The sequence below is a fragment of the Rhizobium sp. P1_E1 genome (assembly GCF_056406015.1).
This window is the reverse complement of sequence record NZ_JBFUAY010000005.1, coordinates 56,651-109,190: the sequence shown is the minus strand read 5'-3', so window position 1 is coordinate 109,190 and position 52,540 is coordinate 56,651. Positions and strand designations below refer to the sequence as shown.

At 62.0% G+C, this 52,540-nt stretch carries 47 protein-coding genes and 1 other RNA gene (1 of these 48 only partly in view); 14 read left to right on the top strand and 34 right to left on the bottom strand.

From position 1 onward, the window contains the following. The 8 genes from AC1D1Z_RS04180 to aqpZ all read right to left on the bottom strand — a co-directional run. Window positions 1–1,040, bottom strand: a 1,040-nt coding sequence (locus AC1D1Z_RS04180) for a DNA repair protein RecN (RefSeq protein WP_477849595.1), incomplete at its 3' end; no start/stop codon positions are given. A gap of 5 nt (window positions 1,041–1,045) precedes the next feature. Further along, window positions 1,046–1,915 carry an outer membrane protein assembly factor BamD gene (locus AC1D1Z_RS04175; protein WP_018242851.1) on the bottom strand — a complete coding sequence of 290 codons (870 nt, stop codon included), beginning with the start codon at window positions 1,913–1,915 and terminating at the stop codon, window positions 1,046–1,048. A gap of 257 nt (window positions 1,916–2,172) precedes the next feature. Further along, window positions 2,173–3,129: a UDP-3-O-acyl-N-acetylglucosamine deacetylase gene (gene lpxC / locus AC1D1Z_RS04170; protein WP_018446543.1), complete on the bottom strand. Its 957-nt coding sequence runs from the start codon at window positions 3,127–3,129 to the stop codon at window positions 2,173–2,175. 261 nt (window positions 3,130–3,390) lie between these two features. Continuing rightward, a complete protein-coding gene (gene ftsZ, locus AC1D1Z_RS04165) occupies window positions 3,391–5,109 on the bottom strand; it encodes a cell division protein FtsZ (RefSeq protein ID WP_105006763.1) in 1,719 nt (572 codons plus the stop codon). Between the two features lie 55 nt (window positions 5,110–5,164). Beyond that, a complete protein-coding gene (gene ftsA, locus AC1D1Z_RS04160; protein ID WP_003561012.1) occupies window positions 5,165–6,496 on the bottom strand; it encodes a cell division protein FtsA in 1,332 nt (443 codons plus the stop codon). After that, window positions 6,493–7,425: a cell division protein FtsQ/DivIB gene (locus tag AC1D1Z_RS04155; protein WP_130652766.1), complete on the bottom strand. Its 933-nt coding sequence runs from the start codon at window positions 7,423–7,425 to the stop codon at window positions 6,493–6,495. Before AC1D1Z_RS04155 ends, ftsA begins: the two co-directional genes overlap by 4 nt. Further along, complete coding sequence (locus tag AC1D1Z_RS04150; protein WP_018242855.1) at window positions 7,413–8,339, bottom strand: D-alanine--D-alanine ligase; 927 nt, start codon at window positions 8,337–8,339, stop codon at window positions 7,413–7,415. The genes AC1D1Z_RS04155 and AC1D1Z_RS04150 overlap by 13 nt, the downstream gene beginning before the upstream one ends. Window positions 8,340–8,612: 273 nt before the next feature. Continuing rightward, the gene (gene aqpZ / locus AC1D1Z_RS04145; RefSeq protein ID WP_281032805.1) at window positions 8,613–9,323 is read right to left on the bottom strand and encodes an aquaporin Z; all 711 of its coding nucleotides are present in this window, start codon (window positions 9,321–9,323) and stop codon (window positions 8,613–8,615) included. Between the two features lie 195 nt (window positions 9,324–9,518). Between aqpZ and AC1D1Z_RS04140 the strand changes: the two genes are divergently transcribed. Continuing rightward, window positions 9,519–10,832, top strand: coding sequence for an MFS transporter (locus tag AC1D1Z_RS04140; protein WP_130652767.1), 1,314 nt, complete (start codon window positions 9,519–9,521; stop codon window positions 10,830–10,832). Window positions 10,833–10,946: 114 nt separating this feature from the next. Then, window positions 10,947–11,876, top strand: coding sequence for a UDP-glucose 4-epimerase family protein (locus AC1D1Z_RS04135; RefSeq protein WP_130652768.1), 930 nt, complete (start codon window positions 10,947–10,949; stop codon window positions 11,874–11,876). A 3-nt stretch (window positions 11,877–11,879) separates the two neighbouring features. Here the strand turns inward: AC1D1Z_RS04135 and murB are convergent, their stop codons facing one another. The 18 genes from murB to AC1D1Z_RS04045 form a co-directional block, all read right to left on the bottom strand. Then, complete coding sequence (gene murB / locus AC1D1Z_RS04130) at window positions 11,880–12,854, bottom strand: UDP-N-acetylmuramate dehydrogenase (RefSeq protein WP_018242859.1); 975 nt, start codon at window positions 12,852–12,854, stop codon at window positions 11,880–11,882. Next, window positions 12,851–14,266, bottom strand: a complete 1,416-nt coding sequence (gene murC, locus AC1D1Z_RS04125; protein ID WP_018446549.1) for a UDP-N-acetylmuramate--L-alanine ligase — start codon at window positions 14,264–14,266, stop codon at window positions 12,851–12,853. The genes murB and murC overlap by 4 nt, the downstream gene beginning before the upstream one ends. Then, window positions 14,263–15,387, bottom strand: coding sequence for an undecaprenyldiphospho-muramoylpentapeptide beta-N-acetylglucosaminyltransferase (gene murG / locus AC1D1Z_RS04120; protein WP_477849589.1), 1,125 nt, complete (start codon window positions 15,385–15,387; stop codon window positions 14,263–14,265). Before murG ends, murC begins: the two co-directional genes overlap by 4 nt. Before the next feature lie 6 nt (window positions 15,388–15,393). After that, window positions 15,394–16,548: a putative lipid II flippase FtsW gene (ftsW, locus tag AC1D1Z_RS04115; RefSeq protein ID WP_018242862.1), complete on the bottom strand. Its 1,155-nt coding sequence runs from the start codon at window positions 16,546–16,548 to the stop codon at window positions 15,394–15,396. 1 nt (window position 16,549) lies between these two features. After that, the gene (gene murD / locus AC1D1Z_RS04110; RefSeq protein ID WP_130652770.1) at window positions 16,550–17,962 is read right to left on the bottom strand and encodes a UDP-N-acetylmuramoyl-L-alanine--D-glutamate ligase; all 1,413 of its coding nucleotides are present in this window, start codon (window positions 17,960–17,962) and stop codon (window positions 16,550–16,552) included. A 7-nt stretch (window positions 17,963–17,969) separates the two neighbouring features. Further along, entirely contained in the window at window positions 17,970–19,070 is a 1,101-nt protein-coding gene (gene mraY, locus AC1D1Z_RS04105; protein ID WP_003541415.1) for a phospho-N-acetylmuramoyl-pentapeptide-transferase, read from the bottom strand. 22 nt (window positions 19,071–19,092) lie between these two features. Next, window positions 19,093–20,526: a UDP-N-acetylmuramoylalanyl-D-glutamyl-2,6-diaminopimelate--D-alanyl-D-alanine ligase gene (locus AC1D1Z_RS04100; RefSeq protein ID WP_130652771.1), complete on the bottom strand. Its 1,434-nt coding sequence runs from the start codon at window positions 20,524–20,526 to the stop codon at window positions 19,093–19,095. Then, window positions 20,523–22,043 (bottom strand): UDP-N-acetylmuramoyl-L-alanyl-D-glutamate--2,6-diaminopimelate ligase, encoded by a 1,521-nt coding sequence (locus AC1D1Z_RS04095; RefSeq protein WP_130652772.1) that lies wholly within the window; start codon window positions 22,041–22,043, stop codon window positions 20,523–20,525. Before AC1D1Z_RS04095 ends, AC1D1Z_RS04100 begins: the two co-directional genes overlap by 4 nt. 6 nt (window positions 22,044–22,049) lie before the next feature. Next, complete coding sequence (locus AC1D1Z_RS04090; RefSeq protein ID WP_018242866.1) at window positions 22,050–23,810, bottom strand: peptidoglycan D,D-transpeptidase FtsI family protein; 1,761 nt, start codon at window positions 23,808–23,810, stop codon at window positions 22,050–22,052. Continuing rightward, complete coding sequence (gene ftsL, locus AC1D1Z_RS04085) at window positions 23,810–24,313, bottom strand: cell division protein FtsL (protein ID WP_130653549.1); 504 nt, start codon at window positions 24,311–24,313, stop codon at window positions 23,810–23,812. Before ftsL ends, AC1D1Z_RS04090 begins: the two co-directional genes overlap by 1 nt. Before the next feature lies 1 nt (window position 24,314). Then, entirely contained in the window at window positions 24,315–25,340 is a 1,026-nt protein-coding gene (gene rsmH, locus AC1D1Z_RS04080) for a 16S rRNA (cytosine(1402)-N(4))-methyltransferase RsmH (RefSeq protein WP_018242868.1), read from the bottom strand. A gap of 17 nt (window positions 25,341–25,357) precedes the next feature. Further along, window positions 25,358–25,795 (bottom strand): division/cell wall cluster transcriptional repressor MraZ, encoded by a 438-nt coding sequence (gene mraZ / locus AC1D1Z_RS04075; protein WP_026188472.1) that lies wholly within the window; start codon window positions 25,793–25,795, stop codon window positions 25,358–25,360. Between the two features lie 410 nt (window positions 25,796–26,205). Beyond that, an RNA gene (gene rnpB, locus AC1D1Z_RS04070) (RNase P RNA component class A) lies at window positions 26,206–26,603 on the bottom strand. 156 nt (window positions 26,604–26,759) lie between these two features. Continuing rightward, window positions 26,760–27,935 (bottom strand): NAD(P)/FAD-dependent oxidoreductase, encoded by a 1,176-nt coding sequence (locus tag AC1D1Z_RS04065; protein WP_130652773.1) that lies wholly within the window; start codon window positions 27,933–27,935, stop codon window positions 26,760–26,762. 11 nt (window positions 27,936–27,946) lie between these two features. Next, window positions 27,947–29,131 carry an NAD(P)/FAD-dependent oxidoreductase gene (locus AC1D1Z_RS04060; RefSeq protein ID WP_477849582.1) on the bottom strand — a complete coding sequence of 395 codons (1,185 nt, stop codon included), beginning with the start codon at window positions 29,129–29,131 and terminating at the stop codon, window positions 27,947–27,949. A 98-nt stretch (window positions 29,132–29,229) separates the two neighbouring features. After that, window positions 29,230–29,757 carry a lytic transglycosylase domain-containing protein gene (locus AC1D1Z_RS04055; protein WP_018242872.1) on the bottom strand — a complete coding sequence of 176 codons (528 nt, stop codon included), beginning with the start codon at window positions 29,755–29,757 and terminating at the stop codon, window positions 29,230–29,232. Window positions 29,758–30,019: 262 nt separating this feature from the next. After that, entirely contained in the window at window positions 30,020–30,781 is a 762-nt protein-coding gene (locus AC1D1Z_RS04050; protein WP_018242873.1) for an N-acetylmuramoyl-L-alanine amidase, read from the bottom strand. After that, complete coding sequence (locus AC1D1Z_RS04045) at window positions 30,778–31,485, bottom strand: TerB family tellurite resistance protein (protein WP_477849580.1); 708 nt, start codon at window positions 31,483–31,485, stop codon at window positions 30,778–30,780. The genes AC1D1Z_RS04050 and AC1D1Z_RS04045 overlap by 4 nt, the downstream gene beginning before the upstream one ends. A gap of 409 nt (window positions 31,486–31,894) precedes the next feature. Between AC1D1Z_RS04045 and AC1D1Z_RS04040 the strand changes: the two genes are divergently transcribed. The 3 genes from AC1D1Z_RS04040 (at window position 31,895) to AC1D1Z_RS04030 (ending at window position 34,850) form a co-directional block, all read left to right on the top strand. After that, a complete protein-coding gene (locus AC1D1Z_RS04040) occupies window positions 31,895–33,106 on the top strand; it encodes a pyrophosphate--fructose-6-phosphate 1-phosphotransferase (RefSeq protein ID WP_130652775.1) in 1,212 nt (403 codons plus the stop codon). Window positions 33,107–33,163: 57 nt separating this feature from the next. Beyond that, window positions 33,164–33,799 carry a LysE family translocator gene (locus tag AC1D1Z_RS04035; protein ID WP_018446558.1) on the top strand — a complete coding sequence of 212 codons (636 nt, stop codon included), beginning with the start codon at window positions 33,164–33,166 and terminating at the stop codon, window positions 33,797–33,799. 115 nt (window positions 33,800–33,914) lie between these two features. After that, complete coding sequence (locus AC1D1Z_RS04030) at window positions 33,915–34,850, top strand: lytic transglycosylase domain-containing protein (protein ID WP_065276109.1); 936 nt, start codon at window positions 33,915–33,917, stop codon at window positions 34,848–34,850. Window positions 34,851–34,889: 39 nt separating this feature from the next. Here the strand turns inward: AC1D1Z_RS04030 and AC1D1Z_RS04025 are convergent, their stop codons facing one another. Further along, window positions 34,890–36,314, bottom strand: coding sequence for a serine hydrolase domain-containing protein (locus AC1D1Z_RS04025; protein WP_130652776.1), 1,425 nt, complete (start codon window positions 36,312–36,314; stop codon window positions 34,890–34,892). A 217-nt stretch (window positions 36,315–36,531) separates the two neighbouring features. Between AC1D1Z_RS04025 and AC1D1Z_RS04020 the strand changes: the two genes are divergently transcribed. The 5 genes from AC1D1Z_RS04020 (at window position 36,532) to AC1D1Z_RS04000 (ending at window position 41,707) form a co-directional block, all read left to right on the top strand. Beyond that, the gene (locus AC1D1Z_RS04020) at window positions 36,532–37,776 is read left to right on the top strand and encodes a BtaA family protein (RefSeq protein WP_130652777.1); all 1,245 of its coding nucleotides are present in this window, start codon (window positions 36,532–36,534) and stop codon (window positions 37,774–37,776) included. Then, window positions 37,773–38,447, top strand: coding sequence for a class I SAM-dependent methyltransferase (locus AC1D1Z_RS04015; RefSeq protein WP_130652778.1), 675 nt, complete (start codon window positions 37,773–37,775; stop codon window positions 38,445–38,447). The genes AC1D1Z_RS04020 and AC1D1Z_RS04015 overlap by 4 nt, the downstream gene beginning before the upstream one ends. Window positions 38,448–38,572: 125 nt before the next feature. Further along, window positions 38,573–39,370, top strand: coding sequence for a glycoside hydrolase family 25 protein (locus tag AC1D1Z_RS04010; protein ID WP_018242881.1), 798 nt, complete (start codon window positions 38,573–38,575; stop codon window positions 39,368–39,370). 81 nt (window positions 39,371–39,451) lie between these two features. Then, a complete protein-coding gene (locus tag AC1D1Z_RS04005) occupies window positions 39,452–40,669 on the top strand; it encodes a lytic murein transglycosylase (protein ID WP_130652779.1) in 1,218 nt (405 codons plus the stop codon). 132 nt (window positions 40,670–40,801) lie between these two features. Continuing rightward, window positions 40,802–41,707, top strand: a complete 906-nt coding sequence (locus AC1D1Z_RS04000; RefSeq protein ID WP_130652780.1) for a DMT family transporter — start codon at window positions 40,802–40,804, stop codon at window positions 41,705–41,707. 464 nt (window positions 41,708–42,171) lie between these two features. Here the strand turns inward: AC1D1Z_RS04000 and metF are convergent, their stop codons facing one another. The 4 genes from metF to AC1D1Z_RS03980 all read right to left on the bottom strand — a co-directional run bounded on the left by metF (window position 42,172) and on the right by AC1D1Z_RS03980 (window position 46,756). Further along, on the bottom strand, window positions 42,172–43,074 hold the full coding sequence (metF, locus tag AC1D1Z_RS03995) for a methylenetetrahydrofolate reductase [NAD(P)H] (protein WP_018446564.1): 903 nt from the start codon (window positions 43,072–43,074) through the stop codon (window positions 42,172–42,174). Window position 43,075: 1 nt separating this feature from the next. Continuing rightward, window positions 43,076–44,101, bottom strand: coding sequence for an ArsR/SmtB family transcription factor (locus tag AC1D1Z_RS03990; RefSeq protein ID WP_112904174.1), 1,026 nt, complete (start codon window positions 44,099–44,101; stop codon window positions 43,076–43,078). A gap of 166 nt (window positions 44,102–44,267) precedes the next feature. After that, on the bottom strand, window positions 44,268–45,917 hold the full coding sequence (gene ettA, locus AC1D1Z_RS03985; RefSeq protein ID WP_130652781.1) for an energy-dependent translational throttle protein EttA: 1,650 nt from the start codon (window positions 45,915–45,917) through the stop codon (window positions 44,268–44,270). A 98-nt stretch (window positions 45,918–46,015) separates the two neighbouring features. Beyond that, entirely contained in the window at window positions 46,016–46,756 is a 741-nt protein-coding gene (locus AC1D1Z_RS03980) for a ribonuclease T2 family protein (protein WP_047623414.1), read from the bottom strand. Between the two features lie 157 nt (window positions 46,757–46,913). Between AC1D1Z_RS03980 and AC1D1Z_RS03975 the strand changes: the two genes are divergently transcribed. Genes AC1D1Z_RS03975 through AC1D1Z_RS03960 form a run of 4 tightly spaced genes read left to right on the top strand, consistent with a single transcriptional unit; the run spans window position 46,914 to window position 51,718 of the window. Further along, entirely contained in the window at window positions 46,914–47,843 is a 930-nt protein-coding gene (locus tag AC1D1Z_RS03975; protein WP_065276113.1) for an alpha/beta fold hydrolase, read from the top strand. Between the two features lie 32 nt (window positions 47,844–47,875). Then, window positions 47,876–48,832, top strand: a complete 957-nt coding sequence (locus AC1D1Z_RS03970; protein WP_047623487.1) for a DMT family transporter — start codon at window positions 47,876–47,878, stop codon at window positions 48,830–48,832. Window positions 48,833–48,849: 17 nt separating this feature from the next. Next, window positions 48,850–50,052, top strand: coding sequence for a succinate--glutarate CoA-transferase (gene caiB / locus AC1D1Z_RS03965; RefSeq protein WP_130652782.1), 1,203 nt, complete (start codon window positions 48,850–48,852; stop codon window positions 50,050–50,052). 13 nt (window positions 50,053–50,065) lie between these two features. Continuing rightward, on the top strand, window positions 50,066–51,718 hold the full coding sequence (locus AC1D1Z_RS03960; protein ID WP_477849572.1) for a thiamine pyrophosphate-binding protein: 1,653 nt from the start codon (window positions 50,066–50,068) through the stop codon (window positions 51,716–51,718). A gap of 30 nt (window positions 51,719–51,748) precedes the next feature. On the opposite strand, the gene AC1D1Z_RS03955 is transcribed toward AC1D1Z_RS03960, so the two are convergent. The 3 genes from AC1D1Z_RS03955 to AC1D1Z_RS03945 form a co-directional block, all read right to left on the bottom strand. After that, window positions 51,749–51,985, bottom strand: a complete 237-nt coding sequence (locus AC1D1Z_RS03955) for a hypothetical protein (protein ID WP_130723523.1) — start codon at window positions 51,983–51,985, stop codon at window positions 51,749–51,751. Between the two features lie 127 nt (window positions 51,986–52,112). Then, window positions 52,113–52,454 carry a RidA family protein gene (locus tag AC1D1Z_RS03950; RefSeq protein ID WP_047623419.1) on the bottom strand — a complete coding sequence of 114 codons (342 nt, stop codon included), beginning with the start codon at window positions 52,452–52,454 and terminating at the stop codon, window positions 52,113–52,115. Between the two features lie 72 nt (window positions 52,455–52,526). After that, window positions 52,527–52,540: the end of a protein tyrosine phosphatase family protein gene (locus tag AC1D1Z_RS03945; protein ID WP_018074112.1), read on the bottom strand. Its footprint extends 325 nt past the window's final position; the window shows 14 of its 339 coding nt (coding positions 326–339); the start codon falls outside the window, past its right edge; it ends in the stop codon at window positions 52,527–52,529.

The following is a 52,540-nucleotide window of genomic DNA, read 5'->3' as shown; positions in this document are numbered from 1 at the left end:
GCTTCGAGCCGCGCAAGCCGCTCCTCGCCCGCGTCGAGATCGGCAAGATCGGCGATCATGCGCACGGCAAGCGCCGGCAGTTCGGTGACGGGAACGGAATATTTGCGCGAGGCGGCCCTGAGCGCGAAAAGCCGCTCCTCCACCCGCTCCAGCTCTCTCGGATCGTATTCGGTCTTGCGGAGTGCCGCCTCGACTTCCATCTGCGCGTTGGAAAGCTGATCGAGCGCGGCATCGAGCAGCGTCACGGTGTCTTCGAGCAGTCCCGGCGCCTCATGGCTCTTACGCTCCAGCCGGCGCACCAGCGAGGCGATATGGGGCACCGGCGAGGCATTGCCGTTCAGGAATTCGGACGCCTCGGCGATATCGCCGGCGATTCGCTCGGCCTTCATCATCTTCTGCCGGCGATCGGCGAGCTCTTCCTCCTCGCCATCCTGCGGCGAGAGCTTCTCGAGTTCCTCGACCGACGAGCGCAGGTAGTCGGCTTCGCGCGCCGCGCTTTCCACCTTCTCCCGGTGCTTCTTCAGCGTCCGCTCGCTGTCGCGCCACAGCCGATAGAGCCTGGAGACCTCTGAAACCTCGTCGGTGAGGCCGGCGAAGGCATCGAGCAGGGTGCGGTGGGCATTGGTGTCGACAAGGGCGCGATCGTCGTGCTGTCCATGGATTTCGACCAGCATCTGCCCGGCCTGGCGCATCAGCTGCACGCTGACCGGCTGGTCGTTGACATAGGCTTTGGTGCGCCCGTCCGCCGATTGCTGGCGGCGGAAAATCAGGTCGCCCTCGTCGTCGATGCCATTTTCACGCAGGAGTATGCGGGCGCCGTGTTCCATGCCGACGTCGAACACCGCCGTCACCTGGCCCTTATCCTCGCCGTGGCGCACCAGGTCGCCGTCGCCGCGCCCACCGAGCGCCAACGACAGGCTGTCGAGCAGGATGGATTTGCCCGCCCCGGTCTCGCCCGTCAGCACGGAGAGGCCGGTCTCGAAGGCAAGATCCAGCCGCTCGATCAGGACGATATCGCGGATCGAAAGCTGGATCAGCATTGGCCTCAGGAACCGAGAAGAAGTTTCTTGCCCGCTGCTGCGATCCACGAGCCCTTGTTTTCACGCGGCTCGGCACCGCCGCTCTGCAGCAGCTTGTAGGAATCAGCATACCACTGGCTGTCGGGGTAATTGTGACCGAGAACGGCAGCGGCTGTCTGCGCCTCGTCGACGATGCCCATGGAATAATAAGCTTCGACGAGACGCGCTAAGGCCTCTTCGATCTGGTTCGTATTCGGATATTTCTCGACGACGATGCGGAAGCGCGAGATCGCGGCGAGATATTCCTTCCGCTCCATGTAGTAGCGGCCGATCTGCATTTCCTTGCCGGCGAGCTGGTCGCGCGCGAAGCGAATCTTGGCCTGTGCATCGTCGACATATTCGGAGTTCGGATAATTGTCGATGACGGCCTGCATCGCCTCGATCGTCTTGGCCGAGGCGCGCTGGTCCTGCGTCACGTCGACGATCTGCTTGGAATAGGTGAGACCGATGAGATACTGCACATAGGCAGCATCCTGGGACTTCGGATATTGCGACATGTAGCGGTTGCCCGATGCAAGCGCGTCGTCCAAACGGCCTTGGCGGTATTTGACGAAGGTGCTCATCACAAGCGCTTTGCGCGCCCATTCGGAGAACGGGTTCTCGCGGTCGATCGCGTCGAACTTGCGCGCCGCTTCCGCCATGTTGCCGGCCTTCATATTGGCAAGACCCTGGGTGTAGAGCACGTCAGGCGGATCGGTTTCGAGACCGAGCTTGGTGATGTCGATGTCGGGATCCGACTGGCAACCGGAGATCGAGGCGCCTGCGCTGAGCACCAGAAGCGATGCGAACAAAGCGCGCGCTGTCTTCATCATACCTTCAGATCCTGCATAACCCATTCGAAAGAACCCCACTGCTGCCGCTCTCTCCACGGCAGCCACGCCTCGCTGGCGTTTCTAGCCACAAATGTGCATCAAGAGCAACGCAATGATAAGGCATTAACGCATTTTTGTGGCAGCAGCCGCAGAATGATCGGCTTTTCAACTTCTTCCCGACCTGTGGCGGCCAAGCATCGGTTTATTGCCGCAGATATGGCCGGACATAAAAAAACCGCCTCCGGGAAAGAGGCGGCCTGGTCTTGAGAATATGCTGGAGGTCATGCCGACCAGGGAGCGAATTCCGAAGCGCTGACTGCAATCAGTTCGCGGGCAGCGACACGCTGGCGCGGCGTCGACGTCTCCACAACCTCGTAGGCGGAAGGATCGGCGAGCAGCGCCTTCAGCGCATTGGCATTCATCTTGTGACCGCCGCGATAGGAACGGTAGCAACCGATGAACTGGACACCGGCAAGCGACAGATCGCCGACGGCATCGAGCGTCTTGTGGCGGACGAATTCATCCTTGGCGTAACGCAGCCCTTCGACGTTGATGACGGTGTTGTCGTCCGAGATGACGACGGAATTTTCAAGCGAGGAGCCGAGCGCATGGCCCGACGCCCAGAGGCGCTCGACATCGCGCATGAACCCGAAGGTGCGGGCGCGGGAAAGCTCGGCCTTGAAGACGGCGGCGGTCATGTCACCGGCCCACTTCTGCCGGCCGATCAGCGGGCAGTCGAAATCGATCTCGACTTCGAAGCGCGTACCGTCATAGGGGCGGAATTCGCTCCAGGAGCCGCCATGCTCGATCCGCACCGGCTTGGTGATACGGATATAGCGGCGCTTGACGCCGAGCGAGACGAGACCGACCTGCTCGATCGCCTCAACGAAGGGCAGCGAGCTGCCATCCATGATCGGCATTTCGGAGCCCTGCACTTCGATCACCACATTGTCGAGGCCGAGCGCATAGACGGCGGCCATGACATGCTCGATCGTCGCGACCGAATGGGCGGGAGAGAAGCCGAGGACTGTGCAGAGGTCGGTATTGCCGACCTGCGAGGAGACGGCCTTCAGTTCGGTGATGTCGCCATTGTCATGCAGGCGCTGGAAAATGACGCCGGTGTCCGATTCGGCCGGGTTCAGGGTGATCGAGACGTTAGCGCCCGAATGCACCCCGATGCCCGAAAGCGTCACCGGACGCGATACCGTCGTTTGAAAACCCAGCAAGCCAATTGCCATAAATTCTGCCTTTATTCTTCCGTACCGGCGGTCTGTCCGATCGGCACGGTCATCGTTCATTCTGCACAAGGAGCCTGTCGAAAGGTCTCCTAGTGCAGTTTCCTTGCACCATACTTACGTGCGCCGGCGCTCCAATCCAAATCACTGTTTCTTTCGCTTTGTTACGAAGTCACGCAATTGAAATTGCTCGCGAATCACGGGCTGAAAAACAGCAATGCCCGGGACCTTGATCCCGGGCATGAACGGTGCCGAAGCACGCACTCAATTCGACTGGCGACGCAGGAATGCCGGGATTTCCAGCTGGTCGTCTTCCTGCATCATCCGGGCCTGCGGAACTGCCCGGCCCTGGTCGTCGAGATTGCCGCGACGCGGTGCGTAGAGGCTTGCCTCAGGCGACAGCGGACGGCGTTGCTGCGAAGCGGCCGGCGGTGCGGCGGTCATATCGGCGGCAACGGCGTCGTCGTCGCGGCGGCCAAGCGAATTGGTGATTCGCTTGAGCAGGCCCATCGGACCGCGCTCCTCCGCCGCATGCGCGGAAGCCGGCTGCGTGCGGTGGTCGAGTTCGGCCTGGACGACCGGCGGGAAATCCTCGACCTTCGGCATGCGCACCGGTTCGGGCGCCTGGCGGATGGTCGGCTCCTGCCGGACCGGCTGCTGCTGAACCGGCTGGCTTATGACAGGCTGGCTCATGACGGGCGCCGGAGCCTGCTGCTGCACCGGGGCCGGACGCATTGCCGGAGCTTCCGGTGCAGGCGCGAAGATCTTGCTCTGCGGACGGAAGGTTTCCTGCTGTACTACGGGCTGCTGCAGCGGTGCGGCAGCACGCGGGGCCGGAATTTCGAGCTCGCGTTCCATCTCGGCTTCGCGGATGGTCTGCGCGATCGGATCCATGGCCTTCGGTGCCTGCATCACGGGGGCAGGCTGAACTGCGGCCGCTGCCGGAGCAACAGCCGCGGAGGGACGGATAGCGGGCCTTGCTGCCGGCTGGAGGTTCCGCTCGGCGGCTTCGTTCATCGCCCGGTCGATGCCGGTTGCGACGACCGAGACACGGATGATGCCTTCGAGCGATTCGTCGAAGGTGGCGCCGAGGATGATGTTGGCGTCAGGATCGACTTCCTCGCGGATGCGGGTCGCGGCTTCGTCGACTTCGAAGAGGGTGAGGTCGCGACCGCCGGTGATGGAGATCAGCAGGCCTTGGGCGCCCTTCATCGAGGTTTCGTCGAGCAGCGGGTTGGCAATCGCAGCCTCTGCTGCCTGCAGCGCTCGGCCGGAGCCGGAGGCTTCGCCGGTGCCCATCATCGCGCGGCCCATTTCGCGCATCACCGAGCGGACGTCGGCGAAGTCGAGGTTGATCAGGCCTTCCTTAACCATCAGGTCGGTGATGCAGGCAACGCCCGAATAGAGAACCTGGTCGGCCATGGCGAAGGCATCAGCGAAGGTCGTCTTGTCGTTGGCAATGCGGAAGAGGTTCTGGTTCGGAATGACGATCAGCGTATCGACAGACTTCTGCAGTTCCTGGATGCCCATCTCGGCCAGACGCATGCGGCGCCCGCCTTCGAAATGGAAMGGCTTGGTGACGACGCCGACCGTCAGGATGCCCTTGTTGCGGGCCGCCTGCGCGACAACGGGCGCAGCGCCCGTGCCGGTGCCGCCGCCCATGCCGGCGGTGACGAAGCACATATGCGTGCCGTTCAGGTGATCGACGATCTCGTCGATGCACTCCTCGGCGGCCGCGCGGCCGACTTCCGGCTGCGAGCCGGCACCGAGGCCTTCGGTGACGTTGACGCCGAGCTGGATGATGCGCTCAGCCTTCGTCATCGTCAGCGCCTGCGCATCCGTGTTGGCGACGACGAAGTCGACGCCCTGGAGGCCGGCGGTGATCATGTTGTTGACGGCATTGCCGCCACCGCCGCCAACGCCGAACACGGTGATGCGCGGCTTCAGCTCTGTGATGTCAGGCTTTTGCAGCTTGATGGTCATGGTACCTGTTCCTTCTCTCTCTGGCCGCATCGCCACGCCGGCCAATTACTCAATTTCAGAAACTTTCCTTCAGCCACTGGCCCATGCGGGCTATGCGGCTGTTATTTCCTCCAAGCGACATGAGCAGACCGCTCTGTGACGCATGTGTCTCCATGTCCGCGACCTGCGGATAAATCATCAGGCCGACGGCCGTCGAAAAGGCCGGACCCTTGGCAGCCGTCGGCAGCCCCGAGACGCCCATCGGACGGCCGATGCGGACGTTGCGGGCAAGGATGCGCCGCGCCACGTCGGCAAGGCCGGTCAACTGGCTCGCCCCGCCGGTCAGCACGACACGCTTGCCGACGATCGGGCTGAAGCCTGAGCGCTGGATACGGTCGCGGATCAGTTCCATCGTCTCCTCGATTCGCGCCGATACGATGCGCGAAACCAGTGCCCGCGGCACCTGCGACGGCTGGTCGCGATCGTCCTCGCCGATCGGCGGGATCGAGATCAGCTCGCGCTCGTCGGAGGAATTCGAAAGCGCCGAGGCATGCACGACCTTCAGCCGCTCCGCATCCTCGATGCGGGTCGAAAGGCCGCGCGCCAGATCGGTGGTGACGTGATGGCCGCCGAGGCCGACGGCGTCCGTATGAACGAGCTTGCCTTCGGCAAAGACCGAGATCGTCGTCGTGCCGCCGCCCATGTCGATCGCCGCGCAGCCGAGTTCGACCTCGTCGTCGACGAGAGCTGCAAGACCCGATGCATAGGGCGTGGCGACGATGCCCTCGACCGACAGATGCGCACGATTGACGCTGAGTTCGAGGTTCTTCAGCGCCGAGCGCTCCGCCGTCACCACATGCATGTCGACGCCGAGCGCATCGCCATACATCGCCAGCGGATCGCGGATGCCGCGCTCGCCGTCGAGCGAGAAGCCGGTCGCCAGCGAATGCAGCACCGAACGGTCCTGGCGCAGCGACTGCTGGCAAGCGGCCGACAGCACCTTCTTCAGATCGTTGAGCTCTACTTCCTGGCCGCCGAGATCGATCGTCGCGGTGTAGATGTCGCTGCCGAGCCGGCCAGCCGTCAGGTTGACGATCAGGCTCTCGACGGTCAGTCCCGCCATGCGCTCCGCCGCGTCGACTGCAAGGCGGATGACGCCTTCCAGCGCGTCGAGATCGGCAATCACGCCGGTCTTGATGCCGCGGGAACGCTGGTGGCCGATGCCGATGATCTCGATATTGTGCGTGCGACCCGGCAGGATCTGGCTTTCCTCGCGCGGCGTCAGCCGGCCGATCATGCAGACGACCTTGGTCGAGCCGATGTCGAGCACCGAAACGACATGTGACCGCTTCGACGAAAGCGGCTTCAGGCGCGGCAATCCGAAATGGGATGAACCGAACAAGCTCATATATTTTGCCCCGCCTTCTTCAATTCTTTCATACGCTCCGTCACTGCCGTCTGCCTGCGGACCGCCGCCTCCGGCGTCAGCTGGATGGCGGTTCTGTCGGACAGTCGGAGATCGACTGCGGCAATGTCCCGCTCCAGGAGTTGGTGCTCCTTGTCGAACTTCGAAAGCGTCGCCAGTGCCTGGTCGATGCCATCTTCCGGCAGCTTGACGACGACGCCATTGTCCATGTGCAGGTCCCAGCGACGGCCTGATATCCAGACATAGGCCTTCACGCGGGCCTTCACGTCGGGCCACTTCGAGAAGGCGTCGTCGAGCGAAGCCGCCGCCGTTTCGGCATCGCGGCCGACGACGAGCGGCAGCGCCGAAAACTTGTTGTCGCGCAGCGGTGCAATGACGCTGCCGTTCTTCTCGATCAGGGAAAGCTCCTGCCCGTGCTGCCAGATCGCATAGGCCTGGCGCTCCTTGAGCTTCACCTCGATCGTTTTCGGATAGATCTTGCGGACCTCGACACTTTCGACCCAGGGAAGATGCGCGATCTTCCGGCGGGCGGCATCGACGTCGAGGGCCACCAGCGAGGTCGTGCCGTCAAGGCCGATCAGCTGCAGGATCTCGATTTCGGAGGTCTCCGAATTGCCGGAGACCTTGACGTCCTCGATCGCAAAACCCGCCGCCGTCGTCGTCGCCTGCGCGACAGCTTCGGTGTGGCCGCCAAGCGACATACCGTAAAACCCCGTCGCAGCCAGGAAGGCGAGCGCCGAGACCGTACCCGTATGAACAGGAATATGGATACGGCCGCTGCAGAGGCTGATCAGGAAGCGCGTGACGCGGCGCAGTGGACGCGGCAGCACGAACCGCTCTTCGGCTTCCATGATCGGAAGCACGGCATGATGGCTGGGGCGCCCAATCCTCTTGACTGTCAACGCAAACAAGACGCGTCCTCCACCATCCACCGGAGAAACTGACCAAACGAATAGCCGGCATGACCGGCCATTTCGGGCACGAGCGAGGTTGGGGTCATACCTGGCTGGGTATTGACCTCCAGCCAGATGATTTCGCCGTCTTCGGAGAAACGATCGTCGTAACGAAAGTCGGACCGACTGACGCCGCGACAACCGATTGCCTGATGCGCCCTTAGGGACAATGTTTGTATTTTTTGGTAAATATTCGGTGAAATTTTCGCGGGGATGACGTGTTTTGAACCGCCCGCCGCATACTTGGAGTCGTAATCATAAAAATTGTGTCCCTGTGGCACCACTTCCGTGACGCCGAGCGGCGTTTCGCCCATGACACCGCAGGTGAGCTCGCGACCGTAAACATAGCGCTCGACGATCACCTCCTCGCCGTAACGCCACTCGGGCGAGCTGACGATCTGTGGCGGATGCGCCTGATCTTCCGTGACGATGACGACGCCGAAGCTCGACCCCTCGCGGACGGGCTTCACCACATAGGGCGGCTTCATCGGATGCGTCGAGGGAAAGGCGAAACGGTTGACCACCTGCGATTCGGCGACCGGAATGCCGGCGGCGGCAGCGACACGCTTCGCCTTGGCCTTGTCCATCGCCAGCGCCGAGGCAAGCACGCCCGAATGCGTATAGGGGATTTCGAGATATTCGAGGATGCCCTGAATGGTGCCGTCCTCGCCGAACGGGCCGTGAAGCGCATTGAAGACGACATCGGGCTTCAGCGCGGCAAGTTTCTCGGAAACGTCGCGCGCCACGTCGATGCGCGTCACGTCGAAGCCTTCCGCCTCGAGGGCTTCTGCGCAAGCCTTTCCCGAGGAAAGGCTGACGGGCCTTTCCGAGGAAAATCCGCCCATCAGGACAGCGACATGCTTGCGACTCATCAACACCCCCAAAAATAACTTTCATTTTCGAAATCGACGCTTGCGCGAAGCTGTCTGCGCCGTTTCAGGCCTTTGTCCGACCTGGGTGCATTAGAGCATCATTATGGTTAATGAAGTGTTTACTTTCGTTAACTCCATATTGCCGCGCCCATGATTTTTTAACCTTCGCGCCTTCGGGAGTGTCGGAGCGAAGGTGCCCATCGTTCCGTGGAAACAGAAAAGCCCGCGCGGAAAAACCGCGCGGGCTCAATGGGATAGTTCGATGTCCTGTAGTCAGTCGGCGTCGTCGAGGAATTTCCAGACGAGCCCGCCAAGCGCCCCACCCGCAAGCGGCGCAATCCAGAACAGCCAGAGCTGCTGCAGCGCCCAGCCGCCGACGAAAAGCGCCTGGCCGGTGGAACGCGCCGGATTGACCGAGGTGTTCGTCACGGGGATAGAAACGAGATGGATCAGCGTCAGTCCGAGGCCGATCGCAAGCGGCGCGAAGCCGGCAGGCACCCGGCTGCTGGTCGATCCCAGGATGATGATCAGGAAGAACATGGTCAGCAGCACTTCGATCAGCAGCGCCGAAAGCAGTGAATAACCGCCCGGGGAATGATCGCCATATCCGTTGGCGGCAAAGCCGCCGAGTTCGAAACCCGCCTTGCCGCTGGCGATGAGATAAAGCAGCGCCGCCGCGGCGATGGCGCCGACAACCTGCGCGACGACATAGGGAACGAGGCGCGCCGCGGGAAACCGTCCGGCAACAGTTAGGCCGAGGGAGACGGCGGGATTGAAATGACCGCCTGAGATGCCGCCCACGGCATAGGCCATGGTGAGCACGGTCAGACCGAACGCAAAGGCCACGCCGACAAAACCGATCCCAAGCTCGGGATAGGCCGCGGCCAGCACGGCGCTGCCGCATCCGCCGAAGACCAGCCAGAACGTGCCGAGAAACTCGGCAACTAGACTCTTTTGCATGCGCGCCTCCTTAACCTCAACCAAGAGTTTAAGTGAATCCGTTACAATTCGATTCCGGTCAAGCGCGCGGACATTGCCGCGGCAAGCTTCACGCAAGGATCGAGAAGCGGGTGGAGATGCGGTACCTGCGGCGCAAGGAGACGTTTTCTCAGGCCTGAAATTGCGTTAAGACCCGCCGGCCTCCCAAGGCGATTCATAAAAATACTGATTGGATTGAAAATGACAGACGCGATCTCCGCATCGCCGACTCCTGCCTCGAACAGCGCGCAAGTCAATTCCCCGGCTCGCGTCCTCGTCGCCAGCCTTGTCGGCACCACCATCGAATTCTTCGACTTCTACGTCTATGCGACGGCAGCCGTCCTCGTCTTCCCGCATCTCTTCTTCCCGGCAAGCGATTCGAACGCCGCAACGCTGCAGTCGCTCGTCACTTTCTCGATCGCCTTCTTCGCCCGCCCCATCGGCGCCGTCGTGTTCGGTCATTTCGGCGATCGCATCGGCCGTAAGGCGACGCTCGTCGCCGCGCTGATGACGATGGGGCTTTCGACCGTCTTGATCGGCATGCTGCCAGGCTATGATGCGATCGGCATCGCCGCGCCGCTATTGCTGGCGCTTTGCCGCTTCGGTCAGGGCCTCGGCCTCGGCGGCGAATGGGGCGGCGCCGTCCTGCTTGCCACCGAAAACGCTCCTCCCGGCAAGCGCAGCTGGTACGCCATGTTCCCGCAGCTCGGCGCGCCGATCGGCTTCATCCTTTCCTCCGGCTTCTTCCTCATCCTGGCGGAAACGATGAGCAACGAGGATTTCCTCGACTATGGATGGCGCATTCCCTTCATCGCCAGCCTCGCCCTCGTCGCCGTCGGCCTCTATGTCCGCCTGAAGATTGCTGAGACGCCGGAATTCCGCAAAGCCGTCGAAAAGCACGAGCGCGTCGCCGTGCCGATCGAGGTGGTCTTCCGCGGTCATCTGCGCAGCCTGATCCTCGGCACCTTCATTGCCGTCGCGACCTTCGTGCTGTTCTACCTCATGACGGTCTTCACGCTCTCCTGGGGCACGACACCCTTGGAAAGGGGTGGGCTCGGTTATACGAGAGAACAGTTTCTGGTCGTCCAGCTTGTCGGCGTCGTCTTCTTCGGCCTGACGATCCCGCTCTCCGGCTGGCTCTCCGATCTCTATTCGCGCCGCACCATCCTGACGCTGACGACGATTGCCATCGCGATCTTCGGCTTCTTCTACGCGACGCTGTTGACCAGCGGTCTCACAGGCGCCTTCCTGTGCTCGATCATCGGCCTCGCCTTGATGGGCTTCACCTACGGTCCGATCGGCGCTGCCCTTGCCGCGCCCTTCCCGACCATGGTGCGCTACACCGGCGCCTCTATGACCTTCAATCTGGGTGGCATCTTCGGCGCCTCGCTCGCTCCTTATATCGCCACCTGGCTCGCCACCCATTACAGCCTCGACTATGTCGGCTACTACCTCGCCGCCTCGGCGGTGATCTCGCTGGTCTGCATCCGGCTGTCGGGCCGCGAGGAAGTCTGAACCTCGAGTAGCAAGTCAACAACAAGCCGCGACGGCCACCGTCGCGGCTTTTTTATTGATGCCGTGAGCACTTCCGGTTAACCGGAACACTCACGGCAAAACGGGGAACAGATCATGCGAAGCCTCATTACCGGCGCAGCCGGCTTTGTCGGTGGGCCTCTCGTCGAAAGACTGCATAGAGAACGGATATGCGAGCTTGCGGTGACGACGCGATCTGCAGCCGCCAGCTTCCCGACATCTGTGCGGCATTTCCCCATCGAGATAACAAGCGAAACCGATTGGGCAGCAGTTCTCGAGGGTGTTGATGTCATTGTCCATCTCGCCGCTCGTGTACACATCATGAACGACCGCGCAGCCGATCCGCTTGCGGAGTTTCGGCGGATTAACACCGCCGCGACGTTGAACCTCGCCGAGCAGGCCGCCCGCGCGGGCGTAAAAAGGTTCGTCTTCATCAGCAGCATCAAGGTCAACGGTGAGGAGAACGATCGGCCCTTCCGGCACGACGATACGCCAATGCCGATCGATCCCTATGGCATCTCGAAGCTGGAAACTGAAATCGGGCTGCATGAAATCGCCGCCCGAACAGGCGTGGAGGTCGTCGTCATTCGCCCGCCGCTCGTCTATGGACCCGGCGCGAGGGGCAATTTCGCCCTGCTCGTCGGACTTGTCCGGAAGAAGATACCGCTCCCCTTCGCGTCGCTGAAGAACCGCCGAACACTGGTCGCGCTTCCAAATCTCATCGATCTGATCATCACCGGGATGAAGCATCCCGAGGCAGCCGGCGAGACCTTTCTCGCAGGCGATGGAGAAGATCTTTCGACTCCAGGGCTTATTGAAGGGATTGCCGCAGGGCTGGGTGTCAAACCGATGCTGCTCCCCTTTCCCCCCGCCTTGTTGCAGATGGGCGCGAGAGTCACGGGAAAGGACGCCGTCTACCAACGTCTTTGTGGCTCCCTCCAGGTCGACATATCCCGTGCCCGCGACGTGCTTGGCTGGTCGCCCCTGGTCACGCCGCGCGAAGGCCTGAAGCTTGCGGTGAAGTAACCGTTACTCGCTCGTCACACCCTGAAACGGGTGCACCTCACGGCCGGGCATGAAGACGCCGAGACGTTTGATTTCCCATTCGAGCTTGATGCCGTCTTTTTCGAAGACCTCGCGGCGCACCTGTTCGCCGAGATATTCGAGGTCGTAGCCGGTCGCCTGCCCCATGTTGATCATGAAATTGCAGTGCAGCGACGACATCTGCGCTCCGCCGATGACGAGGCCGCGGCAGCCTGCCTCGTCGATCAGTTTCCAGGCCGAATGGCCGGCGGGGTTCTTGAAGGTCGACCCGCCGGTCTTTTCACGCACCGGCTGCACCGTCTCGCGATGATTGCGCACGGCGTCCATCTCGGCGCGGATCTGCGCGCGCTCTTCCGGATAGCCCTCGAACAGCACGGAGGTGAAGATCAGATCTGTCGATGCGGTCGAATGCCGGTAGGAATAGCCCATCTCGGCATTGGAAAGCACATGCTTGTCGCCCTTGCGGTCGACCGCATGGACTTCGATCAGCCGCTCGCGCGTCTCCACGCCATTGGCCCCGGCATTCATGCGCGCCGCGCCACCGATGCCACCGGGAATGCCGTAGAAGAAATGGAAGCCGCCGATGCCGTTGTCCATCGCCATCGCCGCCACATGTTTGTCAGGGCAGATGGCGCCGGCCAGGATGCGGTTTTCGCCGGCGAGCTCGACGAAGCCGAACCCCTTGGCCGACAGGCGCAGCACGACGCCGGGAATGCCGCCATCGCGCACCAGGATGTTGGAGCCGACGCCGACCACCGTCAGCGGCACCTCTTCCGGCAATATCTTCAGGAAGGCGATGAGATCGTCGATGTCATGCGGCTGGAACATCAGCTCAGCCAGGCCGCCGGCCCTGAACCAGGTGACGCGGTCCATCGGGGCATCCGGCGTGATACGGCCGCGGATATCCTTTACACCCTCTCCGAGAGACGCGAGAAGCTTTTCCCCATTCACCTGTTTCATACGGACTTTCCCGATAGGCCTTCCAGTTGCTTGGGCAGCGCCGCTGCCCAGGATGTGATGCTCCCAGCCCCCAACAGAACCACGAAATCGCCAGGCTTTGCAACCTCCGCGACCATCTGCGGCAAAAGCTCCGCCGAGGTGAGAAAGCGGGCGTCGCGATGGCCGCCGGATTTTATGCGCGAAACCAGCGACACGGAATCGATACCCTCGATCGGATCCTCCCCCGCTGCATAGACAGGTGCCAGGAAGATGCTGTCGGCATCGTTGAAGCAGGCGGCGAATTCCTCGAACAGGCTCGCAAGACGACTATAGCGGTGCGGCTGGTGGACCGCGATGATGCGCCCCTTGCAGGATTCGCGGGCAGCGCGCAGCACAGCCTTGATCTCGACGGGATGGTGACCGTAATCGTCGAAGATCTGCACCCCGTTCCATTCGCCGGTCAGCGTGAAGCGCCGCTTGACGCCGCCGAAGGAAGCAAGCCCCTTGGCGATATCGGCGCTCGATATGCCGAGCCGGTTGGCAACGGCAATCGCCGCCGTCGCGTTGGAGATATTATGCCGTCCGGGCATCGGCATGACCAGCCCCTTGAGCTCGATCACCTGGCCGGTGCGGCGGCGGCGGATTTCGACGTCGAAGATCGAGCGCGTGCCGTCGATGCGGACATTCTTGAAGCGCACGTCGGCCTGCGGGTTCTCGCCATAGGTGATGATCTTGCGGTCCTCGATGCGGCCGACCAGCGACTGCACCTCGGGATGGTCGAGGCACATGACGCCGAAGCCGTAAAACGGCACGTTCTCGACGAACTGCCGGAAGGCGGCGCGCACGGCGTCGAAATTGCCGTAATGGTCGAGATGTTCCGGGTCGATATTGGTGATGACGGCGACATCGGCCGGAAGCTTGAGGAAGGTGCCGTCGGATTCGTCGGCCTCGACCACCATCCACTCGCCCTCGCCCATGCGGGCGTTGGTGCCGTAGGCATTGATGATGCCGCCATTGATGACGGTCGGGTCGAGCCCACCGGCTTCGAGCAGTGTGGCGACCAGCGAGGTGGTCGTCGTCTTGCCATGCGTGCCGCCGATGGCGATCGCATTGCGGAAGCGCATCAACTCGGCCAGCATTTCGGCACGGCGCACCACCGGCAGCAGCTTTTCGCGCGCGGCGATGAGCTCCGGATTGCTCTTCTTGATCGCCGTCGAGACGACCACGACTTCGGCCTCGCCCAGGTTTTCGGCTCGGTGACCGACGAATACCTCGATGCCCTTGTCGCGCAGGCGCTGGACATTGGCACTGTCGGCCTGGTCCGATCCCTGCACCTTGTGGCCGAGATTGTGCAGCACCTCGGCAATACCGCTCATGCCGATGCCGCCAATGCCGATGAAATGGACGAGACCGATCGTCTTCGGCAGTTTCATGCGCGTGTCCTCTTGAATTCCGCAATTGTCCGTCCGGCGGCAATAGCCTCAACCATGTCGGCAAGCAAGTTTGCTGCGTCGGGTTTCCCGGCGAGTTTCGCTGCCGCCGCCATGTGCGAAAGCTTTTCCKGATCGTTCATGACAGCCGTCAGGATCGCCGCGATCTTCTCCGGCGAAAGCTCTGACTGGGCAATCACCTTCGCCCCGCCGGTCGCAGCGAGTGCCGCCGCATTCGCCGCCTGGTCGTGATCGAGAGCGTGCGGGTAAGGCACGAGCACGGCAGGCCGCCCGATGACGGAGATTTCCGAAACCGTCGAGGCGCCCGAACGGCAGATGACGAGATGCGCCCTCGCCAGCCTCTCGGCCATGTCGGTAAAGAAGGGTGCGATATCGGCCCCCATCTCCAGCTTGGCGACGCAGCCGCTGACCATCTCCATGTCCTCGGGACGCACCTGCTGGGTGATGCGCAGGCGCACGCGAAGCGCGTCGTCGAGCAGGCTGATCGCCGTCGGCAGCGCCTTGGAAAAATATTGCGCGCCCTGGCTGCCACCGAAGACGACGAGGTTGAAGGCCTCACCCGGATGCGACGGCGTATAAGGCACCTCGGCCGCGGCAATGATCGCCGGGCGGACCGGATTACCCGTCGTCACCGTCTTGTCTGGAAAGGCGGCACCGCCCTCCGGCAGGAACCCGCCGGCGATGGCCTGCACACGGGTTGCTAAGGCCTTGTTGGCGCGGCCCATCACGGCGTTCTGCTCGTGGATCATCGAGGGCACGCCGAGCCGGGTAGCGGCAAGCAGCGGCGGCACGGTGGGATAACCGCCGAAACCGACGACGATGACCGGCTGCAGCCGCTGGATCAGTTTCTTTGCGGCCCGCATGCCGCTCCAGAGCGTCCACAGCGAGCGGGCCACGGCAACCGGATTCTTCGAGCCGATCGTCGCCGACGGCACCACATGGATCTCCTCGGCCGGGAACTTTCCGGCATAACGCTCGGCTCGGCTGTCCGTGACGAGATGCACCGAATAGCCGCGCTCCTTCAGCTTGAAGGCCAGCGCCTCCGCCGGAAACACATGGCCGCCGGTTCCCCCGGCGGCAAGCAGCACGATGCCTTTGCTCATGGTCTTCTACTCCGCCGGCATGCCGTGCGGGACGCGGAAGAGGCTCCGGTCCTGCGCGCGTTTTTCCGGTCGATGCCGCGTCAGCGCCAGGATGAAGCCGGCGGTGACGCAGATCGCCACCATGGACGAGCCGCCATAGGAAATCAGCGGCAGCGTCATGCCCTTCGCCGGCAGCAGTTCGAGATTGACGCCGATATTGATGATCGACTGGATGCCCATCTGCAGCACGAGGCCGGCGACGGCGAAGCGGTTGAAGTCGTTCCGCTCGCGATAGGCATGCGAGAGGCCGCGCAGCACCAGCACGGTAAACAGCGCAACGAGCGCCATGCAGAAGACGATCCCGAATTCCTCGGCAGCGACAGAGAAGATGAAGTCGGTATGCGCATCCGGGATGATGCGCTTGACGATACCCTCACCCGGTCCCTGGCCGAACCAGCTGCCGCGGATGATCGCCTCGCGCGCGGTGTCGATCTGGAAAGTATCACCCTCGCCGGTCATGAACTTGTCTATCCGGCCGGCGACGTGCGGGAAGACGTAATAGGCGCTGAGCAGGCCACCGGCGCCGCCGATGCCGAGCAGCATGATCCAGATCCATGGCATGCCGGCCATGAAGAACATCCCGCCCCAGACGGCCGTGGTCAGGATGGTCTGGCCGAGGTCCGGCTGCGCGATAAGAAGTGCCGCAACGATGCCGAACAGGATGATCGCAAAGAGATTGCCGGGGATCTCCGGCTGGCGCGCATGTTCGGCAAACAGCCAGGCGCAGACCACGACGAAGGCAGGCTTCATGAATTCAGACGGCTGGATGGAAAGGCCAGCGATCCAGATCCAGCGCCTGCCACCCTTGACCTCCTGCCCGACGAAAAGCACCAGCACCATCATGGCGACCGAGATGATCAGGATCAGGATCGCGGTTCGTCGCACCTGGCGCGGCGTCAGGAACGACAGCCCGAGCATGACGCCGATCGAGGGGATCATGAAGGCCGCATGGCGCTTGACGAAGTGGAAAGGCTCGAGCCCGATGCGCTCGGCGACCGCAGGAGATGCCGCAAACGACAGCATGAAGCCGATGCCCATCAGGAAGATGAACATCGCCAGGAAGAAGCGGTCGATGGTCCAGAACCAATCGGCCAGAGGCCCACGTTCCGCGCGGCTTACCATGTCATTTCTCTCCTGTTGCCGGACCGATCAGCATCGCAATCCCGTCAAGCGCTGCCACGTGGCCGACGAAGGCATCGCCCCTGACTTCGAAGTTCTTATACTGATCGAAGCTTGCGCAAGCCGGGGATAACATCACCGCTGAAGCAACGTTCTCGTCGCGTTCGGCATCGGCTGCCGCATGCGCGACCGCGCGCTCCAGCGTACCCGAAATCTCGTAAGGCACGGCCTCGCCGAGCGTCGCCGCGAATTCCGCCGCCGCCTCGCCGATCAGATAGGCCTTGGCTATGCGCGGAAAATAGGGAGCGAGCGTCGTGATGCCGCCAGCCTTCGGCAGGCCGCCGGCGATCCAATAGATGCGATCATAGCTCGAAAGAGCGGGCGCTGCGGCATCGGCATTGGTCGCCTTGGAATCGTTGATGAAAACGACGCGACCACGCTGTCCAACCGGCTGCATGCGGTGCTTGAGTCCGGGGAACGAGGCAAGGCCGGCGCGGATGTCGTCGGCGGAAACCCCGACAGCGAGGCAGGCGGCGACGGCGGCGGCGGCGTTCTGCGCATTGTGGCTGCCGCGCAGCGTCTGGATGCCGTCGAGATCGGCGAAAGGCAGCATGGCGCCGCCGGCGGCCTGGATGAGTTTGGTGCCCTCGGCATAAATGCCGTCCGCCACCACGTTGCGGCGCGAAATGCGGACCACCTTGACACCCGCCCGCTGGACGCGGTCAGCGATCAAGGCCGAATGGCTGTCGTCGACGCCGACAATCGCGACATCGCTGCCGGCAACCAGCCGCTCCTTGATATCTGCATAATGCTGCATCGTGCCATGACGGTCGAGATGATCGGGCGTCAAGTTGAGCAGGATTCCGGCCGACGGGTTCAGCGTCGGCGCCAGATCGATCTGGTAGGAGGAGCATTCGACGACGTAAAAGCGCTCGCCCCTCGGCGGATCGAGGGTCAGCACCGCCGTGCCGATATTGCCGCCAAGCTGCGTGTCGTAGCCTGATGACCTCAGGATATGGGCGACCAGCGCCGTCGTGGTCGACTTGCCGTTGGTGCCTGTTATGGCGATGAAGGGGCAGTCCGGCGCATGAGCGCGGCGCTCGCGCACGAAGAGCTCGACGTCGCCGACGATATCGACGCCCGCCGCACGCGCAAGATCGACCGTCCAGTGCGGCTTCGGATGGGTGAGCGGCACGCCGGGTGACAGCACGAACAGCGTCTGCTGGCTCCAGTCGATGTTGTGCAGGTCTTCCGTTCTGATGCCTTCGGCCGCGGCCTTGGCGACGCTGTCGGGATTGTCGTCCCAGGCGGTCACCTCGGCACCGCCTGATATCAGCGCCCGGGCAGTGGCAAAGCCGGAGCCGCCGAGCCCGAAGAGCGCGACCTTCCTGTCCTTGAGCGTCGTGACCGGGATCATCGCCGCCTCACCGGAGCTTCAGCGTCGAGAGACCGAGCATGGCAAGGCCGACGGCGACGATCCAGAAGCGGATCACCACCTGACTCTCGGTCCAGCCCTTCTTCTCGAAGTGATGATGGATCGGCGCCATCAGGAAGACGCGCCGGCCGGTCATCTTGAAGAAGCCGACCTGGATGATGACCGAGAGCGTCTCGATGACGAAGAGGCCGCCGATGATTGCCATGACGATCTCATGCTTGGTGGCGACGGCGACGGTGCCGATCGTGCCGCCGAGTGCCAGCGACCCGGTGTCGCCCATGAAGATGGCGGCCGGCGGAGCATTGAACCAGAGAAAGCCGAGGCCGGCGCCGATGACGGCGCCGAGCACGACGGCGAGCTCGCCGGTGCCGGGCACGAAATTGATCTGCAGGTAGTTCGCAAACACCACGTTGCCGGCGAGATAGGCGATGACGCCGAAGGAGGCGGCTGCAATCATCACAGGCACGATGGCAAGTCCGTCGAGACCGTCCGTCAGATTGACGGCATTGCCGGCCCCGACGATGACGAAGCCGCCGAAGACGACGAACATGATGCCGATATTGATCATGAAGTCCTTGAAGAAGGGAAAGGCAATCGAGGAGCCGAAGGTCGAGCCGGCAATCCCCGAGGCAAGGGCGGTGCGCATCATGAAATAGACGGCGATGCCGGCGATGACGAATTCGATGCCGAGACGCGCCTTGCCGGAAAAGCCCATGTGGCTCTGCTTCGTGACCTTAAGATAATCGTCGTAGAAGCCGATCGCGCCGAAGCCCAGCGTCACCAGCAGCGTGGCGACGACATAGACGTTGGAAAGATCGGCCCAGAGCAGCGATGCGCCGACGATGCCGGCGAGGATCATCAGCCCGCCCATGGTCGGCGTGCCGGCTTTCTTGAAGTGCGTCTGCGGCCCATCGGCGCGGATCGGCTGGCCCTTGCCCTGCCGGATGCGCAGCGAATTGATGATCGTCGGCCCGAACAGGAAGACGATCAGTGCTGAGGTGAAGAGAGCAGCCCCCGTGCGGAAGGTAATATATCTGAACAGGTTCAGAAATTTGAAATATTCCGACAGTTCGACAAGCCAGATCAGCATTCAGGGCCCCTTGTTTACCCGATCAAAATTCGCTTTGCGTGTCGGCAAATGCCGGGAACTTGTCAAGGAGCGCGGCGACGATCTTGCCGAAACCGATGCCCAGAGACGATTTCACCATCAACACGTCGCCTGGCGCGACCGAGTTCAATACATAATCCGTCAATTCGTCCGTGTTCTCGCGATAGTCGACATGCACGCTTTCCGGCAACGATTCCTTCAGCGCAGCCATCTCGGCTCCAGCCATCCAGACATGCTCGATGCCGGCCGCAAGCAGGGGCACGGCAAGGTCGGTATGGACCTTCTGCGCATACTCGCCCATCTCCAGCATGTCGCCGAGCACGGCGATACGGCGTCCGCGGCCGGTCGGCTCGGAGGCCGCCAGCAGCGCGATCGCCGCGCGCATCGAGGCTGGATTCGCATTGTAGCTCTCGTCGATCAGCGTGAAGCTGCCGCCGCCGATTAAAAGCCGGTGGCGCTTGCCCCTGCCCTTTTCCGGCCTCAGCGTCGCAAGCGCTTCGATCGCCTTCTGCATATCGGCGCCGACGATCCTGACGACCCCGAGTGCTGCGAGCGCATTCTCGGCGATATGGCGGCCCGGCGCGCCGAGCGCGACTTCCAGCGTCTCGCCACCAATCGTCAGCCACAGCGTCGAATTCTCGTCGGAGCCATTGAATTCTGCGAGCCGGAATTCGGCCTTGGCATGCTGGCCGAAGGAATGGATATGCTCGATGCCGAGCGATTGCGCCGTGCGGTCGAGGAAATTGAACTGGTCGTTGTCGCGATTGAGCACGACATGGCCGCCGGATTCGAGCCCCTCGAAGATCTCGGCCTTGGCAGCGGCGATTTCCTTGATGTTCTTGAAGTTGCCGAGATGGGCCGGCGCGATCGTCGTGATGATGGCGACATCGGGACGGATCATCCCCACCAGGGGCCGGATCTCGCCGGGATGGTTCATTCCGACTTCGAAAACGCCATAATCCGTATCCTCAGGCATGCGCGCCAGCGTCAGCGGCACGCCCCAATGATTGTTGAAGGAGGCGACGGAGGCGTGCACCTTGCCGGAGGGCGACAGCACATGCCGCAGCATTTCCTTGGTGGTCGTCTTTCCCACAGATCCGGTCACCGCGATGATCCGGGCCCGCGAGCGCTCGCGCGAGGCAAGGCCGAGCCGGCCAAGTGCCGCGAGCACGTCTTCCACGACGATCATCGGCACCGTCAGGCGGCCCATGGCGGGAAGCCTCGCCTCGCTGACGACGAGAAGGGAAGCGCCGTTCGCCGTCGCCATCGATGCGTAGTCGTGACCGTCGACACGGTCGCCCTTGATCGCGAAGAAGGCTTCGCCTGGAGTAATCGAGCGGCTGTCGATGGAAATGCCGGTGATGCCTTCGGGCAGCGTGCCGAAAGGGCGCCCCGCCATCGCTGCGATCATGTCTTCCGTCGTCCAGAGCCAGCTCAAGATTTCAACTCCTCCAAGGCCTTGCGCACCTCCGCATGATCGGAGAACGGCAGGGTGACGCCGCCGATCGTCTGCCCTTCCTCATGCCCCTTGCCGGCGACGATCAGCGTATCGCCGGATCTCAGCATGCCAACAGCCTCGCGGATCGCCGTGGCGCGATCGGCGATTTCCGCGGCGCAGCTTGCTGCTGCCATGATCTCCGCCCGGATCGAGGCCGGCTCCTCAGAACGCGGATTATCGTCGGTGACTATAACGACGTCGGCAAGTCGGCAGGCGATTTCGCCCATGATCGGCCGTTTGCCGCGGTCACGGTCGCCGCCGCAGCCGAAAACGACAATGACGCGGCCGGTGGTGAAGGGTCTGACCGAGCCCAGCACGTTTTCCAGCGCATCCGGCTTGTGGGCGTAGTCGACATAGGCGAGCGCGCCGTCTTTTGTATGGCCGACGAGTTCGAGACGGCCGGACGCGCCGACGAGTTTCTCGAGCGCGGCCATCGCAACCTTCGCCTCAACGCCGGTCGACATGGCAAGCCCCGCTGCGACCAGCGCGTTGGCCACCTGAAAATCGCCGGCCAGCGGAATGTCCACCTCGAAGATCTCGCCGCCGATATGGATTTCGGCCATCTGCTTGTGGCGGAAGTGCTCGACGCGCTTTAACGAGAGGTAATCGCCCTTTCGCCCGACGGTACGAATGTCGTGACCGGCATCGGTCGCGGCCTTGATCGCCTGCGCCGACCACGGATCGTCGGCGAAGATCACTGCCGGCGACCCCTTCGGCAACAGCGTATCGAAAAGCCGCATCTTGGCGGCCATATAGGCCTCGATCGTGGGATGATAATCCATGTGGTCCCGGCCGAGATTGGTGAAGGCGGCGGCAGCAAGCTTCACCCCGTCGAGCCGGCACTGGTCGAGGCCGTGGCTGGACGCTTCCATCGCGGCGTGCGTCACGCCTTCTCCGGCGAGTTCCGCCAGCAGCGCGTGCAGAGACACCGGATCGGGCGTCGTCAGCGAGCCATATTCGTTGCGCGTCGGCGAAACGACGCCCGTCGTGCCGATCATCGCAGCCGCGTGGCCCGCATGCGCCCAGATCTGCCGGGTGAAAGAAGCGACGGAGGTTTTGCCCGCCGTGCCGGTGACGGCGACCATGGTATCGGGCTGCTTGCCGTGGAAACGCGCGGCGGCGATGGAAAGGAAGCGGCGCGGCTCCTTGACCGCAAGCACGGGGATCGAAGCATCGACGGCTTGGGAGGCGATCGCGACGGCAGCGCCACGGCCGGCGGCATCCGCGATGAAGCCTGCGCCGTCCGCCTTGGTGCCGGCGACTGCGACGAAGGCATTGCCAGGCGCCACCTTGCGGCTATCCGAAGACAGGCCTGAGATATCAAGCAAGCCTGCCGGGCCTTCGAGCTGTGCTTCAAGTTCCGGAAACTGATCTCCGGCCAGGTCTCGCAATTTCATCGAACGCACTTTTCTCTCTTGAAGCCGGTTCACCCCTCGCGAATCAGCGTCGATATTCATTCACACTCAATAAGACACCAGCAAGGCCGATCCGCCCTCCCCGAATTTCGGCTCGATGCCGAGAATGGGGGCCGCGCGGCTGATGATCTCACGAGCGATCGGGCCGGCGGTGCCGGCGGAGATCGTTCCGCCATATTGCTTCTCACCGGTCTTCGGCTCGTCGCAGAAGGTGATCACGGCATATTTGGGATCATTGATCGGGAATGCGGCAATGAAGGAATTGAAGTTCAGCGTCGCCGAATAACGCCCGTTCACCACCTTGTCGGCCGTACCGGTCTTGCTGCCGACGGCAAAGCCCGGCACGCGGGCAACACGCCCGGATCCCTTGTAGCCGTTGAAATCAAGGAGATAGCGGATGTTGTCGCTGGTCGACTTCTTGATCACCTGCGTAGCGATCTGATCGGCCTGTTCGCGCGTGCGCGGCAGGAATGTCGGCTCGATCAGCTTGCCGCCATTGACGAGGGCGGCGGCGGCCACCCCTGTCTGCAGCGCCGTCGTCGAGACGCCATGGCCGAAGGAAATCGTGATCGAATTGATCTTCTTCCAAACGCGCGGCTGGCTCGGCATCTTCACTTCGGGCAGTTCCGTCTGCATCTTCGTCAAGAGGCCGAACTTGGTCAGATAGTCCTTCTGCGCATCGATGCCGACGATGTCGATGACGCGCGCCGTACCGATATTCGAAGAATATTGGAAAATCTCGGGAACAGTCAGCCAGCGGCGCTGCCCGTGAAAATCGTGGATGGTGAAGCCGCCGATATAGATCGATTTGCTGGCATCGAAACTGTCGGTCATCTTCACCTTGCCGCTATCGAGCGCCATGGCCAGCGAAAAGGTCTTGAAGGTCGAGCCCATTTCGAAGGTGCCGTTGGTCATCCGGTTGAGCCAACCGTCCTTGGCGCCTTCCTGCGGATCGTTCGGATCGAAATCCGGCGCCGATGCCATCGCCAGCACTTCTCCCGTATGCACGTCGATGACCGCGGCACCGGCGCCCTTGGACTGGAAGTTGTTAACGGCGTTGACGACCGCGTCCCGCACGATGTTCTGCACGCGCAGGTCGATCGATAGCCGCACCGGCTCGAGCGGCTGGTCGCTGGTCATGCCGACCGAGGCGAGATCGGCAAGCCCCTGGTCGTCGATAAATTTCTCCATGCCGGCGACACCGCGGTTGTCGATGTTGACGTAACCGAGGATGTGCGCGGCGGTCGAGCCGCCCGGATAGAAGCGGCGCTTCTCCGGCCGGAAGCCGATGCCGGGAATGCCGAGCGCCAGGATCTGGCTCTGCTGCTTCGGCGTCAGCTGCCGGCGCAGCCAGGCGAAATGCGAGGTCTTGACCGAGAGCTTCTTATAAGTGTCCCTGACGTCGAGCTCGGGCAGCACCGTTGCAAGTTTCTCCACTGCCTCGTCGGCGTCGACGATCTTGTTCGGCTCGGCAAACAGCGAGACGGTGCGGATGTCGGTCGCCAGTACCTCGCCGTTGCGGTCGAGAATGTCCGGGCGCGAGGCCATCAGCCGGTCGGGCGGCAGAATGCTGGAGACGACCTCCTGATCCTTCATCGCATATTCGACGAGACGGCCGCCGATGACGGCGTAGACGCCCATGAAGCCAAGGATCAGCAGGCCGACGCGGCTTTTCGCCTGCCCGGATTTCTTCTTGCGCGATCCCTCGATCGCCAGGCCGGCGGGGGAAGGACCGCCGAACCGGTTATAGACGCCGGCGGAGAAATGCGCCTGGCTCTTCAAAACCATGATGCGGGAAAGAAACGACATTATTCCTCCACCGATCCGGTTTCGATCTGGTCTGCATCTTCTGCCTCGCCGCGTGGCGCTGACATCGGAATGGGCTGCGCCTTGGCGTTGGCTTGCGCGCCCTTGGCGGTGTCCGGTGCGCCTTTGGCGCTGGCCACGGTCGCGCTCTTGGCGCTGGCCACGGTCGTGCCTTTGGCGCTGGCCTTGGCCTCCGTCACGTCAGGCACGGGAACCTCGGATTTCAGCATCGGCAATTCCTTGGCATGCACGAGCGCCGTCGATTCCGTCGGCTGCAGCTTCAATTCGTCATTATAGGACTTGACCAGCCGCTCCAGCCGGTTCGGCTGCGATTGCAGCGCCCAGTCGGCCTTGAGAAGGTCGATCGTGTCCTTCTCAAGCTTGATCTCGGCTTCGAGGCGATGAACCTCCTCGAGCTTCAATTCGGCGCGGTGCTTGATCGTGTAGGTCACGGCGGCGGTGGCCGTCATGACGCCGATAAGCACGAGATCGAAGGTTTTCAGCATATCAACCACCAAGCTTTCCGAGACTGGCAAGATTGGGAAACCCGAAGAGCGACATATCCGCGGCTTCGGCGGCGGCGTCCGTCCTCAGGCCGGCGCGCAGCTTGGCGGAGCGGGCGCGCGGATTGATCTCGGCCTCCGCCTCGCTTGCCGAAACCATCGCCTTGCCGATAGCCGCAAAAGTTGCCGCTCGCTCATGCGCGACCGGCAGATGCCGTGAACCCGACGCCTTGCCGGCGCGGTCGGAGAAGAATTTCTTGACGATGCGGTCTTCCAGCGAATGAAAGGTGACGACGACGAGCCGCCCGCCGGGCTTCAGCGCCGTTTCCGCCGCAAACAGCGCCTGCGCCAGTTCGCCGAGCTCGTCATTGACGAAGATGCGCAATGCCTGGAAGACGCGCGTTGCCGGATGGATCTTGTCCTTCATCTTGCGCGGCGTAACGAGCTCGATGAGACCGGCGAGATCGCGCGTCGTCTCAAATGGCTTTTCGGCGCGGCGCTTCTCGATCGCATGCGCGATGCGCGGCGCCTGGCTTTCCTCGCCGAGAAAATGGAAGATGCGGATGAGATCGGCGACCTTGGCGCGGTTGACGACATCGGCGGCCGAAACACCTTCGGCCGACATGCGCATGTCGAGCGGTCCGTTCTTCTGGAAGGAGAAGCCGCGCTCGGCCTCGTCGATCTGCATGGAGGAGACGCCGATATCGAGCACGACACCATCGAGCCCGCCCTGCGGCGCATGATCGGCGAGATGCGAGAATTGCGAATGAACAAGCTTGAGACGACCACCATGGGCGGCGACCATCGCCTGCCCCGATGCAATCGCCGTCGGATCGCGGTCGAGCGCAATCACCTCGGCGCCGGCCGCAAGGATGGCCGAGCTGTAACCGCCCGCACCGAATGTACCATCGAGGATGAGCTTGCCGGGCGCGGGCGCCAGCGCCGCAAGCACTTCTTCGAGTAGAACAGGAATGTGACGAACCGGTCCGCCACCGGCATCAGTTGAACCTCCGCCAGGATTCGCCACCATTCCGTTCCCTCGTTCTTTCAGGAACGCTTGCCCGCCAGCTTGCGCTCCCCTCGTGCTTGCGCCTGTGCGGCCACAAAAGCCTGCGGCTGCCAGAGCTGAAAATGATCCGCCCGACCGACGAAGGTCACTTCGTCCGAGATACCGGTAAAGCCGCGAATGAAATCCGTGACCATCAGCCGCCCCTCGGCATCGAGCTTCATGAAGACCCCGCCTCCATGAATGAGAAGCGACATCTCGTTCGCATCCGGCGAAAACGGATCCTCCGCAGCAATCTGCCGTTCGAATCTTTCGAGAAGATCCGGACCGCCGATGCTGATCGCCGGAAACACAAAGTCCTGGAAGCAATAGAGCTCCTGAACATTGCGCTGCGCCAGCACGGAACGAAAAGCCGAAGGCACGGAAACCCTGCCCTTGGCATCGATCCTGTTGGTCGCGTTCGAAAGGAAGCGGTTCATGACACGAAACATCCGTTCCCGCAGGGATCCGGACCAAAAGACGCCCGAAACTCCCGATATCAGGCACAGCTTCGCAAGCCGGATGAGCCAAAACCCCTCCGACGCTTCCGGAGAGGAAGACGCCTTTACTTTGCGATGAATGGGCAGGTGATTGCCCTGGTGCAGTGCGCATTTGGGATAGCATGGGACCATATGGGCGTCAATGGGATACGCCCATTTTGCAATGGACGCATGATCAAAAATTTATAAGCCGTTAAGTTTAACAAAGGGTTAGCATCGCCATCTTACAAACGACACGTAGTGGTGGCTAAGCGAGAAAAATCAACCCATGAATGCATTAACATCCGCTCGATAACAGTCAGTTTCAGCGACTTACGGTGAAAATCCGGCCGACGCGCCGCAAGATGTTAATCGCCAGTTGGCCTGTAAGCCGGGTTCTGTAAGGCTCCGGCGTGAACCGGAACGTGGCAGCCATTCCTCTGGGACAGCGTTCGCACGCTGCCTCGCGCAACCCACCCGGATGACTGGCCTGGAAACCAGCCGGAAGGCCTTTCGGCCTGCCGCGTCATCCCTATTCGGTCTTGCTCCCGGTGGGGTTTACCGTGCCATTTCCGTTGCCGGAGATGCGGTGGGCTCTTACCCCACCCTTTCACCCTTACCTGTCATGACAGGCGGTTTGCTTTCTGTGGCACTTTCCCTGAGGTCGCCCTCGCCGGACGTTATCCGGCACCGTGTTTCCGTGGAGCCCGGACTTTCCTCACCCTACCGCCTTTCGGCATTGGTAAAGCGCGGCTGCCCAGCCAACTGGCAGGGCTCCCATAAACGAGAGAGATCGCAATTGCTATCGAAATAAATGATATCGCTTGGAGCTATTCCAGCAAAAATGCGCAGCGGTTTTGCGTCCGCAATTGCGTAGGAACAAAAGAGAGAGCACTTCCGTGATTCGGAGAAAAACGGAAATGCTCTAGCGAAATTGCGGTGTGAAATCCGTGGAGTAGCCCTCTTCGCCGATTCCGCCTGATAAAAGCAGCTCGGCCCCAAGCCGGCCGATTTCGTCCGAGCTCTTGGCCGACGTGCCGGCGCAGCCCGTCAGCACCGCGATCTCGGGCGAGGAAGTATAGCCAATCATCGGATAGCCGCTTTCCGTATGCGACACGACGCAAGCGGCCGTCGAAATCGAAAGCGGCACGATATTGGGCACAAGACCTTCAACGATGCGTTTGAGATGCGCGCGCACCGTATCGCGCCCCTCGGTCTTGAACCAGGCGCGCATCTCCGCTTCGTCGCTAAGCGCCAGATCGTCAGGATCGCCGCCGATCTTCAGGTAAAATTTGCCGTTGGGATACCGGATCGGCGGCAGCAGGTAGATATCGATGCCGGGCGCCCTGAGAATGAGCGACGGCATCGCGGCCAGGCGCACCGCGTCGGCCTCGCTTACTTCAAAGAGCGTCACGGTCCGGGCATAAACCGTCATGGCAACCGGCCGCGGCAACAGATTCTTCGCAATGGAAAATCCGCCCGCTGCCAGCAACACCTTTGCACCGCGATAGGTCAGGCCACCGGCCGTCTCGACGGCGGCCCATCCGCCCTCGCTGCGGATCGAAATGACATGATCGCGGATGACGGCAGCACCTGCCTTTTCCGCCAGCAGCGATTGGGCTTTCACAAGCTTGCGCGGACTGATGTGGCCGGCCCCCCTCGCCTCGAAGACGCCCGTGCCCCCATCAGGAAAGGCGAAGAAGGGAAAGGCGGCCTTCAGCCCGGCCTCATCGAGAAGGCTGGTTTCGACGTTCAGCGAAATGGCGGCCCGCCGGGTCTTCTCGATATAATCGCCTCCCGTCGGCGCGACGGCGACGCAGCCCACCTCCCGATAGAAATCGATACCGCTGTCGCGGGCGATCTCGCCATAACGGCCGATCGAGCGGTTGGCGAGCAGTGCCCAATTGCGGTCGGGATCGATGGTACGAGTGATGCGCCCCTCGTCATAATGGCTGGCGAAGACGCCCTGATGCGCCTTGCGATCATCCGGCTCGTCCGGCCCAATCACCGCGACACCGTCCACTTGGCGCGCCAGATGCCGCGCCGCCGCTGCCCCCATCAGCCCGCGGCCGACGACGATGTATTTGAAATCGACTGCCATAACATTTCCCCTCAACCAAAGACCGGCGTCAGCTCGCCGCCGAAATCCTGATCCCCGAGCCTTCCTTCCGCCAGAAGCACCGCTCCCAGCCGCCCGAGCTCGTCGGAGGATTTGGCCGCGACGAAATTGCCGCCGGTCAGCACCGCGATGCGCGGCGACTGCGTAAATCCAGCATAGGGATAACCGGTCGGCGTGAAATTCGCCACACAGGGCGCCGATGTGACAGGGCAGCCGGCAAGCTCCGGCATCAGCTGCAGGGCGACACGCGCGAGATGATCGCGCTCGGGAGCACTGCCGTCGGAACGGAACCACGCGCCGGCATCTTCCAACTGGCTGAAAGAAAGCGCCTCAGTGTCACCACCGAGCTTCAGATAAGTCTTGCCGTCGGGATAACGCACCGGCGGCAGGATATAGATGTGATCCTCTTCTCGGTCACCGAGCACGATCGTCGACGGCATGCCGCCGAAAACCGCCATCTCGCGCTCGCCGAGTTCGTAGAAGGCGACCGTGCGCGCCATCACCCTGGTATCGACGGGACGCGGCAGCAGTGTATGGAAATTGCTGAATCCGCCGGCGGCCACCAGCACACGTTCAGCGCCGTAGCTTCTGCAGCCTGCCGTCACCTCGACATGGGAACCGGTATCGCGCACGGATGTCGCGGTTGCCTCGATAAGCGAGACGCCGCCCTGTTCGGCAAGCATGGTCTGCGCCCGCACCAGCGCCCGCGGGTTGATGTAGCCGGCGCGCCTGCGTTCGAAATACCCGCTGAAATCCGGATCGACGGCAAGATAGGGAAACCGCCGGCGAAGGTCTAACGGCGCGATGGTCTCGATATCGCTGCCGAGTGTCCGGCTGACGGTCAGCGCCCTTTTGATATAGTCCTGCTCGCCCTTCTCAGGAGCGGCAAAGAGGCAGCCGACCTCCGAATAGAAGGAAATGCCGCTCCTTGCCTCGATCTCGCGGTAGCGGTCGAGCGCGCGGGCGGCGAAGGTTCCCCAGGCAAGATTGCCGTCGAAGGTGCGGGTGATGCGCGCTTCGTCGTAATGGCTGGCGAAGACACCGTGATGAGCCTTGCGCTCCTCAGGCTCGCGCGGGCCGATCAGCGCGATGCCGTCGGCCATCGAGGAGAGATGCCGTGCGACGGCAGCCCCCATCATGCCGCGTCYGATGATGATAAACCTGAAATCGACTGCCATATCCCACCTCGTTTCAAGGTGGGATATCACGGCAAGCGCACTGATTCACATCGCAAAATTGCCGCAAGGGAATTTCGTCAGGACGCGTCAGACTATGCTCAGTCGAGCATCGCCAGGACCTTGCCGCAATAGGTCTTCGACACCGGGTTCATGCGCGTGGCGGCATGGCCGGCATTGTATTTCAGGATAGTGTTGCAGGTCTGCCCGCCGCCGAGCTGATGGGCAGCCGCCAGATACTTCATGCCGTATTTGATGTTGGTCTCCGGATCGAACAGGCCCTTCTTCGAGCCGGAATAACCCATCATCCGCGCCGTCGCCGGCTTGATCTGCATCAGGCCGACTTCACCGGCGCTGCCGCGGGCGTTCGGATTGAAATTGCTCTCGACGCGCACGACAGCCTGGGCGAGTGCGACGGGCACATCGTATTCAGCGGCATATTTGTTGATCAGTGCGGCATAGGGAATGCTCGTGGAAAAATCCGGCATGGCATAGCCGCTCTGGCGATCGACGGTTTTCAGCGAGATGGTTTCGGCCCGGACACCCCAGTCATCACCAGCCAAGGCAACACTATATCCCGCCAGCAGCATGCCAACGCATGCCGCAGCACCAACAATCATATTCTTCATGTAGTCTCTTCACTCCGACCCAAAGAATTGCAGGACTGCGCGCCTCGCCGTCATCCGGTCACACGCGACCCAGGACTGGTCGCGTTCCGTAGCAATTCTTATCGTTTCATTTGGCGCTCATGGTTACACTTGAAAACAGCCGCGAGCGCTGTTCAGCGGGCGTTCTTAGACCATCGCAATGAGGAGATAATAGGGAAATGATGTGGCGAGGCGGTTTTCTCGCCGGCCGCGAGAAATCCGTCCTGATATCCGGTTCTTCCGGTCAGGTATAACGCGGCAGCGACGACAGCAGCCGGTGCAGCGTGTCGATCGTCGAGAAATCGGCGATGCCATCTACCCGTTGGGGCCGGAAATGGCGCTGGAAAGCTTCCACATCGCCCGCCGTTTTCTCGGAGAATTCACCCGTGATTTCAGTGCCGTAACCATAGAGCGACAGCATCGACTGCAGCGCCTCGACAGGCTGGCCAGTATCGCCGCGCTGGAAGAAGCGCCCGCCGGTGATCGTTGCCGGCTCGACCCAGTGCCCGATGCCCGCCCGGTGGAGCTCGGCCCAGGGGAATTTCTCGCCCGGATCGACCTTGCGGATGGGGGCGACATCGGAATGCCCGAGCACCCGTTCCGGCACGATCGACCAACGTTTGACACAGTCGCGACACAATTCGATCACCGCGGCGATCTGCTCTTTCGGATAATCGGGGAGTCCGCCGGGATGGCCGGCATTAGCGATCTCGATGCCGATCGACAGAGAATTGATGTCCGTCTCGCCGTGCCAGCTGCTTTTTCCCGCATGCCAGGCACGCCGTGTTTCCGGCACGAGCTGCACCACCTCGCCGTTTTCATGCACAAAATAGTGGCTGGAAACCTGGCTCTCGGCGCGACAGAGCCAGTCGAGCGCGCCATCAGCCGTTGGCATGCCGGTATAGTGCAGCAGGATCATATCGGGATGGCGCCCGTCCGCCCGCTCGCCATGGTTCGGCGAGGGCTGCACGCGAGCGCTTCTGCAGTCGGCCTCGAAAGAGGTCATGCCGCGCGGCGTTCCTTCTCGATCGCCTCATAGGCCGCGTTCAGCGCCGCCATGCGCTCATTGGCGATCACATGGAATTCCTTCGGCACGCCGCGCGAGATCAGCCGATCGGGATGATGTTCGCTGACAAGGCCATGGTAACGGCGGCGGATGGTCGGGRAATCGTCCGAAGGCGAGACGCCGAGAACCTTGTAGGGATCGCCGCCGGACGAGACGTGGCGGGCAGCGATCTGCTCGAAGCGGGTCTCGCTCATCTCGAAGATCTCGCCGATATGACGCAGGAAATTCAGTTCCTTCTCGTGGATCAGCCCATCGGCCTTGGCGATGTGGAAGAGGCCGTCGAGCACGTCTTCCAGCACTGTGCAATTGGCTGCGCAAGTAACGCAGAGCGTGGAAAGCCGTTCGGCATAGGCTTCGTAGCCGGCGACGTCCTGGCGCGCGAGGTTGTAAAGCCTGGCGACGTTCTTTGCCTGATCCTGCGGGAATTCGAAGATTTCGCGGAAGGCTTCGACCTCCTTCTCGCTAACGATGCCGTCGGCCTTGGCCATCTTGGCCGACAGCGCGATGATCGCCACGGAGAAAGCCACTTTACGCCGGGTCTCGGGATCGCCTTCGAAAACCGTGCGGATAGCCTCGACCACCGCAGACAGCGCATTGCCTGCGGTATTGCCAATGGCATTCAACAGCTTTTCCCAGAAGGACATCGAAAATCTCACACACTTGTCAACTTATAACAAACAGCTTGACCAAAGAATCGCAGCCTTTGCAAGGCGACTATTGGTCGTAGGGCCGAACACAGTTTTCACGATTTGGTAATTGTCGCACCGCAGCAAACGATTCATCGCCCCGCTTTATCTTACCTTAAGGCCTGGCTAGCGGTCGCCGCCATTGGCCAGGCACGTACGCTGCGGAGCGCGCGATGGAAATTTCCACAACAGATCCCCGACAGGCAGACCGGGCTTGAAACGATTATATCCGCACTTCCGGTCGCCTTTGCAGTTCAACACGGCAGAAAGGCGCATTTTTCGTAAATTCTTTACTTTACAGGGCCCTTTCCCTGCCGCATCCATGCGTTAGCTAACGCTGCCGCACCGAAACACCGTAGGAGGGATCATGGCCAAACAGAAAGTCGCAATGCTGACCGCCGGAGGCCTGGCGCCCTGTCTTTCTTCCGCCGTCGGCGGCCTCATCGAACGCTACAGCGACATCGCACCCGATCTCGACATCGTCGCCTACAAATCCGGCTACCAAGGGGTGCTGATCGGCGACAGCCTCGAGATCACCCGCCAGATGCGCGAAAAGGCGCCGCTGCTGCACCGCTACGGCGGCTCGCCGATCGGCAATAGCCGCGTCAAGCTCACCAATGCCGCCGACTGCGTCAAGCGCGGCCTGGTCAAGGAAGGCGAGAACCCGCTGCGGGTCGCCGCCGAACGTCTTGCCAATGACGGCATCACCATTCTCCACACGATCGGCGGCGACGACACCAACACCACGGCCGCCGACCTTGCCGCCTACCTCGCCGCCAACGGCTACGATCTCACCGTCGTCGGCCTGCCGAAGACTGTCGACAATGACGTCGTGCCGATCCGCCAGTCGCTCGGCGCCTGGACGGCCGCCGAAGTCGGCGCGCATTTCTTCGACAATGTCAGCAACGAACAGACGGCCGCACCCCGCACCCTCGTCATCCACGAGGTCATGGGCCGCCATTGCGGCTGGCTGACGGCCGCCACCGCTCGCGCCTATCTCCAGCGCACCAGCCGCAACCAGTATGTCGACGGCCTGATGATGGACGCGCATCTGAAAAGCATCGACGCCGTCTACCTGCCTGAGATGGCCTTCGACCTCGACGCCGAAGCCGCCCGCCTGACGGAAAGCATGGACCGCAACGGCCATGCCACGGTCTTTGTCTCGGAAGGCGCATGCCTCGACGCCATCGTCGCCGAGCGCGAAGCCGCCGGCGAGACCGTCAAGCGCGATGCCTTCGGCCATGTGAAGATCGACACGATCAATGTCGGCGCATGGTTCCAGAAGCAGTTCGCCAATCTCTTGAACGCCGAGCGTTCCCTCGTACAGAAATCAGGCTATTTCGCCCGCTCGGCGCCCGCCAATAGCGACGACCTGCGGCTGATCCAGAGCATGGTCGATCTCGCCGTCGAAAGCGCGCTCAATAAAGTCTCCGGCGTCACCGGCCATGATGAAGGCCAGAACGGTAAATTGCGCACTATAGAATTCCCGCGCATCAAGGGCGGCAAGGCTTTTGACCTTTCGACGGCATGGTTTGCCGAAGTCATGGACAATATAGGCCAGAAATACAAAGAAGCGTGATTGACGGATGGTTAATATGATGTCTTTGCTTGTTCCCGAGGAATAGGAGGAGACACCATGTCACTTGAAGCTTGGCTCGCTTTTGCGGCGGCATCCGCCATCATGCTGGCCATACCGGGGCCGACGATACTGCTCGTCGTTTCCTATGCGCTCGGTCATGGACGCAGGACGGCGTTTGCGACGGTAGGCGGCGTGGCGCTCGGTGACTTCACCGCGATGACCGCTTCTCTCTTCGGTCTCGGTGCTGTTCTGGCCGCCTCCGCGACCCTCTTCACCGTGTTGAAGTGGATCGGCGGCGCCTACCTGATCTGGCTGGGACTCAAGCTCTGGCGGGCTCCCATCATCGGCGAACCGATTGCCGACAACGACAATCTGCCGGAGGAGAAGTCCCTCAAGATCTTCCTCCACGCCTATGTTGTCACCGCCCTCAATCCGAAGAGCATCATCTTCTTCGTCGCCTTCGTGCCGCAGTTCCTCAATCCGGCCCTGCCCTTCCTCGGCCAGATGGCGATCATGGAAGCGACCTTCCTCGTGCTGGCGATCCTCAACGCTTCCACCTACGCGTTTCTCGCCCATGCCGCGCGCGGACTGATTCGCAAGGCGAGCATCCAGCGCGCCGTGAACCGAACCGGAGGCACTCTGCTGATCGCTGCAGGTGCCGTAACGGCCGGGTATCGTCGTATTGCAGCCTAGTAATACTCCGTGGTTGCCGGAATGCCACGAATAGGTTAATGGGGTCACCAGGGCTTAAGGTTTTTGGTAACTTTTATACGCTGCCGGGGCGGCGCGATTTCACGAAAGTGGCGGAATGGTAGCGATCGGATTATCCGGCCTGAAACGCAGTCTTGTCGTTTCCACGATACTCTGCGGCGTGATGACGGGATGTGCGAGCGTCGAATACACGTCCCAGGCCGAACTGACAGCCGCCCAGACCGTCGTGCCGATGCCGAAGCCCGGCGAAGATGCAACACTTGCCGCGATCCCGACAGCCGAAGGCGCAGCTGTCGCTGGCGCCACCATCCCTCAGGCATCACCCCCCTCCCTGACCGCAACGGCGATGCCGGCCGTGGCGACCTCTCAGCCTGCCGATCTCGCCATGCAGGCAGGCATACAGCCGGCAGCCTACGCGCAGATTCCGCTGACGCCCGAGATGACGGCGATCCAGTCCGTCGTGCCGACGCCGCGTCCGGGAGCGCCCGCACAGCCGACGACGCAGCTTGCCTTTGCTGCGACACCGCAAAACAGTGCGCTTGCAGCACTTGCCGCAGTTGACACCACGCCACGCGCCAGCATGGATTACGGTTTCGACGAATCCGGGCCGATCGATCCGCCGACGGCGCCCCCGATGTTCAGCGACGACGACAAAGACGATGCGCCGACGGTCGAGAAGAGCTTCGTCACCAAACTCATCGCCAAATATTCGAAGGTCTACGAGATTCCCGAGACGTTGCTCCACCGCATCGTCCATCGCGAGAGCCGCTATAATCCGAAGGCCTACAACAAGCGCGGCTATTTCGGCCTCATGCAGATCAAGTACAACACCGCCAAGTCCATGGGTTATGACGGTGCCCCGGGCGGCCTCTTCGATGCCGAGACCAACATCAAATATGCCGCGAAATATCTGCGCGGCGCCTGGCTCGTCTCCGACAATAAGGAAGACGATGCCGTCCGCCTCTATGCGCGCGGCTATTATTATGACGCCAAGCGCAAGGGCATGACCGACATCGCCCAAGGCAACTACTGACACCAAGGCAATTGCTGAAACGGCGATCGCAGCTCCGGCCTATGGCTGCGGCTGCGCCTTTTGTTGTGACCCGGCCTGCTGTTTCGGCTCCCCCGGTTGCGGCACGGCGGCCAGGATCTTCTTCAGCAGCGTCTGCGGCTGATAGTCGAGCCGGCTTGGCGTCAGGCCGAGCCGGACGACGACCAGATTGGCGGAAGGCACGATCGCCATGCTCTGCCCGTCATGCCCCGTCAGCCAGAACGTATCCTCCGGCAGTCCGAACGCGGCGCTTGGGCCGCCAGGAGCGAGCCAGGCTTGGCCTTGCGTATACCGCCCGTTCGACGCTGCCGTCGGGGTACGCATGGCGCCGACGAAACCCTCCGGCAGCAGCCGCTGGCCGTTCCACACGCCATCCTGCAGCAGGAACTGCCCGAAGCGCGCCCAGTCATGCGCCGTCGCATAGAGATAGGAGCTTCCGGCAAACGTGCCGCGCGCATCGAGTTCGAACACCGCGCTCGTCATGCCGAGCGGCGAAAACAACGCGTCGTGCGGATAGGAAAAGGCGGCCTGCGCATTGCCGACCCTGTCCATCCAGATGCGTGACAAGAGCACGGCCGTACCGCTCGAATAGCGGAAGCGCTGGCCGGGTGCTGCCTCCATCGGCGCATTGGCCGGCAGCGATACCATGTCGGGATCGAGATAGAGCATGCGCGTCACATCGGCGACGTCGCCATAGTCCTCGTTGAAGGCAAGGCCGCTCTCCATGCCGAGCAGGTCGGAAACCTTGATCCTGGCGCGCGCATCGTTCTTCCACTGCGCCAGCAGGTTATCATCGTCAAAGGAGATCTTGCCGTCGAGCATCAGCCGGCCGAGGACCGCCGCATTCACGGTCTTCGTCATCGACCAGCCGATGAGCGGCGTCTTTGCCGAGAAGCCGGGGCCATAGGCTTCGGCGACGATGCGGCCATCGCGCACCACGACGATCGCCCGCATTGCAGGGCCGGCCACGCCGGCATCGGCAAGCAGCGCGGCGATCTTGCCGTCCGCCGGGTTGCCGGTGCCCTCGCCCTCCGGCCACAAGGCGTCATTCGGCTGCATCTTGGCCGGTGGATCGAAGGGCGCTGCATTCGCCGCCGCCTCGAAATTGCCGTCCGGCACGCTCGCGCAGCCGAAAGCGCCGCGATAGAGCGCATAACTCGGCGCAAACAGTCCCATGAAGCGCGCCGTCACGCGGTCGTTGTCGCGGTCGACGCTGACACGCACGAGCCGCAGCAGCGGATTTCCGGGCGCCTGGACATCGTCATGAAGCACATCCTCGGCCCCCCGGCCGGCGATGAAGACATTGGAGCAGACGATCTTGGCGGCATAGCCGTCGCCGACGCTGAGCAGTTCCGGCGGCCGGATGAAGAGCCAGCTGGCGGCAGTGATGACGAGGAGAACGAGAAGGAGAGCAAGCGCCTTCAGGATACGCAGGACAAATCGCATGGCATTCCTCCATGCCGGGAGAGAAGCAGGAATCACACGCGCCGGAAAGGGGCCGAAGCGAAGAACGGCCATCGTCCCGATCACTTTCCCAGGAGAGCCATCCCGGTTGCTCGCCCGAGGAGGTCGAAGCCTCCGAAGAACGGCGCCCACAGCCCGCGTCATCAAACTGTAGCAGAGGCGCGCTACACGCCCTGAACGCTAAAAAGGTGACAGACTCATGTCAGAATTTGCACCGGATGCCGGCTTCCGCAAGAACCGGAAACTCAAGGACGCCCTTCTCCGCCATAAGGCCTTTTCGAAGGATGGCTTTTCCGAGCGTCTCTTCGGCCTTCTCTTCTCCGGCCTCGTCTATCCGCAGATCTGGGAGGATCCGGATCTCGACATGCAGGCGATGGAGCTGAAGCCCAACCATCGCATCGTCACCATCGGCTCTGGCGGCTGCAACATGCTCGCCTATCTCTCCAAGGCGCCGGCCTCGATCGACGTCGTCGATCTCAACCCGCACCACATCGCGCTGAACCGCCTAAAGCTTGCCGCCTTCAAGCATCTTCCCGGCCATGCCGATCTCGTCCGCTTCCTGGCGATGCCGAACGAGAAGTCGAACAGCCGCGCTTACGACCAGCATCTCGCCGCCCGTCTCGATGAGGCAACCCGTAGCTACTGGAACGGCCGCAAGTTCGGCCGCCGCCGCGTCACCGTTTTTGACCGCAACATTTACGAGACGGGCCTGCTCGGCCGCTTCATCGGCGCCGCCCACCTTCTTGCCCGCCTGCATGGCGTCAAACTGCGCGAGATGACCAAAACCCGCTCGATCCGCGAGCAGCGCCAGTTCTTCGACGAGCAGATCGCGCCGCTCTTCGAAAAGCCGGTCGTGCGCTGGATCACCGGCCGCAAGAGCTCGCTCTTCGGCCTCGGCATTCCGCCGCAGCAATATGACGAACTTGCGAGCCTTGCCGCCGATCATTCGATCGCGCCGGTGCTGAAGCACCGCCTGGAAAAGCTCGCCTGTCATTTCCCGATGAGCGACAACTATTTTGCCTGGCAGGCCTTCGGCCGCCGCTACGGCACCGAAACGGAAGGCCCGCTGCCGACCTATTTGAAGTCGGAGCACTATCAGGTGATCCGCGCCAATGTCGACCGCGTCAACGTCCACCACGCAAGCTTCACCGAGCTTCTGGCTCGCGAGCCGGCCGCCTCGCGCGACCGCTACATCCTGCTCGACGCACAGGACTGGATGACGGACGAGCAGTTGAACGACGTCTGGACGGAAATCACCCGCACGGCGCGCGACGGCGCCCGCGTGATCTTCCGCACCGCCGCCGAAAAAAGCATCATCGAAGGCCGTCTGGCTCCGGCGATCCGCGACCAATGGGATTACTTCGAGGAGAAGTCGCTTGAACTGACCGCGCTCGATCGCTCGGCAATCTACGGCGGCTTCCATATTTACGGGAAGAAGGCGTGAACAAGGTCAGCACTGAGACGGCAGGAAAGAGTGATGAACATGCCAGCCTCATGGATGGCATCTACCGCTACCAGCGGCACATCTACGACCTGACCCGCAAATATTATCTTCTCGGCCGCGACAGCACGATCCGCAATCTCGACGTTCCCGAAGGCGGCACCCTGCTTGAAGTCGGCTGCGGCACCGGGCGCAACATGGCCTTCGCCCACAGGCATTTCCCGACCGCCAAGCTGTTCGGCCTCGACATTTCCCAGGAAATGCTGATTTCGGCGCGCAAGACCTTCGCCACCAAGGCGACGATCCCGGAATTCCGCGTCGCCGACGCCACGGCGTTCACGCCGCGCGAATTCGGCGTCAGCGGCTTCGACCGCATCCTGATTTCCTATGCCCTGTCGATGATCCCGGACTGGGAGCGCGCCGTCGATGCATCGATCGCCGCACTCAATCCCGGCGGCCAGCTGCACATCGTCGATTTCGGCCAGCAGGAAGGCTTGCCGGCCTGGTTCCGGCGCATGCTGCAGTCCTGGCTTGCGAAATTCCACGTCACCCCGCGCCCCGATCTGCGTGAGGTTCTGGAAGCGCAAGCCCATGAAAACAACGCGATATTGTTGTTCGATACCGCCGGCGGTGGTTATGCCTGGCGGGCTGCCATTATCAGCAAGCGCTTATAATTCGCTTGAAACTAACCGATTTTTTACGTTGATATGGTGAAAAGAGGGTTATCCTCTGCTGACTCGTCTTTTTCGAAGGTCAAGTTGTGGGGCAAAAAGATCATTCGAGTTACGACGGGACGCCTATGCGCCGGCTTTTGTTTTGCGTTTTGCCCCTGGCCATCATGCTGGCTGGCTGCACTTCTTCCGGTTATGACTATCTCGAAACGGCATCGATCAAGCCAAAGACGCGCTTCAAGGATACCGATCCGCAGGATTTTGGTCCGAAGCATCCGCAGCAGAACCAGGTCCACGGCATCGATATCTCCAAATGGCAGGGCGATATCGATTGGGCCACGGTAAAGAATTCCGGTGTCGCCTTCGCCTTCATCAAGGCAACCGAAGGCAAGGACAGGGTCGATCCGCGCTTCGACGAATACTGGCGCGAAGCCCGCGCAGCCGGCATCCCGCATGCCCCCTATCATTTCTATTATTTCTGCTCTTCGGCCGATCAGCAGGCAGACTGGTTCATCCGCAACGTGCCGAAGGAGGCCATGCGCCTGCCGCCAGTGCTCGACGTCGAATGGAACGCCGAATCGAAGACCTGTCGCTACCGCCCCGACGCTGAAACGGTGCGCGCCGAAATGCAGCGTTTCATGGACCGGCTGGAGGCCTATTACGGCAAGCGCCCGATCATCTATACCTCGGTCGATTTCCATCGCGACAATCTCGCCGGCTACTTCCAGGATTATCATTTCTGGGTCCGTTCGGTGGCAAAACACCCCGAAGTGACCTATTCCGACCGCCGCTGGGCCTTCTGGCAATATACCTCGACCGGCGTTATTCCCGGCATCAGTGGGCCGACCGATATCAATGTCTTTGCCGGCAGCGCAAAGAACTGGAACAATTGGGTCGCGGCCGTTTCCAAGGATAGAAATTCTTAGTAACGTCTTGCGATGTTTCTTGCTTCCGTCACATTCGTCTGTGAAAGCGACGGCATTCTGTTTGATATAAGGACCACATCCATGCACCGCTCGCTCGCAAGCCGCTCTGCACTCGCCCTTCTGTTTGCCCTCGCCCTCGCAGGCGGCGCGGCCGCCCAGCAGGCGCCAGACGCAGCCCCGGCAGCGCCCTGCGGCGGCGATCTGTCCACCTTCCTCGAAGGCGTCAAGAAAGATGCGGTCGCAGCCGGCGCCAGTGCGGTAGCCGCCGACGAGGCCTTTGCCGGCGCCGAGATCGACCCCAAGGTGCTGAGCCGGGACCGCGCCCAGGGCGTCTTCAAGCAGACCTTCCTCGAATTCTCCCAGCGCACTGTCAGCCAGGCCCGCCTCGACATCGGCCGCCAGAAGATGAAGCAATATGCCGACGTCTTTGCCCGCGCCGAGCAGGAATTCGGCGTCCCCCCGGGCGTCATCACCGCCTTCTGGGCAATGGAAACCGATTTCGGCGCCGTCCAGGGCGATTTCAACACCCGCAATGCCCTGGTGACGCTGTCACACGACTGCCGCCGCCCGGAACTCTTCCGTCCGCAGCTCATCGCCCTCGTCGAGATGGTTCAGCACGGCGACCTCGACCCCGCCACCAATACCGGCGCCTGGGCCGGCGAGATCGGCCAGGTGCAGATGTTGCCGCGCGACATCATTGCCTATGGCATGGACGGCGACGGTGACGGTCATATCCGCCTGAAGCAGAGCGGCCCCGACGCCATTCTGACGGCGGCAAAATTCATCCAGCATCTCGGCTTCGAGCGCGGCCAGCCCTGGCTGCAGGAAGTGACCCTGCCCGATAATCTGCCCTGGGAAAAATCCGGTCTCGGCGGCACGATGAAAGCGGGCGAATGGTTCGCGCTCGGCGTCAAGCCGCGCGACGGCAATACCACCTTCGGTAACCTCGAAGGCGATCTCGTTCTGCCGCAGGGCCGCATGGGACCGGCCTTCATCGCCTATCCCAATTTCAAGATCTATCTCGAATGGAACAAGTCGTTCATCTATACGACTTCGGCCGCCTATTTCGGGACCCGCCTTTCGGGCGCCGAGCCCTATCTCAAGGGCGTGCCGGAACAGGGGCTTGCCAGCGACCAGATGAAGGCGCTGCAGACCAAGCTGCAGTCGCTCGGCCATGATGTCGGCGAGATCGACGGCATCCTCGGCTCCGGCACGCGTGTTGCAATCCAGAAGGAACAGCAGCGCCTCGGCATGCCGGCCGATGGATGGGCAACGCCTGCCCTTCTCAACGCTCTCTGATCTCCGCTGACACTTTACCGCCGCCCGCTTCGCAAGAAACGGGTGGCGCGATCCGCTGCTTGCGCTAAAGCATCAAGCCGAAACCGGTGCCGATTTTCGGCAAAACGAGCAGCTTGCGGTGGAGCAATCGGCATGGACAGCAGAATGAATGCCTGGACCTGGGGTCTGCTGGTCCTGCTCGGCCTGATCTGGGGCGGCTCCTTCTTCTTTGCCCGCATCGCCGTCGAGCATGTGCCGCCGCTGACCCTCGTCTTCTTCAGGCTGCTGCTCGCAGCGCTGGCGCTGCATGTCTATATCGCCGGCCGTTTCGACTTCTATGCGATCCTCAAGGCCCGTTGGCGCGAATTCCTGATCCTCGGGCTCATCAACAATGCCCTGCCGCATGCGCTGATCTTCTTCGGCCAAACCCGCATCGGCGCCGGGCTTGCGGCGATCCTGAATGCGACGACACCGATCTGGACCGTGCTCATCGCCAACTACTTCACCTCAGACGAGAAGCTGTCGCCGGCAAAGATCGCCGGCTGTCTTGTCGGCCTGGTCGGAACGATCGTGCTGATCGGCCCCGGCATGTCGGCCGGTGGCGAAGCCCCCCTCTGGGCGCTGCTTCTTCCCGTACTTGCCGCGATCTCCTATGGCTTTGCCGCCACTTACGGCAAACGCTTCAAGAATGTTCCTGCCCCTGTCACCGCAGCCGGCCAGTTGACCGCCTCCTCGCTGATTGCGCTGCCGCTGTCGCTACTGGCCGATCGTCCCTGGACGCTTACTGCACCGCCGCTCGATGCCTTCCTCGCCATCCTGGCGCTGGCACTGCTGTCGACCGCCTTCGGCTACATCCTCTATTTCAGGATCATGACGTCGGCCGGCGCCACCAACGCCTCGCTCGTCACCCTGCTGGTGCCGCCGAACACCATCCTTCTCGGCGTGCTCTTCCTCGGCGAAAGGCTTGCACTGGGTGAATTCGCCGGCATGGCGCTGATCGGTTTCGGCCTGGTCATTCTCGACGGCCGCGCCTATCGCATGCTGGCAAGGGCCGCCTGAAACCGGTTGCGAATTCCATATGTTTTCAACCGGTTGTGAGCCCGCCATGTTTTAGGCGCATAGATAAATGCTCAATCGCCCGATTTAACGGCATGTTAAATTGTGTGAACAAAAATTTGTCGCGAATTATTGACTTATTTCAAAGGCTTGCAAGAGCGCTATTCGACTTATCCACCGAACCGTTCTGCAGCGCAGCATAAGATCTGCTTCCCAACCGACATATTTCAGACATATTATCGGCCGGTTAACGCGAGGAGACAGACATGGGACTCACGCAATCCTTGAATGTTCTGTTGGTCAGTGCAGCGTTTGCTTTCGTCTTGTCCATGCTCTTCATCTGAGCTGGCCGACGAAAGTGTAATGACTGATAGTGCCTAAACTCCTGAATAGCTGATCAATCCGCCAACGAAAAAGCGCATGTCCCGCCCGACATGCGCTTTTCACTTTTGAACGTCCCGAAAGGATCAGGCGGCTGCGCCCGCACTTTTTGTTTCCCGGCGGGATATGCCGAGATTGTCGAGCACGGCGGAAACCAGCGGCGCACGGTTCATCGTATAGAGATGGAAATCATGGATGCCGCGCCGGACGAGATCCTCGATCTGTTCGGCAGCGACTTCGGCCGCGACCTTCGCCCGCTCCTCAGGCTTGTCGTCGAAGCCCGCAAAGCGCTCGTCGAGAAAGGTAGGGATGATGGTCCCACAGGCCCCGGCGAAGCGCTTCAGCTGCGTCAGGTTCTGGATCGGCATGATGCCGGGCACGACAGGGATCGAGATGCCGGCGCCGCGCACCCGCTCCAAGTAACGCTCGAAATTGTCGTTGTCGAAGAAGAATTGCGTCAGCGCCCGGTCGGCGCCATTGTCGGCCTTGCGCTTCAGCATGTCGATATCGGCCGCCGTATCGCGGCTTTCCGGGTGCTTTTCCGGATAGGCGGAGACCGAAATCTCGAAATCGCCGATTTCCTTGAGGCCGGCCACCAGCTCCGCCGCATTGGCGTAACCGCCGGGATGCGGCTGGTAGGGCGCGCCGGCGCCGCCGGGCGCATCGCCGCGCAGCGCCACGAAATGCGTCACGCCGGCTTTGCGGAACGTGTCGACCACCTGATGCGTCTCTTCCTTGGTCGCACCGACACAGGTGAGATGCGAGGCGGTGGCAAGCGGCGTCTGCGACAGGAACCGCGTGACGGTGGTCAGCGTCGGCGCTTTGGTGGTGCCGCCGGCGCCATAGGTCACCGAGACGAAATCCGGGTCCCAGTCCTGCAGCTGGCTGACGGTATGCCAGAGCTGCCCTTCCATCTCCTCCGATTTAGGCGGGAAGAATTCGAAGGAGACCCTGATGTTGCGGCCGCGCGCTTCGTTTTTCAAAACCATGTCATACCCTCCCGGCAAATGTAGGTTCGGCACCTTCGCTCGCCTGCGAAGCCATGAGGCGCCTCGGATCGCGCGCGAGCCAGACGGTAACCGTCAACCCCTGCTCACTTTGCTGACCCGGATGAAGATCGACGACCTGCTCGACGTCGAGCCCGGTCTTGCGCAGCCAGTCGGACATTGCCTGGTGCGAAAAGCCGAGACGGACATGCGCATGCTCGTCGCGGAGATATTCGAGCGTGTGCGGCGCAAGGTCGATGACCACGAGCCGGCCGCCCGGCCGGAGCATGCGCGCCGCTTCCGCGATCGCAATTTCCGGCTGATCGAAGAAATGCAGCACCTGATGGATCGTCACCAGATCGAAATCCTGTCCCTCGAACGGCAGGTTGAGGATATCGGCATGGCGCACGGTGGCCTTGGTGATGCGGGACTTGTCGAGATTCGCACGCGCCACGCTCAGCATGTCGCGGCTGGCATCGACGCCGGTCGCGCGGCGGTAGAGCCCGGACAAGAGTTCGAGGATGCGGCCGGTGCCGGTGCCGAGATCGAGCAGCGAGTCGATCGGCTGGCTGCCGAGCAGCCGGATGACAGCGGCGTCGACCTCTTCGTCGGCCGCATGCAGGCGGCGAAGCTCGTCCCACTCGGCCGCGTTGCGGCTGAAATAGGCCTGCGCCCGCTCGGCGCGCTGACGCTTGACCTGCGAGAGCCGCTCGCCGTCGCGAAGGATGGTCGGATCGTTCTCGGAAACATGCTTCAGCAGCGCCCGCACCAGCATGGCGGCCTTGCCGTCCTGCTTGAGGCGGAAATAGGCCCAGGCGCCCTCCTGGTAGCGTTCGATCAGTTCGGCCTCGCCGAGCAGCTTCAGGTGACGGGAGATGCGGGGCTGGGATTGGCCGAGAATTTCGGTAAGATCGGTCACCGTAAGGTCGCCGCCGTCAAGAAGCGCCAGAAGACGCAGGCGCGTGGGCTCGCCGGCCGCCTTCAAGACGTCCACCAGCGCATCCAGTCCAAGCTTCAAGGGTTCGCTCATCTTCGATCCAATCAAGATATAAAGATATCTTTATGTGATTTGAAAAGCAGTGGCAAGCGAGAATTCGCTCTCTCCACGAAATTGCCTGCTCAGATTGCGACAGAGCCAGATATGAAAAAGCCCCGGCCGAACCGGGGCTCTCGCAAGCGAAAACAGTTGGAATAAATCAGCGCGTCAGGCGCTTGTGGGCCTGGCTGCCCGGGTTAAGGGCGTCGGGGCCAAGGCGGCGCACCTTGTCCTGTTCATAATCCTCGAAGTTACCTTCGAACCATTCGACATGGCCGTCGCCTTCGAAAGCGAGGATATGCGTCGCCAGACGGTCAAGGAACATGCGATCGTGGCTGATGATGATGGCGCAGCCGGCGAAATTCTCAAGCGCGTTTTCCAGCGCACCCAGCGTTTCCGTATCGAGGTCGTTGGTCGGTTCGTCGAGCAGCAGAACGTTGCCGCCGGCCTTCAGCATCTTGGCAAGGTGAACGCGGTTGCGCTGACCGCCGGAGAGATTGCCGACCTTCTGCTGCTGGTCGCCGCCCTTGAAGTTGAAGGCGCCGCAATAGGCACGGGAGTTCATGTCGAATTTGCCGAGCTTGATGATTTCGGCGCCGCCGGAGATTTCCTCCCAGACCGTCTTGTCAGCCGCAAGCGCGTCACGGCTCTGGTCGACATAACCGAGATGCACGGTCTCGCCGATACGGATCGAACCGCCATCCGGCTTTTCCTGGCCGGTGATCATCTTGAACAGTGTTGTCTTGCCGGCGCCGTTCGGGCCGATGATGCCGACAATGCCGCCCGGCGGCAGCTTGATCGACAGGTCGTTGATCAGCGTGCGGCCCTCGAAGCCCTTGATGATGCCTTCCATCTCGATGACCACCTGGCCGAGGCGCTCGCTGACCGGGATGATGATCTGCGCGTCGCCGGGACGCTGCTTCTCGGCGGCATCCACCAGTTGCTCGTAGGACTTGATACGGGCCTTGGACTTGGCCTGACGGGCCTTCGGGCTGGAAGCGATCCATTCCTGTTCGCGGCTGATCGCCTTCTGGCGCGACGCGTCTTCGCGGCTTTCCTGCAGCATGCGCTTGGCTTTCGCCTGCAGGTAGGCCGAGTAGTTGCCTTCGTAAGGAATGCCACGACCGCGGTCGAGTTCGAGGATCCATCCGGTGACATTGTCCAGGAAGTAGCGATCGTGGGTGATCATCATCACGGCGCCCGGATAGTCGCGTAGATGCTTTTCGAGCCAGGCGATGGTTTCGGCGTCCAGGTGGTTGGTCGGTTCGTCAAGCAGCAGCAGATCCGGCTGCGAAAGCAGCAGACGGCAGAGCGCGACACGGCGACGCTCACCACCGGAAAGGCTGGTGACTTCGGCGTCGCGCGGCGGGCAACGCAGCGCTTCCATCGCCATCTCGACCTGGCTTTCCAGATCCCAGAGGTTCTGGCTGTCGATGACGTCCTGAAGCTTGGCGCCCTCTTCCGCCGTCTCATCGGAATAGTTCATCATCAATTCGTTGTAACGATCGAGGACAGCGGTCTTCGAGGCAACGCCTTCCATGACGTTCTCGAACACCGTCTTGTTGGGATCGAGATGCGGCTCCTGCTCCAGATAGCCGACCGTCGCACCTTCGGCGAGCCAGGCTTCGCCGGTATACTCCTTGTCCTGGCCCGCGATGATGCGCAGTACGGTGGATTTACCCGCGCCGTTCGGACCGAGGATACCGATCTTGGCATCCGGGTAGAACGAAAGGTGGATATTCTCCAGGATCTTCTTGTTGCCATAGGCCTTGTTGAGGCCGGACATATGATAGATGAACTGACGTGCCATGCTGCGCTGCTCCGGGCGGGAAACTTTGATTGTGCCGCTATGTAGGCGAAACAGCGCCTCCGGGCAACGCCGAAACCCGGTTTACTCAGGATTTCCGGTCAAAAGCCCGCAGCGTCGACGACGCCCTCGTCGCAGCCGAACGACGTTTTTCCAGCACCCTGGATCAGATCGGCAAGCCCGGCACTTTTCGCCGATGCCGCTCCGGCAGCTTCCGAAAGCCCGATCGTCAGCTCGCTGATCATCCTGACATTGCCGGCCCGCCGGCAGCTCATCTTGACACGATCGCCGGCACCCGGTCCAAAGCTCTTGTCGAAAGCCGCCTTGATCGCTTCGGCCTTGACCGGCTTGCCGATATTGGCAGCGAAGAGATCACGCACAGCCGACGCGTTGAGTGCGCCCACGAGATGCACACCGACGCCGAAATAGTCGTCGGCACTCATCTTCGTGCAGGTGCCGTGCTTCACCCATTCATGCCGTTCCAGGCCGGATTGCGTGCCGGGCATCGCCTTGGCAAGCGCCGTCTTCGTCTCCGCTGCAAGCGTGACCTCCGGCAGCTTGTTCCAGTCGCCGTCCTTGTCGGCGGTCTTCTGATCGGCGCTCACACCACAATAATCCTGCCGCATCGGCCAGAGCCCGTGCAACGAGAAGTTCGTCGCGTCAGGGCGCTCGCCGGTCTGGCTGGCGCATTCGGCCTTCTTCTGGTTTGTCTGGCAAAAAGCCGGCTGCCAGCTCGCCGCCAGAATGAAGCGGGTGCGCCCGCCGGCCTCCTGCGCCACGGCGGCGCCGGCAATAACCATCGACACAGCGAACGACAAAGTACGCAACTGCATGCTGCTCATTTCAACCCCCAAAAAGAACAATACAGGAACAAATAAGCATCAAATTCAAACGATCGCAACCCTGAATCGCAACAAGGCTGCAATTTGTTATCGGATAACCAAACGCCGATGTTGCAATTACCCGGCGATCTGGTCTGTTGCCGCCGGGAGGATCCACATGTTTTCTGAAACGCAAAGGCTCGTCGTGCCTGGGGCGTCGCTGGCCTATCACCATGCTAAGGCCGAAGCTGCGGCACGCGGCATCCTGTTGATATCGCATGGCCTGGCCGAACATTCGAAACGATACCGCTCCTTTGCCGAGGCGATGGCGGTGCGCGGCTATCATGTCTATGCCCACGATCATCGCGGCCACGGCGAGACGACGGCAGCCGATGCGCCGATCGGCCGCTTTGCCCGGCGTGGTGGGGTCGAAAGGGTGATTGGCGACGTCATCGCCATGCGCGGCCATGCGGCCTCCTGCCATCCCGGCCTGCCGGTGATCCTCTTCGGCCATTCGATGGGCGGCCTCATCGCCCTCAATGCAGCCGTCACGGCTCCGGCCGACTTCGATGCTGTCGCCGTCTGGAATTCGAATTTCGCCGTTGGCCTTGCCGGCCGCGCCGCCCAGGCGATCCTGCTTGCCGAGCGCATGCTGAAGGGCTCTGACGTGCCGAGCGGCCTGCTGCCGAAGCTCACCTTCGGCACCTGGGGCAAATCCATTGCCGGCCGCCGCACCGAGTTCGATTGGCTGTCGCGTCGTCCTGATGAAGTTGACAAGTATGTCGCCGATCCACTCTGCGGCTTCGACGCCTCAGTCTCTCTCTGGCTCGATCTCTTCGAGTTGACCTTCCGCGCGCCGCAGAAAATCCATCTAGACCGGCTGCCGCGGGATATGCCGATCCATCTGGTCGGCGGTGGAGTGGACCCGGCGACGGAGCGTGGAAAAGCGGTGCTCTGGCTGTCAAAGCATTTGAAAGACCAAGGCTTCTCCCGTATCAGCAGTGAGATATATCAGGACATGCGGCACGAAACACTGAATGAGATCGGCGCGGATGCGGCGATCGCAGCCTTTGGCGAGTGGTGCGACAGGGCCGTCGCAAGATCCTGAGCGACCAATATCCTGAGTACAGGGATTTCATCATGAGCAGCTCCTCCGCCCGCCCCGTTTCGTCCGCCTCCGACGTGACGATGGGGCTTGTGCTGATGGTACTCTCGGTGATGGTCTCGCCGCTCATCGATATTTTTGCCAAGCTTGCGATCACGACCGTGCCATCCGGGGAGATCACCGCCGGCCGTTTCATCGTCCAGGCGCTCTGCATGCTGCCACTCGTGATATGGCGGCGCAGCTTCGCCGATTTTTCCTGGCGACAGAGCCTGTTCCATGCCATCCGCGGCGCGATCATCACCGTCTCGATGATCTCCTTCGTCACGACGCTGAAATATATGGCGGTCGCAGACGCGATCGCGATCTTCTTCGTCGAGCCAATCATGGTGACGATCCTCGGTGGCATCTTCCTGAAGGAGACGATTGGCTGGCGGCGGTATACCGCCTGCGGCGTCGGCTTCTTCGGGGCGATGCTGATCATCCAGCCGAGTTTCGAAGAGGTCGGCTACATCGCGCTTCTGCCTGTCGTCAGCGCGCTCTGCATCGCCATCTTCGTGCTGATGACCCGCGCCCTCTCGCGCAGGGAAGACCCCTGGTCGATGCAGTTCCAGATGAGCATCTGGGGCCTGCTCTTCTGTGTCCTCCTGCTTTTCCTCGGTCAGGGAACCGGCTCCGACCTCTTCGATCCGGTCATGCCGGAAGGCCGCGCCTGGTTCTATGTCGCCGGCGTCGGCGCCATGGCCGCAATCACCGGCATCCTCGGCGTCTACGCCTATCGCGCAGCACCGGCCTCGACGCTGGCGCCGCTGCAATATTTCGAGATCGTCTCGGCGACAATCTTCGCCTGGCTGGTCTTCGGCGACTTTCCGGATGCGGTCAAATGGCTCGGCATTGCCATCATCGTGGCATCAGGCTTCTACATCCTCTGGCGCGAGCGCCGCTTTGCTTCAAAGCCTGTATCCGATACATCTGAGGTGACGCTGGCGCCATAGAAATTGCCGGGAGGAACATGACAGAGACCGTGACGAAAAAACCACCGCTTGCCGGCATCCGGGTGATCGAGCTTGCCCGCGTGCTCGCCGGCCCCTGGGCGGGACAGATGCTCGCCGATCTCGGCGCCGACGTCATCAAGGTCGAAAATCCCGACGGCGGCGACGATACGCGCCAATGGGGACCACCCTTCGTCGAGGGCGCCGACGGCGAGAACCTCTCGGCCGCCTATTACCACGCCGCCAATCGCGGCAAGCGCTCCGTCACTGCCGATCTGAAGAGCGCCGAAGGCCAGGATTTCGTCCGCCGCCTCATCTCCACCGCCGACGTGGTCATCGAGAATTTCAAGCTCGGCGGCCTCGTCAAATACGGGCTCGATTATGACAGCCTACGCAAGGTGAACCCGAAGCTCGTCTATTGCTCGATCACGGGCTTCGGCCAGAACGGCCCTTATGCCAGCCTCCCCGGCTACGATTACATCGTCCAGGGCATGTCCGGCTTCATGTCGATCACCGGTGAACCAGGCGGCCAGCCGATGAAGGCAGGCGTCGCGATCGCCGATATCTTCACCGGCATCTATGCCGTCTCGGCGATCGAAGCCGCCCTGATTCACGCCCTCAAATCAGGCGAAGGCCAGTTGGTCGACATGGCCCTGCTCGATGTGCAATCGGCCGTGCTCGCCAATCAGAACATGAATTATCTGGTTTCCGGCGAGGCACCGACCCGCCTCGGCAACGCCCATCCCAATATCTCGCCCTATGAGGTCGTGCCGACGGCCGACGGTTACCTCATTCTCGCAGTTGGAAACGACGGCCAGTTCCGCCGCCTCTGCACCATCCTCGGCCTGGAGGCCATCGCCGGCGACGAGCGTTTCGCCACCAACAAGGCCCGCGTCGGCAATCGCGGCGAAGTGCGACGCCTCGTCTCCACCGAGACGTTGAAATGGCAGAAGGCGGATCTGCTGAAGGCCTGCGAGGAGAACGCGGTTCCATCAGGCGCCATCAATACGATCGAGGAAATGTTCGCCCATCCGCAGGTGCAGGCCCGCGGCCTGCGCATCGACCTTGCGGATGCCGCCGGCACCGTGATCCCCGGTGTCAGGACGCCTGTGGTGCTGTCGGAGACGCCGCTGCGTTACATCAGGCCGAGCCCGCGTCTTGGCGAACATCAGGCCGAAATTCTGGCGGAACTCGCCGAACTCGAGAGGAAGGCATCGTCATGAAGAAGGCATTGTCATGAAGAAGACGGGCGGAGAACTGATCGTCGAGGCGCTGAAGGCGAATGGCGTCAAGCGTCTCTCCTGCGTGCCCGGCGAGAGTTTCCTCGCCGTGCTCGATGCGTTGCGCGACAGCGATATCGACGTCCTCGTCTGCCGCCAGGAGGGCGGAGCGGCGATGATGGCGGATTGTTGGGGCAGGCTGACCGGCGAACCCGGCATTTGCATGGTGACCCGCGGCCCCGGCGCCACCAACGCCTCCGCCGGCCTGCATATATCAAGGCAGGACTCGATCCCGATGATCTTGTTCATCGGCCAGGTGCAGCGGGAAGCACGCGAGCGCGAGGCCTTCCAGGAGATCGAATTCCGCCGCGCCTTCACCGAATTCGCCAAATGGGTGGGTGAGATCGACGATGCCGCTCGTATTCCCGAATTCGTCACCCGCGCCTTTGCGGTCGCAACCTCCGGCCGGCCCGGCCCTGTCGTGCTGACGCTGCCGGAGGACATGCTGCGCGATGAGGTCGAGGCACCCCGCGCCAGGCATTATGCCAACGTCGAGGCCCATCCCGGCCGCCGCCAGATCGACGATTTCTATCTCCGCTTGCTGAAGGCCGAGCGGCCGATGGTAATCCTGGGCGGCACACGCTGGGATGCCGATGCCGTCGCCGATTTTCAGAGCTTCGCCGAGCGTTTCCAACTGCCCGTCGGCTGCTCCTTCCGTCGGCAGATGTTGTTCGATCATCTCCATCCCTGCTATGCCGGTGATGTCGGCATCGGCATTAATCCGGCATTGGCAAAAGAGATCAAGGAGAGCGACCTGCTGATCCTCCTCGGTAGCCGCATGTCGGAAATGCCGTCCTCGTCCTACACACTGATCGATATCCCCTACCCCCAGCAATCGCTGGTACACATCTATCCCGACCCTTCCGAGCTGGGCCGCGTCTATCGCCCGGATCTTGCCATCTGCGCGGCACCGGCCGATTTCGTCGCCGCGCTCGCCGACCTGGAAGCGCCGGCCGAACCGCACTGGACCGAGCGCACCGCACGCCTGCACCAGGCCTATCTCGCCTGGTCGACGCCGCCATCGACAGGTCCGGGCGCCGTCCATATGGGGCCGATCATGGAATGGCTGGAGGCCAATACCGGACCGCAGACGATCTTCACCAATGGTGCGGGCAACTACGCCACCTGGGTGCACCGCTTCCATCGTTTTCGCCGTTTCAACACCCAAGCCGCCCCCACCTCCGGCTCGATGGGTTACGGCCTGCCGGCGGCGGTGGCCGCCAAGCGGCTGTTTCCCGAGCGCGAAGTCATCTGCTTTGCCGGCGACGGCTGCTTCCTGATGCACGGCCAGGAATTCGCCACCGCCATCCGCTACGGCCTGCCGATCATCGCAGTCGTCGTCAACAACGGCATCTACGGCACGATCCGCATGCATCAGGAGCGCGAGTATCCAGGCCGCGTCAGCAGCACCGATCTGACCAATCCCGACTTCGCAGCCCTTGCCCGCGCCTATGGCGGCCACGGCGAGACGGTGGAAACGACAGCGGAATTCGCCCCCGCCTTCGAGCGGGCACGTGCCAGCGGAAAACCCGCGATCATCGAAATCAAGCTCGATCCCGAGGCGAYCACGCCGACGCGGACCCTGACGCAGATTCGCGAGAAATCCTGATTGAAAAGCGGCGCTTGGGACGGCAGAATCTTAGCGAGCGAGCTCGCGCTTCAGCATTCTGCCCAGCTGATCGCAGCTCTCGTTGGTATATTGTCTCGTCGACTGCCGCGTGACACCACGGCGAGCAGTACCAAAAGCCCGTTCTGTTGCGGTTTCCGGGTCTTTGAGTTCTTTTCGAGCAAACTTCAGGAAAAGAGCTTTCGCGTCGCTGACGAGCTGTGGACGCTTGTAGTGCATGTCGCAAGTCAATGCGATGACCATGCTCACGGAGGCCACGCCAAGCCCCTCACCTCTAGGGATTGACGGAAGTTCTTCCGTAGAAGCCACGGAGGCCGCGAGGCAACCGGCAAAACAAAGTGTCAGCAGGCGTCTCGTCGGCATCCGTGTCCTCAAATCAGATCGCAGCCGTGATGATGAACTCGACCTTGTATTTCGGCGCAGCGAGCTTGGCTTCGCTGGTGGCGCGGGCCGGCGGATTGGCCGGATCGATCCAGCCTTCCCAGACGGCGTTCATCTCGGCGAAATCGGCGATATCGGACAGGTAGATGATCGTCTGCAGGATCTTCGACTTGCTGCTGCCTGATGCAGCCAGCAGGCGGTCGACTTCGGCAAGCGAGGACTTGCACTGATCGGTGACGCTTTCGCCCTCGCCGACCTGACCTGCGAGATAGACCGTGTTGCCGTGAATGACGGCGCCGCTCATGCGCGAGCCGACGTCGATACGCTTAATGCTCATTATAGTCTCCTGAGTGAATGGAGGTGGCGGCGCTGAGGTTCAACGCCGGAAAATCGGCCCCCCGGAACGGGCTCAATTACGGATAT

Excerpts from the sequence above, each read along its gene's own strand:
- AC1D1Z_RS03970 (WP_047623487.1), top strand. The coding sequence starts at position 47,876 with ATGAGCAGCTCCTCCGCCCGCCCCGTTTCGTCCGCCTCCGACGTGACG.
- AC1D1Z_RS04040 (WP_130652775.1), top strand. The coding sequence starts at position 31,895 with ATGGCCAAACAGAAAGTCGCAATGCTGACCGCCGGAGGCCTGGCGCCC.
- AC1D1Z_RS04000 (WP_130652780.1), top strand. The coding sequence starts at position 40,802 with ATGGACAGCAGAATGAATGCCTGGACCTGGGGTCTGCTGGTCCTGCTC.
- ftsL (WP_130653549.1), bottom strand. The coding sequence starts at position 24,313 with ATGCTGAAAACCTTCGATCTCGTGCTTATCGGCGTCATGACGGCCACC.
- rsmH (WP_018242868.1), bottom strand. The coding sequence starts at position 25,340 with ATGGTGGCGAATCCTGGCGGAGGTTCAACTGATGCCGGTGGCGGACCG.
- ettA (WP_130652781.1), bottom strand. The coding sequence starts at position 45,917 with ATGGCACGTCAGTTCATCTATCATATGTCCGGCCTCAACAAGGCCTAT.
- murD (WP_130652770.1), bottom strand. The coding sequence starts at position 17,962 with ATGATCCCGGTCACGACGCTCAAGGACAGGAAGGTCGCGCTCTTCGGG.
- AC1D1Z_RS04030 (WP_065276109.1), top strand. The coding sequence starts at position 33,915 with ATGGTAGCGATCGGATTATCCGGCCTGAAACGCAGTCTTGTCGTTTCC.
- AC1D1Z_RS03950 (WP_047623419.1), bottom strand. The coding sequence starts at position 52,454 with ATGAGCATTAAGCGTATCGACGTCGGCTCGCGCATGAGCGGCGCCGTC.
- AC1D1Z_RS04010 (WP_018242881.1), top strand. The coding sequence starts at position 38,573 with ATGCGCCGGCTTTTGTTTTGCGTTTTGCCCCTGGCCATCATGCTGGCT.
- caiB (WP_130652782.1), top strand. The coding sequence starts at position 48,850 with ATGACAGAGACCGTGACGAAAAAACCACCGCTTGCCGGCATCCGGGTG.
- metF (WP_018446564.1), bottom strand. The coding sequence starts at position 43,074 with ATGGTTTTGAAAAACGAAGCGCGCGGCCGCAACATCAGGGTCTCCTTC.
- AC1D1Z_RS04055 (WP_018242872.1), bottom strand. The coding sequence starts at position 29,757 with ATGAAGAATATGATTGTTGGTGCTGCGGCATGCGTTGGCATGCTGCTG.
- AC1D1Z_RS03990 (WP_112904174.1), bottom strand. The coding sequence starts at position 44,101 with ATGAGCGAACCCTTGAAGCTTGGACTGGATGCGCTGGTGGACGTCTTG.
- AC1D1Z_RS04090 (WP_018242866.1), bottom strand. The coding sequence starts at position 23,810 with ATGTCGTTTCTTTCCCGCATCATGGTTTTGAAGAGCCAGGCGCATTTC.
- AC1D1Z_RS04025 (WP_130652776.1), bottom strand. The coding sequence starts at position 36,314 with ATGCGATTTGTCCTGCGTATCCTGAAGGCGCTTGCTCTCCTTCTCGTT.
- AC1D1Z_RS04140 (WP_130652767.1), top strand. The coding sequence starts at position 9,519 with ATGACAGACGCGATCTCCGCATCGCCGACTCCTGCCTCGAACAGCGCG.
- murB (WP_018242859.1), bottom strand. The coding sequence starts at position 12,854 with ATGAAACAGGTGAATGGGGAAAAGCTTCTCGCGTCTCTCGGAGAGGGT.
- AC1D1Z_RS04150 (WP_018242855.1), bottom strand. The coding sequence starts at position 8,339 with ATGAGTCGCAAGCATGTCGCTGTCCTGATGGGCGGATTTTCCTCGGAA.
- AC1D1Z_RS04135 (WP_130652768.1), top strand. The coding sequence starts at position 10,947 with ATGCGAAGCCTCATTACCGGCGCAGCCGGCTTTGTCGGTGGGCCTCTC.
- mraZ (WP_026188472.1), bottom strand. The coding sequence starts at position 25,795 with ATGAACCGCTTCCTTTCGAACGCGACCAACAGGATCGATGCCAAGGGC.
- lpxC (WP_018446543.1), bottom strand. The coding sequence starts at position 3,129 with ATGGCAATTGGCTTGCTGGGTTTTCAAACGACGGTATCGCGTCCGGTG.
- ftsW (WP_018242862.1), bottom strand. The coding sequence starts at position 16,548 with ATGGTAAGCCGCGCGGAACGTGGGCCTCTGGCCGATTGGTTCTGGACC.
- AC1D1Z_RS03980 (WP_047623414.1), bottom strand. The coding sequence starts at position 46,756 with ATGAGCAGCATGCAGTTGCGTACTTTGTCGTTCGCTGTGTCGATGGTT.
- AC1D1Z_RS04035 (WP_018446558.1), top strand. The coding sequence starts at position 33,164 with ATGTCACTTGAAGCTTGGCTCGCTTTTGCGGCGGCATCCGCCATCATG.
- ftsA (WP_003561012.1), bottom strand. The coding sequence starts at position 6,496 with ATGAGCTTGTTCGGTTCATCCCATTTCGGATTGCCGCGCCTGAAGCCG.
- AC1D1Z_RS04050 (WP_018242873.1), bottom strand. The coding sequence starts at position 30,781 with ATGACCTCTTTCGAGGCCGACTGCAGAAGCGCTCGCGTGCAGCCCTCG.
- AC1D1Z_RS04020 (WP_130652777.1), top strand. The coding sequence starts at position 36,532 with ATGTCAGAATTTGCACCGGATGCCGGCTTCCGCAAGAACCGGAAACTC.
- AC1D1Z_RS04175 (WP_018242851.1), bottom strand. The coding sequence starts at position 1,915 with ATGGGTTATGCAGGATCTGAAGGTATGATGAAGACAGCGCGCGCTTTG.
- AC1D1Z_RS04065 (WP_130652773.1), bottom strand. The coding sequence starts at position 27,935 with ATGGCAGTCGATTTCAAATACATCGTCGTCGGCCGCGGGCTGATGGGG.
- AC1D1Z_RS03975 (WP_065276113.1), top strand. The coding sequence starts at position 46,914 with ATGTTTTCTGAAACGCAAAGGCTCGTCGTGCCTGGGGCGTCGCTGGCC.
- mraY (WP_003541415.1), bottom strand. The coding sequence starts at position 19,070 with ATGCTGATCTGGCTTGTCGAACTGTCGGAATATTTCAAATTTCTGAAC.
- murC (WP_018446549.1), bottom strand. The coding sequence starts at position 14,266 with ATGAAACTGCCGAAGACGATCGGTCTCGTCCATTTCATCGGCATTGGC.
- AC1D1Z_RS04095 (WP_130652772.1), bottom strand. The coding sequence starts at position 22,043 with ATGAATATCGACGCTGATTCGCGAGGGGTGAACCGGCTTCAAGAGAGA.
- AC1D1Z_RS04005 (WP_130652779.1), top strand. The coding sequence starts at position 39,452 with ATGCACCGCTCGCTCGCAAGCCGCTCTGCACTCGCCCTTCTGTTTGCC.